Raw genomic sequence first — 55,683 nt, forward strand, 5'->3', positions numbered from 1 at the left:
CAAGGATTGAGAGCGGAGCATATCAGTTTATCTTTTATTTAACGGCGCTCAGGATAGAGCAGACCGAAGTTATTTGTTAGTGTTGTTACGCACATATAATAATTTACTAATAAAACGGAGTTTTCGTGTTGTCGCTCTTAGAAGGACTTTTTGAATCAAAATTGTTAAGCAAAATTTGGTTCAAGAGCGTTGGTGTCGTTCTCTTCGCTACGGCAGCTTTATATATAGTCAAAGGAATAAGTGAATTTAGATCATATCAACATCTTGTTGAGAGTTGCGCCAAGCAGAAGCTAGTCCGAGAAGGTGAGCAACTAGCGCGAAATCTCAAGCAAAATGATTTGGAATATATTTCGGCACGTCTTAATACGATCGAGTATTCCTGTGCGATGCCTTTCGACCGAAGCTCTAGTGACTATTCTACATATCATGTTCGTCCTCAGGCTGACTTCTTTTGGTCCGTTTCTAAAAACGAATCCGAAGTTATGCGGATTGGTAAAAGCCTGCTTGCTGGTCCCACTTCTACGGTTAGTTATCCTCTAAGTATTTGGTCTGAAGGTAATTCGGGAGATTACTGGGTTGGAACAATATCCCTTAAGCTTTATTTCGGGGACCATGTTGAACACTTAACATCGTCGTATTGGTCAGATTATGGTGTGGACGCAACAAAGTCTGTCATCGTTTTAACCTTGGTGTTTGCTTGGATTTTTTTCGCCTTTATTCGTCCTAATCAGGAATTTACTCGACGCTTGAGCGACCCCGCTATGAGCTCGTCGCAGATAAGAAACCTTATAGGTGGACGTAGGGATGAATTGAGCGGTCTATGGCGTGCCGTTTTGACAGTCAAAGAAGCGTCTGAAGTAGAGCGCTTTGAGTTTGAATCTCAGATCAGAGAGCTTGATGCACATATCAGTAAGGTGGAACGTGGTCAGATTGGGCAAAATCTATCAACTGAACAAGCGAGTTCAGACATTAAGAGCGCAATTGCTCGCACACTAGCGCTACACGCACGTGCTTCACATGACGGCGATAAGCAGGCTGCGTTTTTATCAAACTATTTATCTGCTGTGTTAAGTGTAAGTGCCAACCTGCATGAGCGAGCATTAATGGAATCGGGTGAGGTCGCTCTCTCGGAAATACCATTTAGCCTAAGAGTGTTTGGCTTATTTTTAGTAAATGAATTTAAACGGCGTTTTGAGCGCCGAAATGTGGCTTTTATTTTTGATTTTGACGAAGACTTACCTGATTTCGTTGAAGGCGACCCTCAGAAGATTAGGCGGATCACGAGAAATGCATTTAAGCGTTTATTGTTGGAGCCGAGTTTGGAGCAAGTGACATTTAGCATAAGTAAGAAAGATATACCCATGAAAGACACTCGGTACGTGTTTGAGCTAGTAGGGCAAGCAAGGAAACATGGGCAGCTTCTGGATGCGACGGAATCTGGCTCAAATGCCGAACGCGGGCCCACGTCAATGCTAGAGATGCTCTGTTACATCATGGGTGCTCGCTGGGTGTTCTCAAAGGGTTTAGATGGTGAGTTGACCCAAAGTCTAAGCCTGAGGTTGCCTTCGCCTGTTATTGGTAGCGCAAGCAGCGTTAACCTAAATGACCTAAGTGGGCTTACAGAGGCGAGTGTATTGGTATACGATTTGGCTACGAAAGCAAATAGTTTTGTTTACGAAGCACTGTCTAGTGCGTGCGACAACATCGATTACACAAACTCATATGATCAGTTATTAAGTGCATTGAAGGGTCATCCAAGCTACCAAATATTAGTTGTAAGTGATCTTGTGCCTAACATGTCATCTCGCGAATTTTTGTCTGAATTAAGACGCTGCATTTCAGCAACAATTCAGATTCTTGTGGTGAGCGAAAGCCCTCAAGCGGGGGATGTTCAGGAGTATAGTGAGATAGGTGTGCAAGGACTGCTGTCGCGCAGTAATTTTGCGCATCTTGGGGTGCAAACCGTCAACTATATGCTTCAAACTGACCGAACGCTTGGTCACAAGCGAAAAAGCATAGTGACGCGCTATAGTGTTATTGATTTCCTTAGTCCTCTGAATATACAGGCGCTGCCGGCAGACTTAGCCCCAAATTACGATGTGGGTACTGTTTTACTCATCGCGGAAGAGTTGGTCTGTATCGAATTTACGCGACAACATTGTGAGAAGTTTGGTGCTCAATTTGTACACTACAAATCAGCATTTGAAGCAGTGGATGCATTCAGGCAAGAGGCTTTCGAGCTTGTTCTTGTTGATGATGCGTTTACTGATATAGATACACTCACAGTGATTGAAATGCTCCGGAATATAGAGGGGAAAAGGCGAGATAACGTTCCTACACCTGTTATAGCTCTCGGTAACATGGATCAGGATAGTAAAGATATCTATCTTAAAGGAGGCGCAACGGACGCTATCAATAAGTACACAATAGATGGCACATTGTCTGCTGCGTTTAAAAAATATTTAAACTGTAAAATAAGTGCATAGTTATTGACCTGCTAAGGTCGACTGCTACATTGGATGTTAATAAGAAGGATAAACAAAGGATTGATTATGGTCGCACGTGCATATATTCGACACCCGTCTGATATGCCTATCGAACTATCAACGGTTCCAGAGGACAGAGCCGTTTGTACGTTTACAAAAGATATCAGTGTTGGTGGGTTAAGTTTTAGTTCTTCAAGGTCCTTTGGTAAAGGCGCGCTCGTTTCAATTAAAATCCCGGTAATTGATCCTCCTTTCGAAGCTCAAGCTCGCGTTATATGGTGTTTAACTCAGGAAGATGGCTATGAAATCGGCTTAGAGTTTTGTACCTCTGGTGATGCCTATCGTGCTCGGATGGTCGAGCAGATCTGTCATATTGAGCATTACCGATTGTGGGTGAGAGAAGTAGAAGGGCGCGAATTAGACTCTGAAGGTGCTGCTGCGGAATGGATAGGAAAATTCGCAAAGGAATTCCCCGCTTTTAGCTAGTAATGTCTATAACGATTAGAGAGTTCTGTTCTACACGGAATTTAATTTCAAAGGCATATAACTTCATGCCATAGATCTTAGGGTCCTCGTTTTGTTGCTTATACGCAGGACGAGGGTCTTGTTCCATAACTTCCTTTACAAAACACTCTAGGTTCGTGTAACCATTTTTAGTCAAGGCGTGAAGCATTGCTCTCGCTTTGTCACTGAACACAACATCTAGTTTTGAAGATGGTGCGTTTTTCGCGATGCCACACTGAGGATTGATAGCGCTATCGGAATATTCAATATAGGGTTTGATATCGTATATAGGTGTGCCATCGAGTAAGTCAGGACATGAGACGATTAAGCTAGTCTTTTTGTCGAGAATGACTTGCTTTAGCTCGACAAGTGACAGTCCCAGAGAATTTGGTCTAAATGATGAGCGGGTTGCAAAAACACCAGTTTTTTTATTGCCTCCAAGTCTAGGCGGTCTAACTAAAGGCTTGAATTCGGCATGTTCGTGCTGATGAAAGCCAAACTGCAGCCAGAGATGTGAATACTCTTCTAAGCCAACGAATGCATCCGGTTGATCGTAAGGCGAAACGAATTCTATGACGGAATTTGCGTGTTTGATAAGCGAGGGCTGCCTTGGAATACCGAATTTTTCTTTAAAAGGCGTGCTCGCAAATGCGATAGGAGTAATATTCATGTGAATGCTGATTTAGCTTAAGTGGAAATGCTTATTCTTTCTCAGAGAATACCATTTCTATTTTAATCGTAAACGATGGATCCATCTTCCAGTTATCTTCTTTTGGGTAATACATTTCTGGAATCATTTCGTAAAACAGCCATTCCTTCATCAATTTCCGACGATAAATGGCGTTAACAAAATACCCAGTCGCTTGCACTTCTGGCTTCGTCTCAGCAAGCATCCCTACTTGATAATTGATAGCCCTTTTTGAGTCAATTTCACGCAAGAAAGAGTAGGTGTGAGCGAGCTCCCAAAGACGTTCTTTATGATCGTATTTTCCATCTATTCCTTGCCGGAAGATAAACCAAGGTCCTTGTCGCTGCAGCGTAAATTCAGCATGCGCCCCCCAACCCTCATCGTGATAGTAGTAAAGAGCATCGTGCGAGGAAACGCTCCATACGTCTGTAAATTCATATCTCCCGTGAAGACGGTAACGCCAGAAAGGCTCGATCGGATCTCCTAATTTAACCCCAACACCAGTACTTGTATCAAAGTCCTTCAGATTTCGAAGTGTAAAATCGAGCGCGCCTGAGGCTGTGTCTTTTACGCGTTTGTCGTCTTCTTTGCGCCCAATTGCGCGTTTCTTATCACGTACACTCTGTTCTTCGGGTGTTTCACTCTCAACAATGAGCCGAAGTTTTTTTTGTAGCGTAGGAAGGTGAAGGCGAAACTTTACTATTGGATCAAGATAGCTATGGCCGCTCTTGTACTGCTGAAATTCAAAGCCAACCTTTAAAAAGCTATTATTACTCGATTCGATCACTTCTTCATCGGCAAAAAAACTGTCGAGCCTTTTTGCCGTATCGCCGACGACATGCCCCCAATAATTGCGGTTTTCTGTAAGCCATGTAAGCGTTGGTGAATCTTGTTTTTCGGAAGGAATAGAGCTTCTATCTTTTGCTGAGGGGGAGGTAAATTCGACATCATTAGCACTTGATGTAAATGCGCACATCAATAGCGCGACAGCAGTAATACTCGCACTAAAAATACTTGGCGATTTGACGCGCTTGCTCATCCAGTGTGGCACGCTTTTCTTGTCTTCCCATGAGTCCAGTGACATGCAGTGCTAGTTTAGGCAATGATCGTAAAAAGTCATGCTTTTTGCGAGGAATTATATGAAGGTGGATGTGCGGAACTGTTTGATTAGCAGCTTTGCCATCATTTAATAGAATATTACAGCCATCCTCTCCAAAGCCTGCTCTAATCATTGCGCTCATCACCTTACGTCCTAAATCGAAGAGTTTGGACTGATGTTCGTCTGATAGCGCTGAAATCCGATCGTGATGAGCGCGAGGTATGATTAAAACATGCCCAGAACTTAGGGGGTAAGCATCCATAATAATCATGAAGTGTTCATCTTCATAAATCACGCTGGCCGGCAATGCACCGTTATTAATCGCGCAAAATGGACAGGGTCGACGACTCATATTATTGAAGGCTTTCAGAAGTGTTAGATGCGCTTTGCGCTTCGGCGATTTCCCATTCGTCTTGGCTTTGAGAAGCGATGCTGTACTCCTCTGAAGCCCAAGCGCCGAGATCAATTAATTTACAGCGTTCGCTACAAAATGGACGCTCTTTATTCTTCTCTTCCCATGTAACAGGGTCTGCGCAGGTTGGACAATTAACGATTAGAGGAGAGTTGTTTGACATTTATTTTGACTCGGCAAGTTTGAGATATTCTTCGTGTTGTGAGTCTACCATGGCGTTCAGGTGGTCTAAATCACCATCGTTTAAAATAATGTCGTGAGCACGCTCTTGTTTCATTTTTCTAGGCATTTGAGCAGCAATGATTTTCCCTATGTCTTCTTCTGAAGCGTTATCTCGCGTGGCTGCACGGATTTTTTGATCTGCCTCGGTGGCGTCAATTAATAATGTGCGCGTGCAGAGCCGGCTTTGTTTTGTTTCGAATAACAAAGGCGAGACTAGAATTGCGTAAGCTGATTCTGCTTGGCTAAGCTGTCGAATAATCTCAGATCGAATAAGTGGATGTAAAAGAGTTTCGAGCCAGCGCTTCGCATTGCTGTCAGAAAAGATAATTTCACGTAAGCGTGCTCGATTTAACGCGCCTTTTTGCTCGCCGTCTGAATGCAGAACGTCCGTTCCAAATTGCTTAGCGATCATGCCTAGCGCACTAGAACCAGGCTCGACAACTTCACGTGCGACAACATCCGCATCAACTACGGTTACACCAAGTGTTTCAAATCGATCACTGGCAGCGCTTTTCCCCGAGCCGATACCGCCCGTTAATCCAACGATTAGCATAAGGTGTTTGGTCTCTTTCTTATTAAGATCTGGCTAGCCAAGCCAAATGGTTTTAATTTGTTCGCCCGACATAAGCGCAATCCAGCCAGCAGCTGCCAGGTATGGGCCAAATGGCATGGGTTTATTTTTCTCGCGACCGACAATCGCCATTGCAAGTATTCCGTAAGCGGCTCCTACAAAAGAGGATAATATAATGATAATCGGAAGCATTTCCCAGCCGAGCCACGCGCCCAAAGCTGCCAGTAGCTTAAAGTCGCCGTATCCCATTCCTTCTTTACCTGTCGCTAGCTTGAACAGCCAATACACGGACCAAAGAGATAAATAACCCGCAACCGCACCCCAGAAGGCGCTGTCGAAGTTAGTCACTAATCCAAAACTGTTGACAATCAAGCCTAACCACATAAGAGGTAGGGTAATGTTGTCTGGCAAAAGTTGGGTGTCAGCATCAATCATCGTGAGAGCTATGAGTGCCCAGGTAAAGAGAAGCAAAGCAAAGCTCTCGTAGCTTGCGCCAAAACTGTATGCAATGGCAAAGCACATAAAACCACTGGTCAACTCAACAAGCGGATAGCGAATACTAATTTTTGTTGAGCAATTACTGCATTTACCGCGTAGAAATACCCAACTCAGTACCGGGATGTTTTCCCAAGGCTTAATCGCATGGCCGCAGTTAGGGCACGTGGAATTAGGTTTTGATAGGGTGATTTTTTTTTCTTCGGGAGCTTCCTGCTCCAGAAATTCGGACGCTTGCTGACGCCATTCCTGATGCAACATTTTGGGCAGGCGGTGAATGACGACATTTAAAAAACTGCCAACTAAAAGGCCAAGAACAACATAGCTTGTATATAACATAACGCTGTTATTGTTCAGTGCAGATATGAGTGAGTCGATTTCTTGCATGGATTTTCTTTCTTATGAGCATAAAAAAGGCAAAGCCGAAACTTTGCCTATTTATAATTGTAATATACCAATTAAACCACTTTACCCATCTGGAATATTGGTAGGTACATACCGATGATCAAGCCGCCAACTAACACACCAAGCACAGACATAATGATCGGTTCCATGAGTGTGGTCATATTGTCTACGAGATTGTCTACTTCTTCTTCAAAGTGTTCCGCGACCTTATCAAGCATCGTATCAAGGGCGCCTGATTCCTCACCAATTGCGACCATTTGAACAGCCATGGTTGGGAATACACCTGTTTGCTTCATGGAGAATTGCAATTGCGTACCTGAAGCGACTTCGTCGCGTATTGTATTAACGGCATTACGATATACGACGTTGCCAGTAGCGCCTGCAACCGAATCTAGCGCATCAACGAGCGGTACACCGGCTGCAAAGGTGGTAGATAGTACGCGTGAAAAACGTGCGACCGAAGATTTGTCGATAATGTTGCCGACAATAGGCATTTTCAATAGCGCGCGATCGAATCCGTCCCTAAATGCTTCGCTGCGAGCTTTAGCCTGGCTAAATGCGTACCCGATACCTACGATTGCGGCGAGAACTATCAGCCACCATTCCTGTAGCCAGCGTGAAATACCGATAATCATCTGGGTAAACGCGGGGAGTTCAGCGCCGAAACCTGAGAACATATTTTCAAATTGGGGTACTACTTTCAGAAGCAATATGGCTGTCACGATCATTGCAACGACCAATACCGAGATAGGGTAGGTCATCGCTTTCTTTACTTTCTTTTTCAGCGTCTCAGTTTTTTCCATGTAAGTCGCAACACGGTCTAGCATGGTTTCAAGTGCACCAGATTTTTCACCTGAGTCGACAAGGTTCACAAACAGGTCATCAAAATGTTGAGGGTGTTTTTTGAGTGCTCCAGCAAAATTGTTACCCGCGGCAACATCATTTTTAATGTCTATTACAAGCTCTCTAAGAGTCGGGTTTTCTAAACCATCTGCGACGATATCAAAGGATTGAATTAGAGGTACACCGGCTTTCATCATTGTGGCAAGCTGGCGAACGAAAATGGCGATGTCAAAAGGAGTGATTTTTTTCTTTTTGGCGCCGCCGCCAATGGAGAATGCTGGCTTTTTGACCTTTGAGGCGTTAATACCTTGTTTACGTAGCTGCGCTTTAACAAGAGCTGCAGTTTCTGCGGTCATAGCGCCCTTGATTTTATTGCCTTTGCGGTCTGTACCTTCCCACTCAAAATTAATGGGTTTTTTTGCCGTGGTTGCCATGCTTATTCCTTCGTTACTCGCTGTACTTCTTCGAGACTAGTTACACCCTCAATTGCTTTTAATAGCGCTGATTTACGAAGATCGTTAAAACCCTCTTCTTCGGCGGCTTTGGCAATGGTTAGGGAGTCTGCTTCAGACATAATTAACTGCGAAATCTTAGGGGTGATTTTCACAACTTCGTAAATGCCTACTCTTCCTTTATAGCCGTTATTACACTTATCGCAGCCTTTAGGTTGGTAGATTGTGATGCCTTCATCAATTTGCGCTTCAGTAAAGCCTTCTTCAAGCAGGGTTTCGCGAGGCACGTCCAATGGTTCTTTGCAATTACTACATAAGCGACGAGCTAATCGTTGGGCGATGATCAAGGACACAGACGTAGCGATGTTAAACGCTGGTACACCCATATTTAACATACGTGTCAGAGTCTCTGGCGCGCTATTGGTGTGTAGCGTCGACATAACCATGTGGCCGGTCTGTGCCGCTTTAATCGCGATAGAGGCTGTTTCAAGGTCACGGATCTCACCAACCATTACGATGTCCGGGTCTTGACGTAAGAATGAGCGCAGGGCTTCAGAGAAGTTAAGGCCAACTTTGGCGTTTACGTTAACTTGGTTGATACCCTCGAGGTTAATTTCTACAGGGTCTTCCGCTGTTGAGATGTTCCTTTCAGGAGTATTCAGAATATTAAGACCCGTGTATAGCGAAACCGTTTTACCTGATCCCGTAGGGCCGGTGACAAGAATCATACCCTGTGGTTGGTGCAAGGCTTCCATATACATGTCTTTTTGCACGTCTTCGTAACCAAGGGCGTCGATACCCATTTTCGCAGAGCTAGGATCAAGAATACGGAGTACGATTTTTTCGCCCCAAAGAGTCGGAAGAGTATTGACACGGAAGTCGATTGCTTTGGTTTTGCTCAACTTCATTTTAATACGACCATCTTGCGGGATACGTCTTTCAGAAATATCCATTTGCGACATTACTTTTAAACGCGCCGCAATTTTTGGTGCAAGCTTGATGGACGGACGCGATACTTCATGCAAGATACCATCTGTGCGATAGCGCACCCGGTATGATTTTTCGTATGGCTCAAAGTGTAAGTCAGAGGAGCCTTTTTTGATCGCGTCTAGAAGCATTTTATTTACATACTTAACGATAGGGGCGTCGTCTGTATCTGCGGATGTGTTATCTTCTTCCTGCTCTTGACCTTCGTCTAAATCAATATCGAGATCTTCATCATCAAGATCTCCCATGGAGTCGTCTTGCGATTCAAGATAGCTATCGATAGCAGAGGATAGCTTGTCGTCTTCGACTAGCACTGAATCAACACTCATGCCGGTATGGAATTTAATCTCATCGACAGCGTTTACGTTAGTCGGATCTGAAACTGCTATAAAGAGTCTGTTGCCGCGCACATATAAAGGAAGTGCGCGATGTTTGCGAATAAGTTTCTCGTCAACAAGCTTCTCTGGAAAGGATTCTTTTAAAAATGCGCCAAGGTCTAAAACTGGAACGCCAAATTCCTCTGCAGCGGAAAACGCAATGGCTTTAGAGTTTGCTAAGTTCTCTGATACGAGATGCGTGATCAACGGGATGTTATTTTCGATTGCATGCGTTTGTGCCTTTAATGCGGTGTCTTCATCAATAATCTGATCAAGAACGAACTTGCGGGCGAGTCCAGTTAAGTTTGTTGGGGCATTGCTTGCCATAGTGTTCTCTTACTGATAGGTGTTTCTAACTCAATAAGCAGAATTAGATGCGCGTATTTATTATTAGCTTACGTGCGTTTATTCAACTGCTATTTAAAAATTGTAGAGCAAGTTTCGGTTTTTTAAAGAGATTCTACCTAGTACGGAGCATTATGTGGCGTTAAAGCTAGTTTAGGTGTTTGTTGATTTGTCATCGCAACTTGTTGTGAATGGGCTAAATCGGAATTTGCTAGTGTCATGTCTGTGTAAGAAGTGACAAATTACGTCACTTAGTGCTAACGGAAGTAGTCTGTTTTGGTTTATTGCTGCTTTTAGTTATTTCTCTTTAAAAGCCCTAAGTCATTGCTTTTAAATAAAAATAAATTTTTTTATTGCGCTTGGCACGGGTACTGCTAACGTTAGTATTAGACGCGCTTGATGACTGCTTTGAGAACTTTTTTGCAGTTTGAAAGGAAAGGTCTCAAAGCGGTCAATAACGCCCAAGCGGCTAAGAAAAGAATTATTGTTCGCTCATAGAGCATTTGGAGATTGATAATGAACAAAGCAATGCAAACAGCACAGAAAGGTTTTACGCTTATTGAATTGATGATCGTTGTTGCGATTATCGGTATTTTGGCAGCAGTTGCGATTCCTGCATATTCTGATTACCAAGCTTCGTCAAAAATGACTGCGGCACTTGCTGAAGCTTCTGCACTTAAAACTGGTGTAGAAGTTGATATGAATAATGGTGGTGCTGCAGCTTCTTCCACTACAACTGGTAACTGCGGACCACTAGCTGTTGCAGTAACCTCGACTCCTGGTGAAGCAACTATTTCATGTACGATTGATAATGCACCTGCACAGGTGGATGGTATTGTGATGCGCTGGACTCGCTCAGCGGGTGGCGATTGGTCTTGTGGTGTTGTTAGCTCAAACCAAGCAGTTCTTGATTTGGCTCCACGTACTTGTAACACTACTTCTTCTTAATAAGAATTGGTGAGATAGAAACGCTCCTTCGGGAGCGTTTTTTGTTTGGGGGTTAAGATTATGAAAATGCAAAGACAAAGGCACAAAGGTTTTACCCTAATTGAGCTTATGATTGTCGTGGCAATCATTGGTATTTTAGCCGCAGTAGCCATTCCAGCATATTCAGATTATCAAGCTAGCTCAAAACTCACTGCGGGCTTGGCCGATATCACTCCGGGAAAGCTTAGTTTTGAGATGGTGTTGATGAATGGTGGTACTGTCTCATCGATTGCTGACCTCAATGAGCTGTCTGCTTCAACATCTAATTGTCTTATTACGGCCGATGCGACGTCCATTTCGTGCGCGCTGCAAAATACGCCTTCTCAACTTGTTGGTAGCACTGTCATCTGGCAACGTAACGCTGACGAGACATGGTCATGTGTTGTATCTGGGTTGACGGGCTCAGCGCGAGATTTAGTTCCTCGTTCATGTATCGCATCTTAGTTAACGAATCAAGAATTCTTCAGCGATATTTTATTGTCGTATTATCGCTTTTCTTTATTTTCGCACTTGTTCCTTACCTTCCGACTCTGGGCTGGAGCCGCTTTAACTTTCAAAAAATCCTGCAAATCTTGTTGTTGAGCTTTTGTTTTGGTGCGGTTTTGATTTGTCAGTTTCGTGCTTATCTCTATCACGCTAATAATTGTTCATTAACAACGTTTACCCCTATTCAGTTATCCATATATGCACTGCTCATATTTTTCGGGTTTGGTTTGATGTCCGTGATTTATAGTCACGACCCTAGCTATGTCTTTATGCATTGGTTTCATTGGATCTTGCTAGCCTGTCTATATATCGTTTCTACTGCACTGACTTCACAACGATATCTGCTTGCTCTGGGATGTGTGTTCGTATGCACGTTTACGATTCTATGCTTATTTTCCCTTTTGAATATTGTGTTTAGTGTACTTTCAAGCGATCCCTTAGATCCGGGACGAATTTACCGTGGTTTTCCAAACATTCGATTCTTCAATCAGGTTCAGGCTTTCATCATTCCTTTGTTATTAGGCGGGCTTTTGTTTGAGCAGACTAAAAGAATTGCTTGGTTATTGCTTACCTTGAATTTGTTGTTAATGGTCATTGGTTATGGCCGCGGAATATTTGTTTCGTATATCGCGCTATTGGTCCTACTGCCTGTTTTCTTTAAGCGGTACTTCAAATTGTCGTTATGGGGATCTGCGGCTCTGGCTCTGGCGCTTGTTATATATGCTTTGCTCAAAGCGCTAGCACCAGCAGGTATTATGACGCCCGATGCTTTGCTTCGAGAGAGTCAGTTTGGACGTATTGATGGCTGGCTTCAGGTTATACATAAGTTTGAAGTACATACTTTATTCTATGGAGTCGGTCCGGGAATGTATCGCGAGGCATGGGGTGGTGGACATAGTTTGATTAGTCATCCGCACAATAGCCTGATTCAACTTATTTATGAATGGGGAGCTGTAGCCGCAGGTATTGTGCTTTCGGCCGTGATTTGTACTTTGTACTTTGCTGTTAGAGCAATCAATGCCACAGATCAAACTGACAAATTACTCATTACGCTACTGATGATGTTTGTAATGGCATTGAGCTATTCAATGTTCTCTGGTGTTGTAGTAATGCCAATTCCTCAGACATTAATGTTTATAGTGTGGGGAATGCTCATTGGGCGCATCAGTTTGGTGAACGAGTCTTCGGATTTCCATGAAATGGCTCAGATCTTTGATATTCGACCTTTTGTTAGATCATTAGTCGCAGTCATTACAGTGGTTTTACTAGGGCTTTTTTATTTTTATTTGAGCTTCGCGGCAGAGTTGTTTCTAGCGCAAGATCCTTCGGGCATTCAAGGTATCGGACCTCGATTCTGGCAAATTGGGCTCAGATTCTCTGATCTTGATTAGGGCGTTTGTATAAAATATTGTGGGTCAGAGTACTTTTACTCTGACCCCGGTTTCTTGTAGCTTAGATTACTTAGCTACAATCAAGTGCTTGTTCTTTTCTAAAATGCTTTTTCCAATTCCTTTTACTTCCTTAAGTTCCTCGACGTCGTGAAATGGGCCGTAGCTCTTTCGATATTGAATAATCGCTTCAGCTTTTTTCAGCCCGATTCCTTTTAAATTGCTGGCAATCGTTTGGGCGTCGGCTTCGTTGATATTTACAGGTGCTTGAACGGAGGTTTCTGAGGCTTGGTTTGCTTCTTGTGCATAAGCAACCGAGCTGTGTAAAAGCACAACGGCTAAAAGGCTGGCTAAGACAAGTGAAATAAAGGTTTTGATTTTAAACATAACTGCTCCTTGTTAAATGACACATGGAGCGCTTTTACCGATCGGTAAAGAGTTGAGTAGAATCCGTCTACGTATGTGGTCGCTTCCATGCGCGATAGAGTGTATTAAATGCACTAATGATTTGTAAATCGAAATCTTTGGTGTCTGGCTAATTTGAGATGTCCACAAGATCGTGAGTTATGAAATATTAGTGTATCAATAATGCGGAGGTGGTGGTTCTGGGGCGTTATCTTCATTGCCCGATTTCATTTCGTTTAGGCTTTGTTTTAGCACCTTATTTGCGGTCCATAAATCTTGAATATCGCGGCTTTGCTTTGTGACAATCTGATTTAGTGTGTCTATCGTATCGTCCTGAAATGCAAGCTTCATCTCGAGCTCTTCGAGTTTATGCGTTAGCTGTTTTAAAGAAAGTGACATATCCGCTTCTGTGCTGGTAAATGAATGCGCGAAGTATATGGCTTATCACTTTACTTTTGAATCGGTATCGCTCGCGACTATAGGTGGTTTTGGGGCGTGCTGCTGAGCAATGTAGGTGTACGATAACAATATTGAGAAAGCGATGACGCCATATATGAAGCGTCTTAATCTTGTAGTTTGTCTTCAATTATTTTGATGCGAATGGGGTGGAATCTTTTTCATTGTCCGCTGTCTGCTTATTGTTGTTGTGTGCATTCGCCGCAGATTTGTACTCGGAGTTGAGGCAAATCACGACCAAACGGCTGCATCGTTTTTAACTTGTGGCCAAATCTTAAGCGAAGATTAAGTTGTACGTCTATCGTATTTTTCTTAGTTTGATTTTTCATTTGGCCCGAGCTCGTAAGCTTGAGCGTGTTTGTTGGAGAATAAATGAAACAGGTTACCGTCATTCTCGGCATTATCGCCCTCACATTTTTGTTGATTTTTTGGTTTGGCTTATCCAAACCTGAAGCGACAAGCGGCGCTGTTGTGCAGTCTCGTGCATTGACCGTATCGGTCGAAAAACTTGAGCTAAAAGACCACCAAGTGCAGCTTCGTTCTTTTGGCCTTATCGAGCCTGAGTTTGATTATAAGATTCATGCCCTTGTTGCGGGGCACGTCGTGACCAAGAGTCATCGCTTCAAAAATGGCGAGCGGGTTCGTTCAGACGATGTGTTACTGGTTATTGATGACGTGAGTTTCTTGAGCGCAGTGGCTCAGGCTCAGGCTGAACTTTCGGCGTCGAAGCTTAACCTAGAAGATGAAAAAGCCCGAGCGCAACAAGCGCTGACAGATTGGAATAAGCGTAATCCAAATCAAAAAGCGCAAGATTACGTGTTGCGTATCCCCCATGTTAAAGCAGCCGAATCACGTTTGAGTGCGGCAAAGGTTGCGCTTGATACGGCTAAGTTAAATCTTGAGCGTACGAAGGTGCGCGCAGGCTTTGATGGTTTGATACGAAATGCAAACGTTAGGCAAGGTGAGGTGGTCTCTACTAATACTTTGCTCGGTGAAGGTTTTAGTACGAATGCAGGTATCGTAAATCTACCAGTGAACGCAAATGAGTTGAATGTACTAGCCGCTGAAGGAAGCCTTGGTGAGGTCTTGTCCATTGTTATTGAAAACACTTTGTTATCAAGTTCAGATCAGAGCAAAGTTCTTTGGCCTGCGACATTCCTGAGATTAGAGGCCGGCGTTGATACGCAAACTCAGCAGGTTACGCTCGTCGCTAGGGTAGATTCTCCCTTTGATCAAACTGAAGAACGCCTTGCATTGCTCCCTGATCAATATGTGTCAGCAACAATTACCGGGCAGGTACTGCGCGACGTTATCGTCGTTCCCAATTCATTGATCTATCAAAATGAATATGTGTATGTAGCAACAGGCGATTCATTAGATCGGCTTGAGCGACGCATGGTGAAGGTTATTCATCAAGACGATACGTATTCAGTGATCGGTGAGGGACTTAAAGCGGGTGAAATGTTAATCACTACGGCATTGGGTCAACTTTCATCTGGTACGTTGATAAAGGTTGCTGAATGATTGCTTGGTTCGCGCGCAATAGTGTCGCAGCAAACTTATTGATGCTCACAATCGTTCTGATTGGATTGGGCTCTTTAAAACTCAATATTCCTCTTGAAGTTTTTCCTAGCATAGAACCCCGAATTATTCAGGCGAGCGTAGCCGTGCCTGGGGCATTGCCAAAAGATATTGAAAGCTCTGTATCAACCAAACTAGAGCAAGCGGTTGATGATCTCGAAGGTATCGCCGCATTGTCGAGTCGCTCGACTGAAGGAGTTGCTCAGGTAAATATCGAAGTCGATGAACGATATGATCCTCAAACGCTATTAGCTGAGGTTAAAAATCGAATTGATAGTGTCAACAATCTACCTGCCGATGCGGAACGTCCGATTGTCTCCTTGGTGAAACGTCAACGTGAAGTCATTGGCTTGGCTGTATACGGTGATCTTGCAGAGCGTGAATTGCGACAAGAAGCGATTAGTATTCGGGACGACTTACTGGCAATTAGTGGTGTAAGCCAGGTTGAGCTCGATGGTGTGCGCGATTATGAAGTGTCCATCTATGTGCGAGAGCAAGTAATAGAACGTTACGGCATTACTCTTGAAGAAATCGCGTCGCGCATACGTGAGGCCTCACTCGATTTGTCTGCTGGAGCAATCAAAACAGTCGGTGGCGACATATTGCTTCGCTCAAGTGGTCAGGCATATGGGGCGGATGAGTTTAGCCGTATTGTTATCCGTACTAGTAATACTGGCGGAGTCATTCGCTTGGGTAACGTTGCAGATATTGTCGACGGTTTTGTTGAGGATGTAATCATTACGCGTTTCAACGGTAAGCCAGCGGCCTTAATTGAGATATATCGCGTTGGAGACGAAAGCGCGATTGAAGTTGCTGATAAGGTAAAAAACTACATAGCAACGCACAGCGAAGAGCAAAACCAGTTGTTGCAATTAACCGCATGGCGAGACCGGTCTAATATCGTGAAAAAGCGTCTCAAGACTTTAAGCGATAGTGCGATACAAGGCGGTATTCTTGTGATGTTGCTGCTGACCTTGTTTTTACGCCCCGCGATCGCTTTTTGGGTTTGTATCGGTATTCCTGTCACCTTTATGGGTGCCTTTTTTGTCATGCCGTTTTTTGGCGTGAGTATTAATATCATCTCGTTATTTGGCTTCATCTTAATACTGGGGATCGTTGTTGATGATGCGATTGTCACGGGCGAGAATATTTACTCGCATCTCAGAAAATCCGAGAGCGGTATCGAGGCCGTGATCAATGGAACGCAGGAAGTTGCTGTTCCGGTGACATTCGGGATCCTCACCACTATCGCTGCGTTCATGCCCATTGCTTTTATTGAAGGTGTTCGTGGTCAACTGTTTGCTGCAATCCCTGTGGTGGTCATACCGATTCTTTTATTTTCACTAATTGAATCGAAGTTAATACTCCCAGCGCACCTCAAGAACATCAGAATTCATCGTTCTCAAAGCGATACCTTAATGGGTAAGTTGCTAGCGTTGCAGGAACGTTTTGCAATCGGGTTTGAGCGCTTTGTATTACGCTTCTATCAGCCAATGCTTAGCGTCGCCTTGCGGTATCGCTATGCGTGTTTGACCTTTGCTATTTGCTTACTCTTCATACTCAGCAGTGCGCTGAGCTCAGGCTTAATGCGTTTCATATTTTTCCCTAAAGTGCAGAGTGAAGTGGCAAGAGCCTCGTTAACGATGCCAACGGGCACCCCAGCGCCTGTTACCGATCAGCACGTCGTCTTCATGCTAGAGCAGGCACAAGTATTACAAGACAAGTATATCGACCCCGTTAGTGATGAATCGATTATCGAGAACATTATGGCGACAACAGGCTCAGCGGGTAGCTCATCAGGCAGTAATATTGGTCGGGTAATGTTTGAAATTACAGCACCTGAAGATCGCTCTCTGGCGATATCTAGTCGAGAACTGGTCAATGAATGGCGCCGCCTCGTAGGTACTATTCCTGGTGCTGACGGACTGACCTATCGCGCCGAAATTGGTCGTGTCAGTGATCCTATTGATATCGAATTGCGTGGTGATGACTTCGATGAGTTGTCGGCAATCGCGGATAAATTGAAAGAAAAGCTCGCGTCTTATCCTAGTGTCTTTGATGTCAGTGATACCTTCTCTGATGGCAAGCAGGCCTTAGACATCAATTTACGCAAAGAAGCGCATGTATTGGGATTGACTAGGCAGCAAGTTGTATCACAAGTGAGGAATATCTTCTTTGGGCTCGAGGTGCAGCGCATTCAACGAGGTCAAGATGACATAAAGGTTGTATTGCGTTATCCCATTGACGAGCGTCAGAGTGTCGCTAAATTGCGCGATGTATTAATCACGACGCCTACCGGTGAACGCGTTCGCTTGGGTGCGATTGCTGATCTGTCTCCATCGATCAGTCCCTTGTCGATTCTTCGTAAAGACGGTAAGCGTACGATCAATGTGCAGGCTGATGTCGACAAGCAAAACACCAACATGTTGATTTTGAATCAAGAGTTAAGAGATTTCTTAGACCTTGAATTGGCTGCATATCCTGGAATTACGTACTTGTTAGAAGGTGAGGCCAAAGAGCAAAGTCAGTCGTTTGGAAGCTTGAAGTATGGGTTATTGTTCGTTGGATTTGTCGTGTACTGCTTATTGGCAATTCCGTTCAAGTCCTACTTTCAACCGTTTATCGTGATGTCAGTGATTCCCTTTGGGGCAATAGGCGCGATTGGTGGCCATTTCATTATGGGAATGGATCTTACCTTAATTAGTTTGCTAGGTATGCTCGCGCTTATCGGTGTTGTGGTGAACGATAGCTTGGTGCTCGTTGATTTCGTGAATAAAAAGCGCGCAGAGGGGATGGCGATTCATGATACCGTGCGCATTGCTGCAGCGTCACGCTTTAGGCCTGTGATATTGACGTCACTGACAACCTTTATCGGCTTAATGCCTTTGTTGTTTGAAAAATCGACACAAGCGCAGTTCTTGATTCCTATGGCGGTGTCTTTGGGCTTTGGGATCTTGTTCGCGACCTGTATTACCCTGATATTAGTGCCGATTAACTATCTTGTGGTTGAAGATATCAAGCGATTGTTTTTAAAAACACATTCACACTAGAGCGCGTTTGTTTACAATGAATGGTAAGAGCTTAGGCATCAGGTCTAGGTTCTTATTTGATTTATAGAATAAAAACTAGGTGTATTTTGAAGCGTCAGCATTCTGTTCCCATTCAACTCATTCGATCATTACTTATCGCACCTCGTAAACGTGCGGTTGATCTTGAAGTCGTGTGTGCGCAAGCCGGACTTGTGCACTGGCTTGATTTGATTGAGATTGATGATGACAGTACGCGCTTTCCCCTTGAGGAGCTTGGCGTATTCTTAATTACCTTGTGGCGCTACATGGAAGATGAGGCTGGCGGCTTTCTGAGTCACCGACTCAAACTCGGAACGTTTTCGATGATGTGTCACGCCCTTATCTCTGCCCCTAACCTCAGAAGAGGATTGCTTCGAAGTGCTCGGTATATCGCCTTGCTTACGGATGATCTGCGTTTGACCTTAGAAGAAGAGGGCGACGAGGCTCGCTTTGTGTTCGATTGGGATAACCCCCTTGGTGAAGATGAAGTGTTTTTTATTACCTCTATGTTCGTGATATGGATTCGTTTGTCTTGTTGGATGATTGATCGCCCAATGTTGCTTGATAGGGTCGATTTTCAGTTTGTCGAGCCTAGTTATTCAGATGAATTTTCGCTGATGTTTCCGTGCGCACTGAACTTTGGTGTCGAGCGAAATGTCTTTGCATTTAACAAGCGAATGCTTGGATTACCCATTAAGCAAGATCCGCATACTCTTGTAAATTTCCTCAGCCACGCGCCTCAATCTTTGCTGACGCAATTTAGGGCAGATGATAGCGTCACAGCACAAGTGAAAAGGCTTTTAATTGATGCTTATGCTAAGTCATCAACTCTAAGTTTTGATGATACTTCAGAACATCTAAATACAACCACACATACGCTCAGACGTCGCTTAAAAGAAGAAGGGCACAGCTTTCAAGAGATCAAAGATAGTGTGCGTCGGGAGCGGGCGTTCTTACTGTTAAAGACATCTGATATATCCGTGAATCAACTATCAGAGTTGCTAGGCTTCTCTGAACCTGCCGCGTTTATTCGTGCATTTAAGAAGTGGTCAGGTCAAAGTCCAACCGCATTTCGTAGTCCAAAATCAGAATCTCATTAAATCCAATTTTTCTCTCCAGTGCTTTCGAAGTAAGAGTATTTCACTTCTGTTTTGCGTCATTTTTGATTTGTGAAACTTAGTCTTACCGAACTTTTAGCTTTCGTTAAACCTGTAAGAAAAGATCAACAAGCTTGTAAGGTTTTATCATTGAGCCAAGCGCTTGCTTGTTTATAGTCATTATCGGTTTGAATCCAATACAACAGGAATGAAAGATAATGACAAACGAAGCCCTGATTTTTGATGCTATTCGTACCCCTCGTGGTCGAGGGAAAGCGACTGGCGCACTTCATGAAGTAAAACCAGTTACTTTGCTGTCCGACTTATTAAACACCTTACAAGAGCGCAATGGTTTCGATACAAATTATGTAGATGACATTGTAATGGGCTGTGTGACGGCGGTTGGTGATCAGGGCGCGGACATCGCTAAAACTGCTGCACTTGCAGCGGGATGGGATGAGGACGTTGCTGGTGTTGTGCTCAATCGTTTCTGTGCATCTGGTTTAGAAGCCGTAAATACCGCTGCAATGAAGATTCGTTCGGGTTGGGAAAATCTTGTTGTCGCGGGTGGCGTTGAGTCTATGTCACGTGTGCCAATGGGTAGTGATGGTGGTGCTTGGGCAATGGACCCAGAGACTAACTTTGATACAGGGTTTATGCCTCAAGGTATCGGTGCTGACTTAATCGCAACGCTTGGCGGATATTCGCGCGAAGATGTTGATACCTTTGCCATGAACTCTCATAAAAAAGCAGCGGCTGCGTGGGAACGCGGGTCTTTCGGTAAATCAGTCATTCCAGTGACCGATCGCAATGGCATTACGATACTTGCTCATGATGAGCTTGTTCGCGCAGATAGTAATCTAGAAACCTTAGGCGGGCTAAAAGCCTCGTTCCAGATGATGGGTGATATGGGCTTTGATGGTGTAGCACGTCAGCGCTACCCACAAGTAGAAAATATTGCTCACGTTCATAGCCCGGGTAATTCATCGGGTATCGTTGATGGCGCGGCGGCAGTGTTGATTGGTAGCGCTGAAGCGGGTGAGAAATTTGGTATGAAACCTCGTGCTCGCATTGTTTCTACGGCAGTAGTTGGTACGGACCCAACCATTATGCTTACAGGTCCAGCACCATCTGCTCGAAAAGCACTGAAAGTCGCAGGCATGTCAGTAGATGATATTGATTTATTTGAAGTCAATGAAGCTTTCGCTTCAGTAGTGATGCGCTTTATTGATGAGATGGGTGTTAACCCTGACAAAGTTAACGTGAATGGCGGTTCAATTGCTATGGGGCATCCATTAGGTGCTACCGGCGCCATGATTCTTGGAACACTTCTCGATGAGTTAGAGGCACGTGATTTGAAAACCGGACTGGCCACCTTATGTGTAGGCGGTGGTATGGGTATCGCGACAATTATTGAACGTGTTTGAGAACAAGAATTAGAGAAGGTTTAAGGAAAATTTCATGAGTTCAGTTATCTACGAAAAAGATCAAAATAATATTGTTCACCTGATTCTTGATAAGCCAAATTCTGGTGCCAACTTGATGGACCAAGAGTTCACAGAGTCTATGGTTGCTGCAGTTGAACAGCTTATAGGTGATGACTTTGATGGCGTGTTGTTCCGTTCGAATAAGACAACATTTTTTGCCGGCGGTAATCTTGATGATTTGTTCGTGACACAGCGAGAAAATGCGCAGCAGTTATACGACATGGTACAGAGCATTAAAGTGTCGATGCGTTATCTCGAAACCTGTGGCAAACCGGTTGTTGCCTGTATTAATGGTGCAGCGCTTGGTGGCGGTTGGGAATTAGCACTTGCCTGTCATCACAGAATATCTGTCAGCGAAGGCGTGAAGCTCGGCTTACCTGAAGTGACGCTTGGCTTGCTGCCAGGTGGCGGTGGTGTTGTGCGCATGTCACGATTGCTTGGTCTGCAAGCTGCTTTGCCATACCTAACAGAAGGCAAGCAGTTTAAGCCAGAGAAAGGTAAAGAGCTGGGGTTGATTGATGAGATCGTCGCGTCTGAAGACGAGCTCGTCGATACAGCGATTGCATTTATCAAAGCAAATCCGAAAGTTCAGCAGCCGTATGATGTGAAAGGCTATAAAGTACCTGGCGGTAAACCAACTAATCCTGCGCTTGCGAAGATGCTACCGATAGCACCGGCAATGATGCGTGACAAAACGAAAGGTGTTTTGCCTGCACCTGAAGCGATCTTGTCTGTGATGGTAGAAAGTCTTCAGGTGGATATCGACTCAGCAATGCGCATAGAGACGCGTTATTTCGTTGAGTTGGTATGTGGTCAGGTTTCTAAAAACATGATTAATACATTCTGGTATCAGCTTAATGAAATCAACGCTGGTGCGGCACGTCCTGAGGGTGTTGAGAAAACGAAATTCAAAAAGCTGGGTGTGCTTGGCGCAGGGATGATGGGTGCTGGTATTGCATATTCTGCATCAACGCGTGGTATCGAGGTTGTTCTGAAAGATGTCAGCCAAGAATCGGCAGAGAAAGGTAAAGAGTACAGTCAGAATATTCTTGATAAGAAAGTTAAGAAAGGCCGTTTGAGTGCAGATAAGCGCGATGCGACCTTGGCGCGCATTCATCCAACTGCGGATGCCGCTGATTTAGAAGGCTGCGATATTATTATCGAAGCAGTGTTTGAAGATCGTGGTTTAAAGGCCAAGGTAACGCAAGAAGCTGAAGCGCAGATGCTCGAAACAGGCGTCTTTGCATCAAATACATCAACTTTACCGATAACAGGTCTTGCTGAGTCGTCAGCGCGTCCTGAAAAGTTCATCGGTCTGCATTTCTTCTCGCCAGTCGACAAGATGCCGTTGGTCGAAATTATCTGCGGTCAGCAAACTTCCGATGAAACCTTAGCCCGAGCTTATGACTTTGTTCAGCAGATCGCGAAAGTACCTATTGTTGTGAACGATAGCCGTGGTTTTTATACCTCTCGTGTATTTGGCACTTATGCAAATGAAGGTATGGCTATGTTGGGCGAGGGTGTACCTGCAGCTGCCATCGAAAATGCGGCGTTCTTATCTGGCTTCCCTGTTGGTCCAATTGCCGTCACAGATGAAGTGAGCATGACCTTGGTCGAGAAAATTCGTAACCAAACTATTCGTGATATGGAGGCTGAGGGCAAACAATATAAAGTTCACCCAGCAGATGCTGTGGTAGACAAAATGCTAGAAGCGAGTCGTCCCGGCAAATTAGCTGGTGGCGGTTTTTACGAATACCCCGCAGCAGGCAAGAAACACCTGTGGTCTGGTCTAATGGAGTTGTTTGGTCAAAGCGCTGAGTTTGCGCTCGAAGATCTGCAAGATCGTCTTTTGTATATTCAAGCGATTGAAACGGTTAGGTGTGTTGAGGAGAAAGTGCTTACCTCTGTGCGTGACGCAAATATCGGTTCGATTATGGGGATTGGATATCCTGTATGGACTGGCGGTATTTTACAGTTCATCAACCAAACTGGACTGCCAGAATTCGTGGAACGTGCCGAAGAACTTCACGAACGATTTGGCGATCGCTTTGCAGTTCCTGAGTTACTGAAAGAAATGGCTCAGAAAGGTGAGACATTTAAAGATTAGTGCTAGAAGCCTGACGTCTCACGTTGGGCATCTAGTAATAAGAATAATTAAGGTAATAAACATAAAACGGGGCGAGATAATCCATTCCGCCCCAAGCTATAAAGAGGTTTCAACATGATCCCACGTACTGTTTATGAATCTGAACACGAGATGTTTCGAGATAGTCTTCGAAAGTTCTTGGAAGAAGAGGCTGTGCCTTACCATGCCCAATGGGAAAAAGACGGCCATGTATCTCGTGAACTGTGGACGAAGGCTGGCCAGCAAGGCTATTTGTCTCCAACAGTTGGCGAAGAATACGGCGGTGTAGGCGCAGATTTTCGTTATAACGCGATCGTAGATGAAGTGGTTGCAGAACTTGGCCTAAGTGGCATTGGTTTTGGGTTGCATTCGGATATCGCGGTTCCTTATATCGAGCGTTACGGCACGGAAGAACAGAAGCAAAAATATCTTCCGAAATGTGTAAGTGGTGAGATTGTCACCGCGATTGCGATGACTGAGCCGGGAACGGGATCGGACTTACAGGGGGTGAAGACCAATGCTGTGCTCGATGGGGATCACTATGTATTGAATGGATCGAAGACCTTTATTACTAACGGCCAGTTGGCAGACCTTTACATCGTTGTTGCGAAGACTGACCCAGACGGCGGCGCAAAAGGCACCAGCTTATTACTAGTTGATGCGGATTCAGCAGGATTTTCTAAAGGCACGAACTTAGAAAAGATTGGTATGAAAGCTCAGGATACTTCTGAGTTATTCTTCCAAGATGTAAAAGTGCCGAAAGAAAACTTACTTGGTGCTGAAGGTATGGGCTTTATTTACTTGATGCAAGAGTTGCCACAAGAGCGTTTGTCAGTCGGTTTGAATGCTATTGCTAATGCTGAGTCAATCTTCAAACAAACGCTTGCTTACGTTAAAGAGCGTAAAGCTTTCGGCAAACCAATTTCGGCGTTCCAGAACACTCAATTCAAACTCGCTGAAATGTCCTCAACGCTCACTATGGTGCGTGTTTTTGTAGATAAATGCTTGGAACTTCACCTTGAAGGTAAGTTGGATGTAGTGACAGCGGCGAAGATTAAATATCTAACCACTGAAATTCAATGTGATGTGATAGATGAATGTTTGCAACTGCATGGCGGTTACGGCTACATGTGGGAATATCCGGTTGCACGTGCTTATGCTGATGCGCGCGTTCAAAAGATATACGCAGGCACGAATGAAATCATGAAGCTAATCATTGCAAGGTCAATGGTCTGATCTTCGTTTGTATGTGAGACACGATGTCATGTTGGGGTCAGAGTAATATTACTCTGACCTCGGTATTCCTAGAATAAGACAGCAACCTTAAACAATCACAAGAGCTTACCATTGAATATGTCCCTACCATTAGAAGGCGTCCGCGTCCTAGATTTTTCAACTTTGTTACCTGGTCCTTACGCAACTCAGTTACTTGCTGATATGGGAGCCGAGGTGCTGAGAATCGAGGCGCCAAATCGGCCTGACTTATTGAAAGTGATGCCGCCTATGGTCGGTCAAGGTAAAGCGAAGGTGTCGGCGGCGCACGCATCGATTAATCGTAACAAAAAGTCGATTGCGATCGATTTAAAGAATCCTGCTGCCAAATCAATCATCGAGAAATTGATTTCTGATTATGATGTTGTGATCGAGCAGTTTCGCCCTGGTGTGATGCAAAGGCTTGGCCTAGATTATGAGGTTTTGTCGTCAATTAACCCAAAGCTCGTTTACTGTTCAATTACTGGCTACGGTCAAACTGGCCCATACAAGGACAGGGCGGGGCATGATATCAATTACTTAGCTTTATCGGGACTGGCGAGCTATTCAGGACGGAAGGAAACGGGGCCGGTACTTTCTGCAACACAAATTGCTGACATAGCCGGAGGCTCTCATCATGCGGTGATGTCTATTCTTGCTGCATTACTCGCACGCCCAAATACAGGCAAGGGTGCATACTTAGATATATCAATGGCAGATGCTGCATTGAGTCTTAACACCATGTTCGGTGCTGGGGCATTAGTCAGCGGACAGGATCCTGAGTTAGGGTCAGGAATGCTCAATGGAGGCTTATTCTATGATTATTATGAAACAGCCGATGGCAAGTTTATCTCGATCGGTAGCTTAGAGCCTAATTTTGCAATGAGCTTATTGCAGACATTGGAGCTTAGTGACTGGTTATCAAAAATTGCCGATCAAAGACCTGAGACGCAGACATCCTTGCGCGCAGCGATTGCAGAAAAGATTTCGGCGCAAACGCAAGCCAAGTGGATCGATATATTTGGCAAGCTAGACGCTTGCGTTGAGCCTGTTATTACAGTGAACGAAGCTGCTGAACATCCTCAATTTAAGGCGCGGAAAATGTTTATTGATGTTCAATTAGAAAGCGGTGAAAGCGTGAAACAAATTGCAAGTGCTTTGCCATTTGATAGGGTTCAAGAACCAAGTTTAGGTGCACCGTTAGGAGCCCATACCGATGAGGTGCTAGGTCAGTTTGGCTTTGATGCTGGTCAACTTGAAGAGCTCAAGAAAAGTGGCTGTATTAAGCAGGGGTAAAAGAGAGAATGTCTGCACTATTTCTCAGCGCAGACAATCGATTTTCGTATTAACTAACCATAAAAGCTTAGAGACTGTATCCGATCCCTAAGTAATAATTTGGATCTTTGTCCGGTGCGGTAGATGTTTCGTCAAACGGAAATGCAGTGCCGAGCCTCAATGCGACCGGCAGCGCGCTGTAACCCAAATCTAGACCGACATTTAGCTCCACTCCGGCGGCATCAAACGTTGATTTGTCTCGGTTTGGCGTGCCGGATTCATAAAATAGCGCTCCAGAGATGGTGTGAAGACCAATAGGCCAAGCGTCGATTCCCTGGTCGACATAGGCGATAGGGAATCGGTAATCGGCCGAATAAATACTTGGCTTAAAGCCGCGAAGCTCTTGTGCAGAATCTGGATAGCCTCGCAATGGTTTTTCGCGTTGGTGAATCAAGCCTTGTTTAAATGCGGTGATGGACGGGCTATCGCCTAAATCAAAGAAGTCCGCTCCAGTTTGCGCTTCACCTATAAATGCGCGCAAGGCTAGTGTATGTGGGCCATAGAGTGCGATGTACTCGCGCCAATCAAGGATCCAAACGTTTCCATATGACTGATCACCAGAATTTATCTCGACACGATCTCGTTCGATGTTGAGTTGAATGGTGCGACCGTGCGCTGGGCTAACCCCATATAAAGCTTGAATGGCGTTGTTGTATATCGCGCTAAGCCCTAATGTTTCGACGTGGATTGATTGCTGGGTGTTGGTGAACTGATCCTCGAGGGTGCGCTGATAATTGTTTACACCTCCAGTAAGGGTCAATTGGGAAAAATCAAAACGCCATGTTTTATGCGCCAGTAACGCGCTGTCTTCTTGGTCTTCTATGAGGCGCGCTTTGTCTACGAAGGCTGGGGGCCCCGAGGCGCTGCCTTCGGTGTAATCGTATGCACGTGAGTACAATGCAGTGAGATGGTTGTATAAGGTATAAGCGCCAGAAAAGACATTTAAGTCGTTGTCGAAATCTCTACCCGCGATAAGCCCCCAGTTATGAAAATTTAAGACATCGCGCCCGTTAAGAATGATTGAGGCTGTGGTGTTGGTGTTGTCGCTAGTGAAACCAAAAAACCAAGACTGGGGTGCAATACTTTCAAGCGGATTGTAGTCGTGTTGTAAGAGGGGTTTATGTTCACGATCTTGATGCGAGCTTGTATCTAATTCTAAGCCCTTGTATGAATGAGGTGATTGAACTGTACCTGGCATGGCGTTGTTTTCTGGGTTACTTTCCGCGGTTTTCTCCGCATTTCTCTCCGCGCTCTTTTCCGCATTAATGACAGGAGATAATTCTTTATAGTCGGTTGATACGATGTCCCATCCCTTGTCGCTGTAATAGCGATAGGCGAGCTGTCCAGTTTGAGCGCTATATGATCCCGAACTCGCGCCCCCAATACTGATCGTCAAAGGGTTCAGTGACTGTTGTTCTAGATGATATGACCATAACTCTATAAATCCATTTTTATCGCTGCTCAGTATGACGTTTTGTGAGGTAGGGCCGGCGTAGATTTCAAATATATTGGTGTTCGCTTCGCTCAATACGATGTTTAAAGACTGGCCATTCAAACTATATTCAACTAGCTGCCATGGCTGTGATGGTGGCTTTCGCGTCAATAAGATTGTATTAGCGTCTTTCCATAAGGGCGTGGCTAAGTTTTCATATGAGTTTGGCGTATATAGAGTTCGTTCGTTTTCCAAATTGCCATTAATAAACTCAGCGGTCACTAAAGATTTAATTAAGCCATCTGATTTCACAGCTGCTAGCGTTAGCTTGTCATTGGTCTGAAAAAATGCGGCGCTGTTGTAGCCCGTACAATCTTTTATTTGTGAGGCTTTGCCTAGTTCAATGTTGTAAACATAGAGTGCATTGCTCGTTGCGTGGTGGCCGCAAGGGCTTGGTTGTATATAAAATACGTGGTCTGCGTCAACATACACGATCTGTGCGGTTGATTGTGTTTGTTCTAGTGAGTGAATCTCTCCGTCTTTTGAAACAGACAGCGTGCTCGGGCCATAAGGATCAAACGCGATGAAATACAGTGAACCGTCTTCACCAAAATAAGGACTCCTATTGATGTAACCAGTATTTGTAACAGGAGAAAAAGTCGTTTGATTAGCGGTTCTTACCTCAACTGTTTGTGAATACTCGAGCTCAAGCCAGGTTAAATATTCGGCCCACAGCTCTTTTAACCCGTCTGAAAATGTTGCGAATTTCGCTGGGCCATCGACGAGAAAAGGAATCAGCCTTCCACTTGTTGCTTCAACATACCGTGGAATGCTATCTGGACCGTATTTCGACTCTAAAAATTGATAGAACTTTACGCCGTAGCTATAGCTTTTGTTGAACGGCCAATCCCTAGTGCTTTGTTGAATTTTGCCTAAGGGTAAGAGACCTGATTCGACTTCGGTTCGCATCACCATATCGTAGTAGGCGCTTTGTCCTCTTCCCACGTTTTTATCTAAAGATGTTTCTGCGTAAGTAGCTAGGCCTTCTTTAAAAAAGGTAGATAAAAATATGTTTGGGAAAGAAAAGATATTTCGTCCGAATATGTAACGCGGGTAACTCGCCGCATCACGTGTTTTATCGAGATGGATAATATGGGTCATCTCGTGCAGGATCAGTAAGTCTAACCAGTTATCGTAGTCTTGAAGCTCGCTAACACCAGAGGGCAATGCGAGAAATAATACGCTTCGGTTATAAGGGAAAGGCGTTGCGTAACCATTCGCTGAGCTACTTTGATCGCTTAATACGATTTCGACTTTGTCGAAGGGTGTCCAAGATAAATAGTCACTAAGTTGAGGCAGTACATTATCCGCAGACGCAAGAGCATGCAGGGCTTCTTTCTCTCTAGTTTTTGGGTAAGTAACCTTAGAGTATTGCCCTTCAATCGTTTGCCAGTCACGCGTGATTGAGAAGTGCTCAAATGCGGAGATAGAGGCGCTAAAAATAAGCGCTAAACAAGCGGCGAAAATACGCATGATTGGCGGCGAGTCCTTTTATTATGGTCGTAGCGATTAATGAATTGAAAGGTTGGACAAATCGCAGTTTTATATAAAAACATATTGTGATTCAATGTAGCAGTTGTCTTGGCAACAAATCTTTGAGCTACGTTACATCTGTAGCTTATTAATAATGCTAACAATTTTAAAAGAGATATTTTCATGTTTAAGAAGATAACGATTAGTGCCTTGGTCGCGCTTCCGTTTCCTTTCCTTATATTCTTAGCCGGCTCACGTTTGGATGTGTTCGCAAGCGAACAATCAGCAATTGATTTTTTAAATACGTCTAATGGAATGGCTTTCTACGCGGCAGCATTCGTTTTATTTTTAGTTGCGTCAGTGATTTCGAGTTTGTTTTTTGACTCAGATGTTCGCTCTCAGCCTTGTGATGATGCCGATGACGAAGTTGGCGGTGATGAAGGCTCAAATTACGGAAGCGTAAAATGGTTCAACGTAAATAAAGGCTTTGGGTTTATTACAACAGAGTCAGGTGATGACATCTTCGTGCACTTTAGATCTATTCGTGGTCGCGGTCGTCGTAGTTTGCGTCAGGGTCAGAATGTTCGCTTTGACATTTCTGTTGGTGAGAAAGGTAAGCAGGCGGACAACGTATCTGTCGTTAAATAACAAATACTGTGTCTGGCTAATTGCTGTAATTGCCTAGATTTAGTGTGAGTGGGGAGCTCACGCTAAATCTAGGCAGTTAAGCCCAAACCACTAATTCTTTTGAATCTCTTGTAAGTTTCCACCATTTCTCACTAAATTCTTCTTCTGATTCCGTATACGATTCTGCAGAACATCTGACTTCCGTATCCATATTAGTTAACGCCGAATGAGCACATACTAGGTCACTTTCCCACGGAGTATTCTGGCTCTTAAACCATATACTTGTGTAAGCCTTTCCTGCTGCGCGTGGAGTTATCATTAACTCAATGCGTTGTTCGTCCAGAGATATATGCGTAGTGACGGGCTTAGGGCTATCTAATTTGATATTAGTGATCAGTTTTATATCTGTGTCGCTAAAAACTTCGGCGAGCCATGAAGCGAGGTCGTTGAGCACAACATTCTTTATATAAATCTCTACATCGGGTTGCTGTGTCATCGTCGTGTATCCGTAGTGAAAAAGCGTTTTAGTCGTTGCCACAATATCATGACATATGCAGCGACAACGCCAAATATCGATAGGGCTGCTGCTATTAATGAAACTAGACCAATTAGTTCTTGTTGCACTGAATCTTCCATATAAAACTCAGCGTAGGTTAAGCCAGAGAGTGATATCAATAAGAGTGCGCTGAACACAAAGAATAGCTTAAATCTAGTTTCCATTTATATGATTCTTTGGTTTATAGCTTGCAACATATACATCGCAGCTTAATGAAAGCGATCTCAATTCTGCGGTGCGCTCGATCTCAGAGCGTTGCGCACGCCAAACATGTGGAGTCATTGTGATGAGGTCAAGAATGGCGTCTTTTGAGTTGAGCGTGAAGGTATAAGAAACGCGTTGGTCTTCGAGTAATTCAAAATCCTCGTTTGATATCGGTGTTTTCTCTACCCGCTTTTTAATTTTTACGTCTGGGTATAAGTGCTTCCGCAATTCAATGAGATGGTTTTCGCCTGCTGACACGTCAAGAAGCAGCCCATCATTCATAATGATGCGTCGTGCTTCCGACATACAGGGACGTGAAAACATATGTGTTACAAGGCTCTGACTATGATCTGAGACGGGCAATCGAAACGCATTGCCAACTAACCATGCTGCCTCTTTCACTCGCTTGGCAGCTGTGCGAATTGCTGGTATAGAAATATCTATACCAGTTAAGGCGCATTCAAGAGACATATCGCGTGCTAGAAAATTATGGAACTGTTGAGTGTAGTAGCCTTCACCGCAGGCTATGTCTGTGTACGTGATGGTAGGCACTTGGTGCGACTTCGCATGATGACTTATTTGACTAATACAAGCATCAACAATGGCTCGGTAATGGCCAAGCGCTAGAAACCGTTGACGAGCTTGTACCATCTCGATCGTATCGCCAGGGTTCTTGCTAGATTTATCTTGGTTGAGAAGTAGGTTGAAGTAACCTTGTTTAGCGCGATCAAAACAATGGTTTTGCTCACATCTCAAGGTGCGCTCCATGAGTTTGAGCGGCTTGCCGCACACAGGGCATTTGAGATGTGGCAATTGATCATTCATTGTCTTGGGCTAGTAAACTATGGCGCTAGCAACCGCGTCAGTATACCTTCATAGATATCTGACAAATCATTCAAATCCTGAACGCTTACGTGCTCGTTCACTTGGTGAATGGTCGCATTTAATGGGCCAAGCTCTAAGACCTGTGCACCTGTTGGCGCGATAAACCGGCCGTCTGATGTGCCTCCACTAGTGGATAGCTCGGTATCAATTCCTTTGACTTCTTTAATTGACGCAACGGCGGCCTCAACGAGTGGGCCTGCCTCAGTAAGAAATGGTCGTCCGCTCAGGTTCCATACAATGTCGTAGTCTAAGTCATACTTTTCGAGTACTGCTTCGGTTTTCTCTGTGAGCTCTTCTGCTGTCACCTCTGTGCAATATCTAAAGTTAAACAACACTTCACCAACGCCTGGAATGACATTAGTAGCGCCAGTTCCGCAGTTAAAGTTGGTGATTTGGAAAGAGGTTGCTGGAAAGAACTCATTTCCTTGGTCCCATTCAATATCTGCTAATTCAGCAAGCGCTCTGGAAGCTTTATGGATAGGATTATCTGCAAGGTGCGGGTAGGCAACATGCCCTTGCTTACCTTTGATAGTAAGCTTTGCGTTCAAAGAGCCACGACGGCCATTCTTAATGACATCACCTAGCGTTGTGGTGCTTGAGGGTTCGCCAACAAGACACCAGTCAATTTTCTCGTTACGAGCTTCTAAGGTTTCGATGACCTTTACCGTTCCATTTTTCGCTGGACCTTCTTCATCACTCGTAATCAAGTAGGCGATAGAGCCTTTATGCTCTGGATACTTTTCGATGAAGCGCTCAGTTGCCGTGATAAACGCCGCTAAACTACCTTTCATGTCTGCGGTACCGCGTCCATGAATATGCCCGTCTTCAATGCGTGCTTCAAAAGGAGGGTATTGCCACTGGTACTCAGGTCCAGTTGGCACAACATCGGTGTGGCCAGCAAAACAAACGAGCGGCCACTGGCGGCCTTTACGCGCCCAAAGGTTAGTCACTTCTTCGAAGTCCATTGCCTCACAAATAAAACCAAGCTTATCAAGACGATCTTCCATTATTTTTTGGCAGCCATGGTCATCAGGCGTCACGGAAGGTTGCTGAATAAGTTGTTGCGTTAGTTTGATAGTGGGCGTGTTGATATCTGGCATCAGAAGCTCTTTGTATGAATATAAATATCACTTGAAGAAGGGGCATTAAGCTGCCCCTATCTATTAAAGCTTAATTGTTCGCGTGAAGCGCTTCGTTAAGCTCAATTGCGGTCTTGTTAGTTAAACACTCAACACGACCGTTAGCAGAGTTACGTCGGAATAGTAAGTCTGCTTTATTGGCAAGGTCTCTCGCTTTAACTGTTTCAACTTCATTTCCATCAGCGTCTAGCATCACAACTTTTGTACCTGCTGTGATATATAGCCCAGACTCAACAGTACAGCGATCGCCTAGTGGAATACCGATACCTGCATTTGCACCGATTAAGCTGCTTTCACCAACCGAAATGGTGATATTACCACCGCCTGATAGCGTGCCCATTGTCGAACAGCCGCCGCCAAGGTCAGAGCCTTTACCGACCATAACGCCCGCCGAAATACGGCCTTCAACCATTGAAGTGCCTTCGGTGCCAGCGTTAAAGTTAACAAAACCTTCGTGCATAATGGTGGTGCCTTCACCGATATAAGCGCCGAGACGAACGCGCGCCGCATCAGCAATACGAACACCAGAAGGAACCACATAGTCGGTCATTTGTGGGAATTTGTCGACAGACTTCACTTCAATGACTTTACCTTGCATACGCGCTTCAAGTTGGCGTTGTGGTAATTCTGCTAAGTCGATTGCGCCTTCGTTTGTCCATGCGACGTTAGGAAGTAGACCAAAGATTCCGTCGAGCTTGATGCCGTGAGGCTTCACTAGACGATGAGAGATAAGGTGTAGCTTTAAGTACACCTCTGGTGTGCTCGATGCTGTCGTATCTTCTTCAATAATAACGAGAGCGACAGGGTTTTCTGAGCTTCTTAGTTTTTCTGCAACAACAGATAGCTCGCCGAGTGCGTGGGTGTCAGCGATAAGCTGCGTTTGCTCCGCAGTGAGTGTCAGCGTCTGGTTTCCGCCATCTAAACCTAATGTAGAGAGAAGTGCGTCAACAAGGCCTTGCTCAGGTTGATATAGCGGAGCTGGGAATAACGTTTCAAGCCATTCGCCATTTGCGTTTTTTGAGCCTACACCTAGGCCAATTGCTACTGTCATAATCTTTCCGTATTCGTGTCGTTTAAGAATAAATTGTTTCGTAGGTCTCAGGTTTGAAGCCTAAGTAAACCTGGTTGTTGTATTCGATCAACGGGCGTTTTATAAGCGACTGATTTTCAAGCATCAGTACGATTGCTTTTTGATTATTTACATCGGTCTTTTGCTCGTCACTTAGCTTTCGCCAAGTTGTACCACGTTTATTAATGAGTTGATCCCATTCCACATGACTTAACCAAAACTCGAGTTTTTCTTGTGTGATGCCAGACTTTTTGTAGTCATGGAACTCGAATTCGATATCGTGATTGGTTAACCAAGTAGTGGCTTTTTTCATCGTATCGCAAGCTTTAATGCCGTAGATTTTGGTAGAAGTACTCATTTCAAACCTTCAATAAATGTTTTGATTCTGTTTGCTGCTTCGACGCATTCATCTACGGGGGCAACAAGTGCCATTCTGACGCGGTTTGCTCCAGGGTTTATTCCGCCAACGGCGCGTGAGAGATAAGAACCGGGTACAACCGTGACATTTTGTTCTTTAAACAATTGTTGCGCGAACTGTTCGTCACTTATTGGTGTTTCTGCCCATAAATAGAAGCTTGCGTCGGTCTGCTCAACATCCATGACCGGTTCCAAAATTTCTAGCACAGCTTTGAACTTGGCGCGATATTGATCTCGGTTTTCCACAACATGAGTTTCATCATTCCACGCCGCGATACTTGCGAGTTGGTGATGCACGGGTAGTGCACAGCCATGATAAGTACGATACTTCAAATACTGCGCGAGTAAGTCAGCATCGCCCGCTACAAACCCAGAGCGGAGGCCGGGTAAATTAGAACGCTTGGACAAAGAGTGAAAAACGATACAGTTTTTGTAATCAACTCGGCCCAGTTTTACACACGCTTCGAGTAGGCCAATTGGCGCATTGGTCTCGTCCGTGTAGATTTCTGAATAACACTCATCTGACGCAAGTACAAAATCATACTTGTCTGATAGATGGATGAGCTGCTCTAGCGTTTCAAGATCAACAACCGCACCAGTGGGGTTGCCGGGAGAACATAAAAATAGAATCTGACAGCGTTGCCAAGTTTCTTCATCAACGGCATCAAAATCAGGTTGAAAACCATGTTCTTCAAGACATGGTAAAAGTTTAAGATCTACGCCTGAGAGATATGTTGCCCCTTCATATATCTGATAAAAAGGATTAGGGCTAACAACAAGGCCGTTTGCCGTATCGTCCACACAAGCCTGCGTAAATGAAAATATCGCTTCACGGGTTCCGTTAACAGGAAGAACTTGAGTATCTGGATTTAACGGTGACTGTGCCAAATCGAAGCGTTGCGTTGCCCAGTTGGCAATAGACTCGCGTAACTCAGGAATACCCTTGGTTGTCGGATACGTTTCAACCTTATTGATATTATCGATAAGTATCTTGGTCACAAATTCAGGAGCCGGATGTTTTGGTTCGCCAATAGATAACTTAATTGGCGCTAGTTTAGGATTCGCTAGGACCTCGCCGAGTAATTTGGTCAGCTTTTCAAAAGGGTAAGGCTGGAGCTTGTCTAATAAAGGATTCATGTACTTGTCTATTCAATTAATTAGGATTCGGTACTAGCAAGCTCATCTAGCTGCGTACAAATATCGTGCTGTAGCGTTTCGCATTGCTCAACATCACTCAAAGGAAAACCGTTTTCTTGCGTGATAAAGAAAACATCTTCTACACGTTCACCCAAGGTGGCGATTCTTGCGCTTACCAAGCTTAGATCGTGCTGATAAAGAATATGGCCAATACGTGCTAGTAGTCCTGGACGGTCAGGTGTTACGACCTCGACGACTGTTCGATGATTTACTGCATCGTTGCTTAGCGTAACCTCAGTAGGGAATGAAAAATGTTTAAGGGCGCGAGGCGTTCGTCTACCAATGATTTCAGGGTAGTCGTTTGGATCATCAAGTGCCTCGGAGAGCTTTTCAATAATAAGAGACTTTCGTTCTGGGTCGTCTGCTAGCGAATCGCCATTAGAATTAGTGATCGCGAAGTTGCTTACGGTAAAGCCGCCACTCGCTGAGCTAATGCGCGCACTCAATACGTTAATGTTGAGCTGTTCAAGCATCGCGGTCTTTGCAGCGAAAAGATCGTCGTCTGAACGTAGGTAAACCATCAGCTGCGAGAACCCCTGATTGGTACCATCGTCTTTATCTCTAAGGGCAATAACGGGCTGTGCCTTGTCTTCTTGTGCAAGGATCGCTTCGCACTGCCATACGATGTCGTCAACTGCTCCTTGAAGGAAGAACTCGTCGTCAAGCGTATCTACTAGGTCATTTACGTGAGAGGCAAGATACTCTTTTTGAAACAGGGTCGAACGCACTTCTTGGCGAGTTGCGTTAATCCAGGCACCTCTTGATACCGGAGATTCAACGCCTTTACGTAGGGCGCGGCGTGCTTCCACAAACAATTGCTGTAGTAAGCTTGCTCGCCAAGTATTCCATAGCTTCGGGTTCGTCGCCGCAATGTCGCATACCGTCAATACATAGAGATATTCTAAATGGACAATGCTCGGTATTTTTGCTGCGAACTCGTAAATGATCTCAGGGTCAGCTACGTCTTTTTTCTGAGCAGTTGTCGACATCAATAAGTGCTGTTCAACCAGCCAAGAAACCAAGTGTGTGTCGCGCTCACTAAAGTGGTGGCGCTGACAGAATGCACGAACGTCGATCGCGCCAAGTTCGGAATGATCTCCGCCTCGACCTTTGGCAATATCGTGGTAAATGCCTGCTACATACAACAGCTCTAACTTAGGAAGTCCTTTGACGAGCGAAGCGGCGAGCGGAAATGATTCTTTGTGCTGTTCGTCATGTAATCGAACAATGTTTCTAACTAGTCGAATGGTGTGCGCGTCAACAGTATAGGTATGAAACAGGTCGTGCTGCATCTGTCCGACGGTCGAGGCAAATTCAGGTAAATAACGGGAAAGTACATTGTACTTAAGCATGTTGCGCAAGGTTCGGTGAAGTCTATGCGGTGTTCGCAGAATCTCTCGGAACATTGTCGTGTTAGCTAGGTCTGCGCGGAAACTATCATCGATCAGATATTGATGTTCTCGAATCAGTCTAATCGTTGTCGCGTGAATACCCTTGATTGCAGGGTTTTGCGCCATTAACAAAAATATTTCGATCAGTGCGTACGGGGAGCGATCAAAGACACCATCATCTACCGTCTCTACATAGCCATTGCTAACTTGAAAGCGGTTGTTCAGTGGAGTCGTTACAGTCTCTCGATTTGGATTAAGATAAAAACCATCAAAGTACTGAAGAATCACATCAGCGAGTTCAGCAAGAGCGAGTACAGTACGATAGTAGCGCTGCATCATAAGCTCAACGCCCAGTGAATTGTCACTGTCTTCGTAGCCAAGAATTTTGGCAACCTTGCGTTGGTGATCAAACAGCAGTCGGTTTTCGCTTCGATTTGCAACCATCTGAAGACCATAGCGCAAAGACCATAAAAAGGTCTCCCCTGAAAGAAGGAGGTTGAATTCTTCGTCCGTCAGAAAGTGATATCGTTCTCTTGCGGTTTTGGCCTCAGGGCCAAAGTGACGCTTTGTAATCCAGCCAACTGTCTGAATATCGCGAAGTGTACCAGGCGAAGCTTTAATGTTCGGCTCAAGATTGTATTCGTTGCCACCATAACGTTCGTGGCGTTCGACTTGCTCTTTGAACTTGGCCATAAAGTAGTCTTTGGACGTATAGACTTCGTCAGAATACATACGGCTTGTGAGTGTTGATTTTAATGACTCGGCGCCGGAAATTGTTCGAGTCTCTAAAAGATTTGTTGCAATCGTTACATCTAGGCTTGCTTGCTCAATACATTCGTCGATTGTACGAACACTATGTCCTATTTCGAGCGACAGGTCCCACAGCAGAGTAATGAAGCTGCTTAGATCGCTTTCAGATTCAGTGGGGATCTGATCTTTTGCAAGAATAAGAAGATCAATGTCTGAATGAGGCTGTAACTCTCCGCGACCATATCCACCAACAGCGATCAGAGAAAAATTATCTTGATCAAACGCGTAACGTGACCAGAGAGCGTTAAGAACTTGATCCATAAACCATGCTTTGGCGCCAATGATCGCTCGGATATCTTCGCCGTCACAATAGAGTTCGTCGAAGCAATCGGCAGCACGTTTTAGATATTCTTTTGTAGCCTTTGCTGGATAGCCTTGGCCGGTCAGATCTTCAAACAGTGTTGTTAGTGAAATGCCAGATTGTTCTAAAAAGCGGGATTTAATTGTTGGTTCCGCTAATTGATAGTTCATGCTAAACCGAAATGCTCTTTCTCTTCTTGGCGCATCGTTAGGACTTCAAAACCATCTTTTGTGACAAGAATCGTATGTTCCCATTGCGCTGATAACTTGTGATCCTTCGTGACAACGGTCCACTCATCCGGGAGTAATTTACAGTGTCGCTTTCCTTGGTTAATCATCGGCTCGATCGTGAAGGTCATACCTTCTTTGATCTCCATGCCTGTGCCTTTCTTTCCATAGTGCATGACTTGAGGGTCTTCGTGGAATACCGCGCCGATACCATGGCCGCAATACTCTCGCACAACCGAGTAGTAGTTGCTCTCAGCGTGCTTTTGAATGACTGCGCCAATATCACCTAAGCGAGCTCCTGGTTTGACCAAAGCAATGCCTTTATACATGCACTCTTGCGTAATTCTAACTAAACGCTCCGCAGCGATACTCGGTTCACCAACAAAAAACATCTTGCTGGTGTCGCCATGATAGCCATCTTTTATAACTGTGATGTCAATGTTAATGATGTCACCATTTTTTAGCTTCTTTTTCTCGCTTGGAATGCCGTGACAAATAACATGGTTAACCGAGGTGCAAATGGATTTAGGGAATCCTTTGTAGTTTAGAGGGGCGGGAATCGCTTGCTGCTCGTTGACAATGTAATCATGACAAATCTTGTCTAACTCTTCCGTCGTGACGCCCGCTTTTACGTAAGGGCCTATCATTTCTAATGCTTGTGCGGCTAAACCGCCGGCAATGCGCATTTTTTCGATTTCTTCAGGAGTTTTAATAGTGACGGTCATAAGTATAAAAGATAGTCGTAGTTAATAAGTCTGGGGCGAATAAGTCTAAAACACCTAATCGCGCCATTCTACAGTGACTGTAGCGGATTACAAAGGCCATTATTACTTTAGGTCAGGCTTAAAACTCAAAGTGGGCGGCTAAGCTTTTCATTGGTGTGTCTTTATGGTATAAAGCGCACCGCGAATTTTCGCATGGCAGTAATGCTATTAATTTAATAAATCCGCACACGATTCGTCACGTTTAACTGGGTGCTTGAAAGCTTTTGTCTTGATGGTTGTTAAATGGGGGTCGTGGAGGTTCAACCCAATACATTAAGGAATGTAAACATGGCAGCAGTTTCAATGCGCGACCTGCTTAAAGCAGGTGTACACTTCGGACACCAGACTCGTTACTGGAATCCAAAAATGGGCAAATACATCTTCGGTGCCCGAAACAAAATCCATATCATTAACCTCGAACAAACAGTTCCTGCTTTCAACGAGTCTTTAGCGATGGTTAAAAGACTTGCTGAGAACAAGAACAAAATCTTGTTCGTTGGTACTAAGCGTGCGGCTAGCAAAATCATCAAAGAGGAAGCTGAGCGCGGGGGTATGCCTTACGTGAATCATCGTTGGTTGGGCGGTATGTTGACCAACTACAAAACGATTCGTCAAAGCATCCGTCGTTTACGCGATCTTGAGAAGCAGAAAGAAGATGGTACTTTCGAAAAACTAACCAAGAAAGAAGTCTTGATGCGTACGCGTGAGATGGACAAGCTTGAGCGTGGTATCGGCGGTATCAAAGATATGGGCGGCTTGCCAGATGCGTTATTTGTTATCGATGTTGATAACGAGCGTATCGCAATTAAAGAAGCGAACAAATTAGGTATTCCTGTTATCGGTATCGTTGATACTAACAGTGATCCTGATGGTGTTGACTACGTTATCCCAGGTAACGATGACGCGATTCGTGCGATTCAAATCTACGCGAAAGCATTTGCTGATGCGGTAGTTGAAGGCACTGCGTCAAACGGTGGCGAATACGTAGAAGTTGCTGAAGAAGCAAAAGAAGCGCCAGCGGCAGAGTAATCTGTTAGCTTTCAAGCTTTGAAAAATCAAAAGACCTGCAAGTTCGCTTGCAGGTCTTTTGTACTAAATAGCTAAAAATTTTGCGGCGGGGATTTAACGATGTCCACGACGCTAACAAACCTAAATGCCTATTACAGGCGATATAGATGAGGAAATATCATGGCTGCAATTAGTGCCTCAATGGTAAAAGAGCTTCGTGAGCGTACTGGTCTTGGTATGCTTGAGTGTAAAAAAGCACTCGCTGAGACGGACGGTGATGTAGATAAGGCAATTGAAGAATTGCGTAAGAAGAGCGGTATGAAAGCAGCTAAGAAAGCTGGTCGTACTGCTGCAGAAGGTGTTGTTGTTGTTAAAGTTGCTGACGACGCGTCAAAAGCAATGTTGGTAGAAGTTAACTCAGAAACAGATTTTGCTGCGAAGAACGAAGACTTTTTGGCGTTTGCTAATAAGGTTGCAGAAGAGGCGTTTGCTAGCGGTTCAACTGATGTTGCTGGTTTGTTAGATGCTGAGCGTGAAGCGCTTGTTCAAAAAGTTGGTGAGAATATCTCTCCTCGTCGCGCTGTAGCTCTTGAGGGTGCAGTTGTTGGTTCATACGTTCACTCAAACAACCGTATTGGTGCAATTGTTGTGCTATCTGGTGGTTCTGCTGAGTTAGCTAAAGATATCGCTATGCACGCAACTGCGGTAAACCCTCGTGTTCTTCGCCCAGAAGATATGGCTGAAGAAGAGTTAGAGAAAGAGAAAGAAATCATTAAGGCGCAACCTGACATGGAAGGTAAGCCTGCAGAGATCGTTGAGAAAATGATGGGTGGTCGTATCAAGAAGTTCCTTAAAGAGAACTCTATGACAGAGCAGCCTTTCGTTAAAAATCCAGAGCTTACTGTTGGCCAGTTAGCGAAAGAAGGTGGTGCTGAGATCGTATCTTTCGTTCGCCTTGAAGTGGGTGAAGGTATTGAGGTTGAAGAGACTGACTTTGCAGCTGAAGTTGCTGCTCAGTTGGCTGGCGATGCTTAATCTCCATATCTAATATGCGATCTAAAGAAGTGTTTTTGTCGTAGCGGCAAACTCTGCTTCTTGCTACAATTCGCGCCGGTGCCGTACCTTAAGCTTTAAGGTGCGGCATTGTTTTATATGGCGTCAGAAAAACTAAGGTGACGCTACGCTCAAATACGCTTTTCAGGACACGACATATGCCAACAAACTTGCAGCCAAAATATAAGCGAGTGCTACTTAAATTAAGTGGCGAAGCCCTCATGGGTGATGAGAACTTCGGTATCGACCCAAAGGTACTGGATCGTATGGCGCTGGAAGTTGGTCAACTAATCGGTATTGGCGTGCAGGTAGGTATGGTAATCGGCGGCGGTAACTTGTTCCGAGGTGCTGCGTTAAGCGCTGCGGGCATGGATCGTGTAACGGGTGATCATATGGGAATGCTTGCAACTGTAATGAACGCACTTGCAATGCGCGATGCTTTAGAGCGGTCTAATATTTCCACGCGTGTTATGTCTGCAATACCAATGAGTGGTGTTGTCGAGCACTATGATCGTAGGACCGCGATGCGTTGGTTGAAAGACGGCGATGTTGTTATTTTTAGTGCAGGTACAGGTAATCCATTTTTTACGACAGATTCTGCGGCTTGCTTGCGCGGAATAGAGGTAGAGTCTGATGTTGTTTTAAAGGCCACAAAAGTTGACGGCGTGTATGATGCCGATCCTATGAAAGTCAAAAAAGCGAAGAAGTTTGATCGCCTTACTTACGATGAGGTTCTCGACCGTAAGCTTGGTGTGATGGATTTGACTGCCATTTGCTTGTGTCGCGACCATGAAATGCCTGTACGTGTTTTTAATATGAATAAACCAGGAGCGTTAACTTCTATTATGGTTGGCGAACCTGAGGGTACTTTGATTGAGCCGGCCCAAGCTCCAGTATCTGAACAAGAATAGTTAACTAGTAGATTTTAAGAGGAATTCGCAGTGATTGAAGATATTAAGCAAGATGCTGAAGACAGAATGAAAAAAAGCTTGGAAGCACTTTCTGTTGCGTTTGCAAAAATTCGAACTGGTCGTGCGCACCCAAGTATTTTAGATGGCGTCATGGTCTCTTACTATGGCGCAGATACGCCACTTAAGCAGGTTGCGAATATTAGTGTTGAAGATGGTCGTACACTTGCTATTTCGGCTTGGGAAAAGCCCTTGGTTCCCGCGATTGAAAAAGCGATTATGGCTGCGAATCTAGGTTTGAATCCTTCAACATCTGGCGATTTAGTGCGTGTACCGATGCCTGCGCTAACTGAAGAAACACGCCGCGATATGGTTAAGCTTGCTAAATCAGACGCCGAGAGTGCTCGAGTCTCTATTCGTAACGCGCGTCGCGATGGTAATTCGATGCTTAAAGATTTGGTCAAGGAAAAAGAGATTACTGAAGACGACCAAAAGCGTGGCGAAGATCAAATGCAAAAGCTAACGGATAAGTACGTAGCTGATGTTGAGAAAATGCTACAAGATAAAGAATCTGATTTGATGGAAGTTTAAGCTTCCCAATAGATAACTAAGGGCTGCTTTATGCGGCCCTATTAGTGTTTAAAGATAATAATGAGTTCAAAGATACCTTATTGCGCAGATTCTAAACCAAAGCATATTGCGATCATTATGGATGGCAATAATCGTTGGGCAAAAGCGCGAAAGCAAATTGGCGTTTCCGGTCATAAGGCTGGGGTAGAGGCCGTGCGCTCAGTAGTAGGTGCTTGTGCTAAAGAAGGGATAGAAGTTCTTACCTTGTTTGCATTTAGTAGTGAGAACTGGCGTCGCCCAGCAATTGAAGTTGGTGCGCTAATGAAGCTGTTTTTGTTTGCGCTACAGCGCGAGGTTAAGAAGCTTCACAAGAATAATATTCGTTTAAGAATTATTGGTGATCGCTCCAAGTTTAGCGAATCGCTTCAAAAGCATATGGAAAGTGCTGAGTCGTTAACTGCTGACAATACTGGGATGACCTTGGTGGTTGCCGCAAACTATGGTGGTCAATGGGATATTGCGAATACGGTTCGTCATCTCGCCCAAGACGTTGCTAACGGAGCGCTAAATCCATCCGATATTACTGAGGATTTAATCCAGAAAAATTTAAGTATTGGTGATTTGCCAATGCCAGATTTGATGATTCGTACCGCTGGTGAATATCGTATTAGTAACTTTATGCTTTGGCAGCTTGCTTATGCGGAATATTATTTCTCAGATCTTTATTGGCCTGACTTTAGAGAAGCTGAAATACTAGAGGCAATAAAAGCTTATTCACTGCGAAAACGACGTTTCGGACAGACTGACGAACAAGTGTCCGGAGAGCTTGCTGATGCGCCGTCAGCTGAAGATCTAAATAATGTTAATTGGCCAGAAGATGAAGAACTTAGCCGTTAAGAGCTAAGCGTAAATACAAGGGGTTTTGGTTTGCTTAAGCATCGAATAATTACTGCATTGATCTTGGCGCCGCTTGCATTGGCGGGTGTGTTTGGTACGGACGTACAGGGTTTTTACTGGTTTGTGGGTGGTATTGTTGCTGTGGCCGCGTGGGAATGGGCACGTATTGCTGGTTATGAAGCTCAATCACTGCGTGTTGCGTATGCTGTTTATATTGCTATTTGGCTGATATTTGCGCGTTATTTGCCTGCAACCCCAATTTTATACGCCGGATTATTGTGGTGGCTTGTCGCGATCGTTTTGGTGCTTCGCTACCCAGATACAGGTCGATTTTGGAAGCAACGCTCAGTTAAGTTGTTTATTGGTCTATTTGTCCTTATTCCGTTCTGGAAAACGATGCTCGCCCTCCGCGAAGCAGAGATGAGTATTGGTCTAGATATTGAAGTACATATCATTCTGCTCTACGCATTATTGCTCACATGGGCTGCGGATACCGGCGCGTACTTTGCCGGGAGAGCGTTTGGCAAGGCAAAGCTAGCGCCTGCAGTTTCTCCTGGTAAAAGCTGGGCGGGAGCATGGGGCGGATTGGCTTGTACGGTTTTATTGGCGTTAGCGTCTTCAGCGTATCTTGGTTTAAGTGCGTCAATGACAATTCAGCTTGTCATTATTACTTTGTTGGTCGCAATTATTTCGATTTTCGGTGATTTGACCGAGAGCATGTTCAAGCGTGAGGCGTGTATTAAAGACAGTAGTAATCTTTTACCTGGGCATGGTGGTGTGCTTGATCGTATCGATAGCCTTTCAGCTAGTATTCCAGTACTAACTGCACTTCTTTATAGCTTTGCTTGGATCTCTTGGGGTGGTCAGTGAGTTCTGAAGCTGTCTGTGTATTAGGTGCGACAGGTTCTATTGGTTTAAGTACGTTAGATGTTTGCGCGCAGCACCCTGAGAAGTTTTCAATATTTGCTCTAAGCGCACATTCTGATTGGCGGGCGCTACTAAAGCTGTGTTTGGTTCACAAGCCCAAGTATGCCGTTATTTCATCTGAGCAGGTGCGTGCTGATGCGGTTGAGGCGTTTAAAAATGCGAGTACCGACACGGAACTTTTGTTTGGGGCGGACGCGTTAACATTTATCGCTAGCCATAATGAAGTAGATATTGTTATGGCTGCAATCGTTGGTGCGGCTGGTTTATCTTCGAGTTTTGCTGCGGCCCAGTCAGGAAAAAAACTTCTTTTAGCGAATAAAGAGTCTCTCGTGTTGGCGGGATCGCTGCTCATGAATGCAGTGCGTGAGTCCAATGGTGTCCTGTTGCCTATCGATAGCGAGCATAACGCGATTTTTCAGTGCTTACCGCACAACTACGCGTGTGGGAATAAGCCTGGTTCGGAAGTAACCCAAATATTATTGACCGCTTCCGGTGGTCCGTTCCGTTCTTTCAATCGGCATCAGCTTGAGTTGGTAACGCCAGAGCAAGCGTGCACTCATCCCAATTGGTCAATGGGTAGAAAAATATCAGTCGATTCAGCAAGCCTTATGAACAAAGGTTTAGAGTTGATTGAAGCTTGTTGGTTGTTTGATGTTTCAAATGCCGATATTGAGGTTGTTGTGCATCCTCAAAGCATTGTTCACTCTATGGTTCGTTATGGAGATGGTTCTGTATTGGCGCAAATGGGAGAGCCGGATATGCGTACGCCTATCTCGTATGGTTTGAGTTGGCCTCATAGAATTGAGTGCGGTGTTAAGCCTTTAGACTTAACTGAAATTGCAACGCTGCATTTTGAAAAGCCAAATAGCGATTTGTTCCCATGTTTGAATCTGGCTCGCGAAGCGTTTGACGCCGGTGGATATGCCTCTGCTTATTTAAATGCTGCGAACGAAGTCGCAGTTGATGCATTTCTTAAAGGTAAGGTCAGGTTTGTCGATATTCCTGATATTATCGCCAATGCAATGAGTCGTGCACCAAAGACTGAGGTCGGTACGATTACTGATATTTTCTCAGCAGATAAAGATGCTCGTTCTCTTGCTGAATCTTTCATCGAAACACAAGCGTTAGTTTAACAGTTGCCATGGAATTCTTAGAGTCAGTCATTTCGTTAATTATTACCCTCGGTATTTTGGTGACCGTCCATGAGTACGGTCATTTTTGGGTGGCAAGACGATGTGGTGTTAAGGTCCTACGATTTTCCGTAGGTTTTGGTAAGCCGATTTTTAGTTGGCATGACAAGTTAGGAACAGAGTATGTAGTTGCCGCGATCCCGTTAGGCGGATACGTTCGCATGCTTGATGAACGAGAAGGTCATGTACCAAGTGAGCTCAAAGCTCAGGCTTTTTCTTCAAAACCTGTTTCGCAACGTATAGCAATTGCGTTCGCTGGCCCGTTAGCAAACTTTATATTTGCGGTATTAGCTTACTGGTTAATGTTTGTATTGGGCTTTAGCGCAATACAGCCAAAGGTTGGTGCTGTCATCGATGGAAGTCCAGCTTACGAAGCTCAAGTTCCTGTTGGTTCTATTATTACTCAAATTGACGATGAGCCCGTTCATGGTTGGCGTGATCTCGTTATGGGTTTGGTGAATTATATTGGTGATACGGACACAGTATCGTTAACTGCTCAGGTTGATGGCGTCAGTAAGCAGTTTGATGTTGAGCTAGACAAGTGGGTAGCTGGCGAGAAAGAACCTGACTTATTACGTAGTTTCGGTTTAGAACCCTTTAAGCCAAGAATTGAGCCTGTACTGGACACTATTATAGAAGGCGGCGCGGCCGATCAGTCTGGAATGTTATCGGGTGATATTGTCCGGGTTGCTGACGGAGTCGAAATTGATGATTGGTATCAATTTGTAGAGATTGTTCAGAACAGTGCTGGTCAGCAGTTGATTGTTGAAGTTGAGCGATCTCAATCTCCGGGTTTAGTGGCGCTTAAAGTTGTGCCTGAAGGTGTCGAATCACAAGGACGCCTTGTAGGAAAGATAGGTGTCGGTGTCGAGCCTTATAAATACCCAGAAGAGTTGATTGTTCAAGTAAGTTATAGCCCGCTTGATTCAGTTGGCGCAGCTGCATCACAGACTTGGTCAGATATTGCGATGACTTTTGGTGCTGTGAAAAAAATGGTCGTTGGCTTAGTTTCGCTGGATAACTTAAGTGGCCCTATTACGATTGCGCGCGTCGCAAATCAGTCTATTAGTACTGGTCTAGAAGAGTTCTTGAGGTTCCTGGCGCTTTTGAGCGTTAGCCTTGGTGTTCTGAATTTGTTGCCGATTCCAATGTTGGATGGCGGCCATATTCTGTTTTATTTAGTTGAGGCTGTGCGTCGTAAGCCGCTTTCCGAAAAGAGTCAGTTGATGGCGCTAAAACTCGGCATGTCTTTTGTGTTTATGTTAATGGCAGTCGCTTTTTATAACGATATTATGCGTCTTTAATGCTGCCTCTTCGGTAGTTTTGTGTGTGAGTAATGAATGAATAGTATTTCTTGGTACCCCGCCTTTTTTGCGTTAGCGATAGGGATGGTGCTTGCTTTCTCTGTAAATGCGAAAAGCTTTCAAGTCGAAGATATTCAAGTTGAAGGGTTGCAGCGTGTTTCGGCTGGTACGGTATTCTCGAGTTTTCCAATAGCCGTTGGGGAAGAAGTTGATACGATGAAGTTGTCTGAGGCGAGTAGATCGCTATTTCAGACGGGCTTGTTTACAGATATAAAATTGCTTGTAGATGATCGAGATCTGATTGTTTCTCTCGTTGAGCGTCCTTCTATAGCTAAGATTGAAATTGAGGGTAACAAAGATATTGCAGCCGAGGACTTGTTGGAAGGCTTGAAGCAAGCTGGGATGTCCGAGGGTCAGGTTTTTAAGCGCGTCACCTTGGAACGTTTGGAACTCGAAATCCTGCGTTCTTACGTCACTCAAGGGCGCTATAGTGCTTCAGTTGACGCAGAAGTCGAGGTTCTTGAGCAGAATCGCGTTAATATCAATATCAATATTGAAGAAGGTGAAGTGTCTTCGATTCTTCATATCAACATCGTTGGTAATGATGCTTTCTCTGATGAGTCTCTTATCGATTTGATGGAACTCAAAACACCTACCTTTTGGTCGTTCGTAACGAGTGATGACAAATATAGTCGTGAAAAATTGAGTGGTGATATCGAACGGATTCGTTCGTATTATCTTGATAGTGGCTATATCAAATTCACGATCGACTCTACGCAAGTGTCTATTTCGCAGGACAGCAAGGACGTCTTTATTACTATTAACGTCACTGAAGGTCCGTTATTTACGGTGCGAGACTTTCAGCTCAAGGGCGAGCTAATTTTAGAAAAAGAAGAACTAGAAAAGCTCGTACTCGTCAAAGAGGGGGATACATTCTCACGTCAGAAATTAACGCTCTCTGCAGACAATATTTCTCGCGCACTCGGTGGCGAGGGATATACCTATGCGAGTGTTAATCCAATTCCTGAGCCTCATGACGATAATAGCGCGAGCATTGTTTTTTATGTTGACCCAGGAAAGCGAAACTACGTTCGTCGAATTAATTTCCGCGGAAATACAACCACTAAAGATGAGGTTCTCCGTCAAGAAATGGTTCAAATTGAGGGTGCTTCGGCATCGACTGATCTAATTGAAGCATCTAAGACAAAACTTTCTCGTCTAGGATATTTCGCTAACGTCACGGTCGATACGCCTGCGGTTCCAGGTGTAAATGATCAGATTGACGTAAATTACTCTGTCGAAGAACAAAGCTCCGGCAATCTTTCTGCTAGCTTAGGCTTTAGCCAGGGTAGTGGTATCACTTTGGGTTTAAGTGTCTCTGAAAATAACTTCTTTGGTACCGGTAAGCGCGTTTCCTTCGGTGTAAATACTAGTGAGTCTGTCAAATCCGCTAATTTTAGTTATTTGAATCCTTATTACACGGTGGATGGGGTTAGTCGAGGGTTTAGTATCTTCGCAAGAGAGACTGATTTTGATGAATCGAATCGTTCTGATTATGTTCTTGATAGCACTGGGGCGTCAGTAACTTTCGGTTATCCAATAGACCCGGTATCTCGTTTAAGCTTTGGAGTGGGGTACAACCATACGAGCTTATCTGTTGGAGATTTACCCGCCTTAGAAATTGATCGCTTCATTCAAAAGTATGGCGATTCATTCAACAATTATGAGCTTGATGGTGGTTGGTCGCGTAGTACATTGAATCGAGGCATGTTCCCAACCGCTGGTTGGCGCCAAGGTTTAAGCGCTTCGATTACTGTGCCGGGAAGCGATCTTTCATTTTACAAGGTTCGCTATAACTCTAATTTTTACGTTCCGCTAAGCAGTCAACACGACTTTGTTTTCCGTATGCGGAACGAGCTTGCTTATGGCGGGGCGTATGGTGACACAGATCAAATGCCATTTTATGAGCATTATTATGCCGGTGGTATCAACTCGGTAAGAGGGTATGAAAACAACTCTCTTGGTCCCAAGACAACTGAGCAGTTCCAGTTTGCGACAGCTGATCCATTTGGCGGTGATTTGCTAGTTGAAAATAGTTTTGAACTAATATTTCCATTGCCTTTTATCAAAGATCAAAGCTCCATGAGAATGGCATACTTTGTTGATACGGGTAATGTATTTGATACCGCGCGAGATTATGACTTTGCGTTTGAAGAAATTAGATGGTCAACTGGCTTAGCTTTGCAGTGGAATACATTTATCGGTCCACTTGGATTTAGCTTTGGCAAGGCCATGAATGCGACGCCTGAAGACGAAAAGCAGTTTTTCCAGTTTTCTCTTGGACAACCATTTTAATAAAAACGAGGATTTTATCTCATGAAATTAGTTAGATCAGTTAGTGCTGTGGTAATGCTTGCGATGCTTAGTTTCTCAGTTGCAGCTGAGACTCGCCTTGGTTTGATCGATATGCGAGCAGCTTTATTTTCGTCAAAGGCGGCACAAAGCTTCTCGGATAAAATGGTCGCTGAGTTTAAGGAACAAGACCTTGAGGTCCGCGCTGTAAGTGAGGCTGCGCGCAAACTTGAACTGCGTTTGCAAAACGATGCGGCAATTATGAGTGATAGCGAACGAGCAAAACTTTCCGCGGATTTAGAGGAAAAAGCGCAAGAGTTTCGTTACTTGAAAACGAAGCTTGATAAGGCTTTGGCTGAGAAGCGTCAGGAATTTTTAGAACTGTCACGCCCGAATTTGGATAAGGTGATTGCAGACTTGGTTGCTCAGGAAAAGCTGGATGTCATTATGCCAAGAGAAGCGGCTTTGTATGCCGATCCAAAACTTGATTACACACAAAAAATCATCGATATGCTTGATGCATTAAAATAGAGTTCTGACGATTATATATGCTTCAAAAGACTTTTACTCTTATCCAGCTTGCTGAAAAAGTTGGTGGCTCTGTTCAAGGTGACGAGTCATTAGCCATTAATGGCTTAGCGACTATTCAGGATGCGGATCAGGCTAAGCTGAGCTTCATTGCAAATCCTGCCTATGTAAAGCATTTGGCGACGACCTCAGCAGGCGCTGTCATTTTATCGCCTAAACTCGCAGAAGGTTTCGAGGGAAATGCTCTCGTTCATGAGAATCCATACCTCGCATACGCCAAACTAAGTGTCGAGTGGGATTCCGTCGCTAATTTTACGCCCGACATTTCTGATCGCTCCGTTATTGCGGAATCAGCGAGTATTGGGAGTAATGTATATATTGGACATGGCGTTGTCATCGCAGATGATGTCGTGATCGGTGATGGCGTATATGTCGGTGATAACGTGTCAATCGGTGCGAATTCTGAGCTTGGTTCCAATTCTCGTCTCTATAGTAACGTTGTTGTTTATCATGGGGTGACGATTGGAGAGCGTTGCACTGTTCAAGCAGGGGCGGTGATAGGATCTGAAGGCTTTGGATTTGCGCCGACAGGTATTGGTTGGCAACGTATTAGTCAGTTGGGTGGCGTAGTTATCGGCGATGATGTTGAAATTGGTGCGAATACTACGATCGATCGTGGCGCGCTCGATAATACTGTTATTAGCAATGGCGTTATTTTAGATAACCAAATACAGATTGCTCACAATGTTGTGATTGGCGAAAACACCGCGATTGCAGCATGTTCCGCTGTCGCAGGGTCAACAACGATAGGTAAAAATTGTGTCGTCGGCGGCGCAAGTGGTATTGCTGGGCATTTGACGATTACTGATGGTGTGCATATTACTGCAATGACCATGGTCATAAAGAGCTTGACCGAACCTGGCGCATATTCCTCCGGCACAGGTGTTCAGAGTAACAAAGATTGGAAGCGCAGCATTGCACGACTGCGACGCTTAGATAGTACAGAGTCTCGTTTGAAGGCTGTTGAAAAACGACTAGACTCGATCAATCCAGAATAAGGGAATTAATATGACGGCGGAAAATACTGTGCGCACGATGGATATCGGTGAAATTCATGAATATCTACCCCATCGACCGCCCTTTTTATTTGTTGATCGAGTTACCTCTGTTGTTGGTGGTGAGCGAATTACAGGATATAAAAATGTATCTATTAACGAAGGGTTCTTTCAGGGGCATTTTCCTAGGATGCCAATTCTGCCGGGAGTATACATTTTAGAGGCGCTTGCTCAGATATCTGGCATTTTGGGTTTTGTGACAACAGATAAAAAGCCTAATGAGAATTTAGTGCATTACTTTGCGGGCGTTAATAAAGTTCGTTTTAAACGTCCTGTAGTGCCTGGAGATCAGTTAGTGCTTGAGTCAGACATATTGTCGGCTAAGCACAATATTTGGAAGTTTGACTGCCGCGCTCTTGTAGATGGCGAGGTGGTTTGTGTTGCGGAAATTATGACCGCTGAGAGAGAACGTTAATGACAATTCATTCTACTGCGATCATCGATCCTAGCGCCAAAATCGGCGCGAATGTTTCGATCGGTGCCTACTCGGTAATCGGCCCGGATGTAGAAATTGGAGACAACTGCGATATTCGTTCGCATGCTGTAATTAATGGCCCGACGGTAATCGGGTCAGGAAATAAAATTTACCAATTCGCGAGCGTTGGGGAAGAGTGCCAAGACAAGAAGTTTGCGGGTGAAAAAACCCGTCTGGTAATGGGTAGCGACAACATTGTTCGTGAAGGCTGCACCATTCATCGTGGAACGATTCAGGATGAAGGGGTGACTACCATTGGTAACGGCAATTTGTTTATGGCTTACGTGCATGTAGCACACGATTGTCGTATCGGCAGTCACTGCATATTTGCAAATACTGCAACCATGGCGGGTCACGTTCATGTTGATGATCACGTAATACTTGGTGGTGGCACCATGGTTCATCAATTTTGTAAGGTGGGGGCGCATGCTATGAGTGCTGGCGGCAGTATTGTGTTGCGCGATATTCCCGCCTTTGTGATGGCAAGTGGCCAATCTGCTTCGGCTCATGGGCTTAATTCTGAAGGTTTAAAACGTAGAGGCTTTTCTCCAGAATCACTTAAGTTACTTAAATCCGCATATCGCACACTGTACCGCAATGGTCTTCGTTTGACTGATGCTTTAGACGAGTTGAAGCGGCTTGAGGACATTGACGGCGTAATCGCGACATTCATCGAAAGTATCGAACGATCTGATCGCGGATTGATGCGTTAACTTTATGTCGAATGACCCAGCAAATAAGCCCCTTCACGTCGGTATTGTGGTCGGTGAAGCTTCAGGGGATATATTGGGCTCTGGTTTAGTTAAAGAGCTTAAGGCGCACGATCCAAATATTCGTTTTACGGGAATTGGTGGTCCTTTGATGCAAAAAGAGGGCTTTGAATCCCTTTACCCGATGGAGAGCCTATCTGTAATGGGCTTGTTTGAGGTTCTCGGGCGTATTTTTGAGTTATTCGGGATAAGGCGCGGGCTCAAAAAGCATTTTCTAGCGAATCGGCCAGATGTCTTTATTGGAATCGATGCGCCTGACTTCAACATCGGTTTAGAGTTGCAGTTACGGCAAGCTGGAATCAAGACCGCGCATTATGTCAGTCCGTCGGTATGGGCATGGCGTCAGAAGCGTGTTGTTAAGATTGCCCGCGCGGTTGATTTGATGTTGACCCTATTTCCGTTTGAAGCAAAGTTTTATAAATCGCACAATGTTTCTGTTCGGTTTGTCGGACACCCTCTCGCCGATTTGATACCCCTTAAGCCTAATAGAGAAGCAGCACGAAAGGCTTTAAGTCTCCAAAATATGGACTCCATGGTAGCCATATTGCCGGGAAGTCGTTCGGGCGAGGTAAGCCGTATCGCTCGCTCCTTCTTTGAAGCTGCAGAATTAATCAGAAAAGAGAATCCATCGACAACGTTTGTTGTTCCTTGTGTTAATCAAGATCGTTTCGACCAAGTTGAAGAGATATTAAAAGAATTCCCGGATCTCAACGTTTCGTTAGTACTTGGGCGTTCACGCGAGGTGATGGCAGCTTCCAATTTGGTGTTGCTAGCATCTGGAACTGCTACGCTTGAGTGTATGTTGATGAAACGGCCAATGGTTGTATCGTATCGTTTGAACGAGCTTACGTACTGGGTGATGCAGAGGTTAATTAAGACGCCATTTGTCGCTTTGCCAAACTTATTAGCGAATAAGCTACTAGTGCCAGAGTTGTTACAAGACGACGCAACGGCGGTTAATATATCTAAGGCTGCTTTAGAGCGCCTTTCTGATGAGGGTCAGAACGAAGTCGCTGCTACTTTCACTTCTCTACATGAAAGCCTGCAACGTAACGCTAGTTCCGAAGCTGCTCAAGCTGTTTTGGATTTGGTTCGCCGTTAATGGAATGCTTCTTCCGTGATGATTTTCAGTACGCTAAGGGCTATTCTGGGCAGTTATTAGCTGGAGTTGATGAGGTTGGCCGAGGGCCGCTTGTTGGTTCTGTGGTTGCTGCAGCCGTAATTCTTGATCCTGACCAAGAAATTGAAGGTTTAGCAGACTCTAAAAAACTGTCTGAAAAAAAACGCACGAAACTTGCTGACGAAATTAAGAGTAAAGCGCTTGCGTGGTCTATCGCTGAAGCAAGCCCAGCGGAGATCGATGAGCTAAACATTTTCCATGCCTCCATGTTAGCGATGGAGCGTGCGGTTAACTCTCTTAGCGTTCGTCCCGAGCATGTGCTTGTCGATGGAAATCGTGTTCCAAAGGGTCTCAATTGCTCAGCAAGTCCTTTAATAAAGGGGGATGCATTGGCGAAGTGTATTAGCGCCGCTTCTATTCTCGCCAAGGTATGGCGCGACGCTGATATGGTTCGTCTGGATGCTTACTATCCTGAGTATGGATTCGCGAAGCATAAAGGCTATCCCACAAAGGCGCATTTTCTTGCGCTTGATCAACATGGTGTTTGTCCAGAGCATCGAAAGTCTTTTGCTCCCGTTGCAAAGTTGTTGCACAAAACTACTAGTTAGCAGGTTCTGCGTGACTTAGCACTTATATTGGATTTGCAGTAATTCACAAAACGAAAATTGGTCAAAAATATGACGCAAAGCTAGTATTATATGCGATGTAATTCCGTCTAAATTCCTGAGGTACGACTACGCTTTTCTCACTGATACGAATTTTGGTGAGAATTAAGATGGTTTACCAAGCGACTCAAAACTTATTGAAAACCTCTATCCTAGCAAGCGTTTTAGGGCTCGCGGCATGCGGGGGTGGCGGTTCCGGCTCTGATGACGCTAGTGCGGCGCCTGTTGCAACCGCTGCATTGTCAGGTGAGGTGTCTGTAAGTGGTCGCGCAGTCAAAGGTGTCATCAAGCAGGGTTTGGTGACGGCATATCGTATTCAAACGAATGGCCAAAAGAATGTCGCCTCTTCAGTAGTTGGGAGTCCGGTGCGCACAGATTCTGAAGGCTATTACTCAATTAATCTTCCTCGCAGTGTTGTAGGTGAGCAGATTGTTTTTGAGGTGACGGCTGATGAGCAAACGCGAATGACTTGTGAGGCGACGAGCGGTTGTAGCGAAAACGGTGTGTACGATTTCGGCGAAGATTTTACGCCAGGTGCTGACTTAGTATTGTCAAGCGTTAGCCCTGTTCTCGAGTCTGTTTCCGATAACAGTGTTCATGTTACGCCTTTTACCCACATGGTGCGCGTAAAAGCAGAGTATTCTGATAGTGGTCTAACCATCGCCGCCACTCAAGCCGCACAGAATGAAATAGAGGGCCTGTTCGATCTTGAGCAAGGTGTTTTATTACGGGAGCCTATAGATATTACAGAAGTAGACGAAAGGTCGTCTGCAAGCGCGGAGCGGGTTAAATTATCTTCTATTAGTGCGGGTATGCATGAGCTAGCTAATGGCGGGGCATATGATGGTGTGACTGACGTACTTGAAGAGATCGAAATGAATCTGAAGGCAAGCGGCAGTTTAGTGTTGTTTGATCAAGAAGACTCAAGCACTGTAGCTGTTGATGAGTTGGTTTACGCTGCGCAAGGCGTTATTTCAGATGTAACTAGCTTGCACTTAGGTCAAGATGAGTCGAATTATGATCAGTTAGTAACTGAGCTTGTTCAGGTGCAGAATAGTGCGATGGATCAAGGGGCTTTGGTTCAGCGAGTCCAGATTATGGCTCAGCCTGTTGGTGTGGTAACTGAAGCCGGTGAACGGGTATCGTTGACGGCAAATATTATTGGTGGTTCGCCAATTTCTTATCAGTGGTTTAAAGATGGTGAGTTGATTGAAGGTGCAACAACTTCTGCATTAGTGTTGAGTTCAGTGAGTATCAATGATTCAGGAGGTTACTCTCTACGCGTATCTAATCCATCAAGTGTCGTTACAAGCGCAACTGCGGAAGTTGTTGTCCAAGTACTAAGCGCTGACGATGAAAATGTTAGTCAGCCTGACGATTTAAGTGATTCAACGGATGATCAATATGTTGCTGACAACCAGAATAGTGGTGATTCTTCGGACGACGCTAATTCCAATGATGGTCAGCAGTCTAATGGCGGTTCAAATGATACTTCTTCACGCAGCATTTCTCTGTCTTGGGATATTCCGGTTGAACGCGAAGATGGTAGTGATCTTGAACTGTATGAAATTAATGGCTATGTCATTAAGTATGGAAGCAGTGCCGGAGATATGACCAGTACGATTAACATTAGTGGTGGTAACGTAACGCAATACACGCTAGATAATTTGAATAGTGGTACCTATTATTTCGCGATTGCGACGGTTGACGCTGATGATGTTCAAGGAGAATTTTCGTCTACCATATCTGCTGGGGTTAATTAGACCGTGTGCATCAGATTAGTTTTTAAATTCTCTTCTAAGTAAGTTTTCTATCGGTTTTTGAGCCCATTTATATTTTGTGTGTAAGTGGGCATGAAAGCGAAACTCAGCCACAAACTGATTACACAGAAATAGACTTTCGCGCTGGCTAGCTTTCAGTGAGTTTAATGTTGGTGTCGGCAGTATCCCAAAGTCTGACCTTCCAAGTTTTACGAACTTAACGACAGCTTCAGTGTTTGGTACTAAATTTATTGATGCAAACAGTGGTTCAAAGTAAGTTTTGTATAGTTTTACTCCATGAATTCCGGCGGCTGTTTTCTCTTTAAGTTTGTTCTCGCTCACTTCGCATAATTGATGTCTTTTGTTTGTAGTAAATACAGTGAACTCAAGGGTGCTGATTGGTGGTTCAAGTTTAATGATGTCGTGCGTGTATTTTATAGCGCTTGGTGTTCTGACTAATTCTAAGCCTATTGAGCTTGAAAGAAGTTCTTGAAAAGAGCGTCTATTGGGAAGGTTTTGTAGCTCGAATGCCAGTTCGGTTCTTGTAAGTGCTCGTCTTAACCTAAAGCTTGTAACGGGAAGATTTTGCTCGATGGTTGGCAAAATATTTACCTTGATCACCTCGGGCTGTGCGTAGACCGTCGAGCTACTAATGAATATCGATAGAGTAATAGCAAAGTGTTTTATTTTTAGTATTAGCATCAAATTGTCTGATGTTCAGAAAGCTTTTATCAATACTTATAGTATTTTTATAAAACTCTGCAGGGTTTGCTGGGATGATTTTTGTGTTTTGATAGGCTTTTCGGTTCGACTGGANCTAGGTAAAGCCGGCAGGGTTTACCACGGATTCGTTGTATGCATAAATTGCAGGCATAAAAAAAGACGTACAGTTTTCACTGACGTCTTCTAGAAATATGTCTTATGAAATTGGCTCCCC

The 55,683-nt window shown here is 44.5% G+C and carries 50 protein-coding genes; 29 read left to right on the forward strand and 21 right to left on the reverse strand.

Going from position 1 to position 55,683, the window contains the following annotated elements; translation table 11 throughout:
• The first annotated feature begins 125 nt into the window (after positions 1 to 125).
• Positions 126 to 2,486: a response regulator gene (locus A3762_RS04450; RefSeq protein WP_068478473.1), complete on the forward strand. Its 2,361-nt coding sequence runs from the start codon at positions 126 to 128 to the stop codon at positions 2,484 to 2,486.
• Positions 2,487 to 2,552: 66 nt separating this feature from the next.
• Positions 2,553 to 2,972 (forward strand): PilZ domain-containing protein, encoded by a 420-nt coding sequence (locus A3762_RS04455; RefSeq protein WP_068475036.1) that lies wholly within the window; start codon positions 2,553 to 2,555, stop codon positions 2,970 to 2,972.
• On the opposite strand, the gene tsaA is transcribed toward A3762_RS04455, so the two are convergent.
• The 8 genes from tsaA to pilB form a co-directional block, all read right to left on the reverse strand.
• Positions 2,965 to 3,660, reverse strand: coding sequence for a tRNA (N6-threonylcarbamoyladenosine(37)-N6)-methyltransferase TrmO (gene tsaA / locus A3762_RS04460; RefSeq protein ID WP_068754252.1), 696 nt, complete (start codon positions 3,658 to 3,660; stop codon positions 2,965 to 2,967). The two genes, A3762_RS04455 and tsaA, sit on opposite strands and share 8 nt — an antisense overlap.
• A 31-nt stretch (positions 3,661 to 3,691) precedes the next feature.
• Positions 3,692 to 4,717 carry a hypothetical protein gene (locus A3762_RS04465; protein ID WP_068754254.1) on the reverse strand — a complete coding sequence of 342 codons (1,026 nt, stop codon included), beginning with the start codon at positions 4,715 to 4,717 and terminating at the stop codon, positions 3,692 to 3,694.
• Positions 4,683 to 5,129, reverse strand: coding sequence for an HIT family protein (locus tag A3762_RS04470; protein ID WP_068475447.1), 447 nt, complete (start codon positions 5,127 to 5,129; stop codon positions 4,683 to 4,685). Before A3762_RS04470 ends, A3762_RS04465 begins: the two co-directional genes overlap by 35 nt.
• A gap of 1 nt (position 5,130) precedes the next feature.
• On the reverse strand, positions 5,131 to 5,352 hold the full coding sequence (gene yacG, locus A3762_RS04475; RefSeq protein WP_068753667.1) for a DNA gyrase inhibitor YacG: 222 nt from the start codon (positions 5,350 to 5,352) through the stop codon (positions 5,131 to 5,133).
• Positions 5,353 to 5,964: a dephospho-CoA kinase gene (gene coaE, locus A3762_RS04480; RefSeq protein ID WP_068754256.1), complete on the reverse strand. Its 612-nt coding sequence runs from the start codon at positions 5,962 to 5,964 to the stop codon at positions 5,353 to 5,355.
• A gap of 33 nt (positions 5,965 to 5,997) precedes the next feature.
• Positions 5,998 to 6,864 carry an A24 family peptidase gene (locus A3762_RS04485; protein ID WP_068754258.1) on the reverse strand — a complete coding sequence of 289 codons (867 nt, stop codon included), beginning with the start codon at positions 6,862 to 6,864 and terminating at the stop codon, positions 5,998 to 6,000.
• A 71-nt stretch (positions 6,865 to 6,935) separates the two neighbouring features.
• The gene (locus A3762_RS04490; RefSeq protein ID WP_068754260.1) at positions 6,936 to 8,159 is read right to left on the reverse strand and encodes a type II secretion system F family protein; all 1,224 of its coding nucleotides are present in this window, start codon (positions 8,157 to 8,159) and stop codon (positions 6,936 to 6,938) included.
• Positions 8,160 to 8,161: 2 nt separating this feature from the next.
• Positions 8,162 to 9,868 carry a type IV-A pilus assembly ATPase PilB gene (pilB, locus tag A3762_RS04495; RefSeq protein ID WP_068754262.1) on the reverse strand — a complete coding sequence of 569 codons (1,707 nt, stop codon included), beginning with the start codon at positions 9,866 to 9,868 and terminating at the stop codon, positions 8,162 to 8,164.
• A 534-nt stretch (positions 9,869 to 10,402) separates the two neighbouring features.
• On the opposite strand from pilB, the gene A3762_RS04500 reads away from it, so the two are divergent.
• From A3762_RS04500 to A3762_RS04510, 3 genes are read left to right on the forward strand one after another with little or no spacing between them, the layout of a single operon-like run.
• Positions 10,403 to 10,834 (forward strand): pilin, encoded by a 432-nt coding sequence (locus A3762_RS04500; protein ID WP_369820660.1) that lies wholly within the window; start codon positions 10,403 to 10,405, stop codon positions 10,832 to 10,834.
• 60 nt (positions 10,835 to 10,894) lie between these two features.
• Positions 10,895 to 11,317 carry a pilin gene (locus A3762_RS28675; RefSeq protein WP_068754264.1) on the forward strand — a complete coding sequence of 141 codons (423 nt, stop codon included), beginning with the start codon at positions 10,895 to 10,897 and terminating at the stop codon, positions 11,315 to 11,317.
• Positions 11,302 to 12,750, forward strand: a complete 1,449-nt coding sequence (locus tag A3762_RS04510) for an O-antigen ligase (protein WP_068754267.1) — start codon at positions 11,302 to 11,304, stop codon at positions 12,748 to 12,750. The genes A3762_RS28675 and A3762_RS04510 overlap by 16 nt, the downstream gene beginning before the upstream one ends.
• Before the next feature lie 66 nt (positions 12,751 to 12,816).
• Here A3762_RS04510 and A3762_RS04515 read toward each other — a convergent pair whose 3' ends face one another.
• Both A3762_RS04515 and A3762_RS04520 read right to left on the reverse strand, forming a co-directional pair.
• Positions 12,817 to 13,134, reverse strand: a complete 318-nt coding sequence (locus A3762_RS04515) for a ComEA family DNA-binding protein (RefSeq protein WP_068754269.1) — start codon at positions 13,132 to 13,134, stop codon at positions 12,817 to 12,819.
• Between the two features lie 195 nt (positions 13,135 to 13,329).
• Positions 13,330 to 13,551, reverse strand: a complete 222-nt coding sequence (locus A3762_RS04520) for a SlyX family protein (protein ID WP_068754271.1) — start codon at positions 13,549 to 13,551, stop codon at positions 13,330 to 13,332.
• 429 nt (positions 13,552 to 13,980) lie between these two features.
• Between A3762_RS04520 and A3762_RS04525 the strand changes: the two genes are divergently transcribed.
• The 7 genes from A3762_RS04525 (at position 13,981) to A3762_RS04555 (ending at position 25,513) form a co-directional block, all read left to right on the forward strand.
• A complete protein-coding gene (locus A3762_RS04525) occupies positions 13,981 to 15,132 on the forward strand; it encodes an efflux RND transporter periplasmic adaptor subunit (RefSeq protein ID WP_068754273.1) in 1,152 nt (383 codons plus the stop codon).
• Positions 15,129 to 18,239: an efflux RND transporter permease subunit gene (locus A3762_RS04530; protein WP_068754275.1), complete on the forward strand. Its 3,111-nt coding sequence runs from the start codon at positions 15,129 to 15,131 to the stop codon at positions 18,237 to 18,239. The genes A3762_RS04525 and A3762_RS04530 overlap by 4 nt, the downstream gene beginning before the upstream one ends.
• An 86-nt stretch (positions 18,240 to 18,325) precedes the next feature.
• A complete protein-coding gene (locus A3762_RS04535) occupies positions 18,326 to 19,357 on the forward strand; it encodes an AraC family transcriptional regulator (protein ID WP_068754276.1) in 1,032 nt (343 codons plus the stop codon).
• Between the two features lie 215 nt (positions 19,358 to 19,572).
• The gene (locus tag A3762_RS04540; RefSeq protein WP_068754278.1) at positions 19,573 to 20,781 is read left to right on the forward strand and encodes an acetyl-CoA C-acetyltransferase; all 1,209 of its coding nucleotides are present in this window, start codon (positions 19,573 to 19,575) and stop codon (positions 20,779 to 20,781) included.
• Positions 20,782 to 20,815: 34 nt separating this feature from the next.
• Positions 20,816 to 22,948, forward strand: coding sequence for a 3-hydroxyacyl-CoA dehydrogenase NAD-binding domain-containing protein (locus tag A3762_RS04545; RefSeq protein ID WP_068754280.1), 2,133 nt, complete (start codon positions 20,816 to 20,818; stop codon positions 22,946 to 22,948).
• 114 nt (positions 22,949 to 23,062) lie between these two features.
• Complete coding sequence (locus tag A3762_RS04550) at positions 23,063 to 24,202, forward strand: acyl-CoA dehydrogenase family protein (protein ID WP_068754282.1); 1,140 nt, start codon at positions 23,063 to 23,065, stop codon at positions 24,200 to 24,202.
• A gap of 117 nt (positions 24,203 to 24,319) precedes the next feature.
• Positions 24,320 to 25,513: a CaiB/BaiF CoA-transferase family protein gene (locus A3762_RS04555; RefSeq protein ID WP_068754284.1), complete on the forward strand. Its 1,194-nt coding sequence runs from the start codon at positions 24,320 to 24,322 to the stop codon at positions 25,511 to 25,513.
• A 67-nt stretch (positions 25,514 to 25,580) separates the two neighbouring features.
• Here the strand turns inward: A3762_RS04555 and A3762_RS04560 are convergent, their stop codons facing one another.
• Positions 25,581 to 28,517, reverse strand: coding sequence for a hypothetical protein (locus A3762_RS04560; RefSeq protein WP_068478436.1), 2,937 nt, complete (start codon positions 28,515 to 28,517; stop codon positions 25,581 to 25,583).
• Between the two features lie 183 nt (positions 28,518 to 28,700).
• Here A3762_RS04560 and A3762_RS28680 point away from each other — a divergent pair, with 183 nt between their 5' ends.
• Positions 28,701 to 29,165: a cold-shock protein gene (locus A3762_RS28680; RefSeq protein ID WP_068478434.1), complete on the forward strand. Its 465-nt coding sequence runs from the start codon at positions 28,701 to 28,703 to the stop codon at positions 29,163 to 29,165.
• A 76-nt stretch (positions 29,166 to 29,241) separates the two neighbouring features.
• Here A3762_RS28680 and A3762_RS04570 read toward each other — a convergent pair whose 3' ends face one another.
• The 9 genes from A3762_RS04570 to map all read right to left on the reverse strand — a co-directional run bounded on the left by A3762_RS04570 (position 29,242) and on the right by map (position 38,065).
• Positions 29,242 to 29,640: a hypothetical protein gene (locus tag A3762_RS04570; protein ID WP_068754286.1), complete on the reverse strand. Its 399-nt coding sequence runs from the start codon at positions 29,638 to 29,640 to the stop codon at positions 29,242 to 29,244.
• Entirely contained in the window at positions 29,637 to 29,864 is a 228-nt protein-coding gene (locus A3762_RS04575) for a hypothetical protein (RefSeq protein ID WP_068476870.1), read from the reverse strand. The genes A3762_RS04570 and A3762_RS04575 overlap by 4 nt, the downstream gene beginning before the upstream one ends.
• The gene (locus A3762_RS04580) at positions 29,854 to 30,729 is read right to left on the reverse strand and encodes a putative RNA methyltransferase (protein ID WP_068754288.1); all 876 of its coding nucleotides are present in this window, start codon (positions 30,727 to 30,729) and stop codon (positions 29,854 to 29,856) included. The genes A3762_RS04575 and A3762_RS04580 overlap by 11 nt, the downstream gene beginning before the upstream one ends.
• A gap of 17 nt (positions 30,730 to 30,746) precedes the next feature.
• Positions 30,747 to 31,889, reverse strand: coding sequence for a succinyl-diaminopimelate desuccinylase (gene dapE, locus A3762_RS04585; protein ID WP_068754290.1), 1,143 nt, complete (start codon positions 31,887 to 31,889; stop codon positions 30,747 to 30,749).
• Positions 31,890 to 31,959: 70 nt separating this feature from the next.
• On the reverse strand, positions 31,960 to 32,979 hold the full coding sequence (gene dapD / locus A3762_RS04590) for a 2,3,4,5-tetrahydropyridine-2,6-dicarboxylate N-succinyltransferase (protein ID WP_068478428.1): 1,020 nt from the start codon (positions 32,977 to 32,979) through the stop codon (positions 31,960 to 31,962).
• A 22-nt stretch (positions 32,980 to 33,001) separates the two neighbouring features.
• The gene (locus tag A3762_RS04595; RefSeq protein WP_068476057.1) at positions 33,002 to 33,355 is read right to left on the reverse strand and encodes an ArsC family reductase; all 354 of its coding nucleotides are present in this window, start codon (positions 33,353 to 33,355) and stop codon (positions 33,002 to 33,004) included.
• A complete protein-coding gene (gene dapC, locus A3762_RS04600) occupies positions 33,352 to 34,551 on the reverse strand; it encodes a succinyldiaminopimelate transaminase (protein ID WP_068478426.1) in 1,200 nt (399 codons plus the stop codon). Before dapC ends, A3762_RS04595 begins: the two co-directional genes overlap by 4 nt.
• A 20-nt stretch (positions 34,552 to 34,571) precedes the next feature.
• Positions 34,572 to 37,283, reverse strand: coding sequence for a [protein-PII] uridylyltransferase (glnD, locus tag A3762_RS04605; RefSeq protein ID WP_082868940.1), 2,712 nt, complete (start codon positions 37,281 to 37,283; stop codon positions 34,572 to 34,574).
• The gene (gene map, locus A3762_RS04610; protein WP_068754291.1) at positions 37,280 to 38,065 is read right to left on the reverse strand and encodes a type I methionyl aminopeptidase; all 786 of its coding nucleotides are present in this window, start codon (positions 38,063 to 38,065) and stop codon (positions 37,280 to 37,282) included. The genes glnD and map overlap by 4 nt, the downstream gene beginning before the upstream one ends.
• A 327-nt stretch (positions 38,066 to 38,392) precedes the next feature.
• Between map and rpsB the strand changes: the two genes are divergently transcribed.
• The 16 genes from rpsB to A3762_RS04690 all read left to right on the forward strand — a co-directional run bounded on the left by rpsB (position 38,393) and on the right by A3762_RS04690 (position 54,749).
• Positions 38,393 to 39,133, forward strand: coding sequence for a 30S ribosomal protein S2 (rpsB, locus tag A3762_RS04615; RefSeq protein WP_068754293.1), 741 nt, complete (start codon positions 38,393 to 38,395; stop codon positions 39,131 to 39,133).
• Between the two features lie 159 nt (positions 39,134 to 39,292).
• Positions 39,293 to 40,147, forward strand: a complete 855-nt coding sequence (gene tsf, locus A3762_RS04620; protein ID WP_068478422.1) for a translation elongation factor Ts — start codon at positions 39,293 to 39,295, stop codon at positions 40,145 to 40,147.
• 176 nt (positions 40,148 to 40,323) lie between these two features.
• Positions 40,324 to 41,076, forward strand: a complete 753-nt coding sequence (gene pyrH / locus A3762_RS04625) for a UMP kinase (RefSeq protein ID WP_068478421.1) — start codon at positions 40,324 to 40,326, stop codon at positions 41,074 to 41,076.
• A 30-nt stretch (positions 41,077 to 41,106) separates the two neighbouring features.
• Positions 41,107 to 41,664, forward strand: a complete 558-nt coding sequence (gene frr, locus A3762_RS04630; protein ID WP_068478419.1) for a ribosome recycling factor — start codon at positions 41,107 to 41,109, stop codon at positions 41,662 to 41,664.
• Positions 41,665 to 41,724: 60 nt separating this feature from the next.
• Positions 41,725 to 42,540, forward strand: coding sequence for an isoprenyl transferase (locus A3762_RS04635; RefSeq protein ID WP_082868941.1), 816 nt, complete (start codon positions 41,725 to 41,727; stop codon positions 42,538 to 42,540).
• Between the two features lie 30 nt (positions 42,541 to 42,570).
• Positions 42,571 to 43,410, forward strand: a complete 840-nt coding sequence (locus tag A3762_RS04640; RefSeq protein WP_068754295.1) for a phosphatidate cytidylyltransferase — start codon at positions 42,571 to 42,573, stop codon at positions 43,408 to 43,410.
• Complete coding sequence (gene ispC / locus A3762_RS04645) at positions 43,407 to 44,600, forward strand: 1-deoxy-D-xylulose-5-phosphate reductoisomerase (protein ID WP_068754297.1); 1,194 nt, start codon at positions 43,407 to 43,409, stop codon at positions 44,598 to 44,600. The genes A3762_RS04640 and ispC overlap by 4 nt, the downstream gene beginning before the upstream one ends.
• Before the next feature lie 8 nt (positions 44,601 to 44,608).
• Positions 44,609 to 45,961, forward strand: a complete 1,353-nt coding sequence (gene rseP / locus A3762_RS04650; RefSeq protein ID WP_068754299.1) for an RIP metalloprotease RseP — start codon at positions 44,609 to 44,611, stop codon at positions 45,959 to 45,961.
• A gap of 36 nt (positions 45,962 to 45,997) precedes the next feature.
• Entirely contained in the window at positions 45,998 to 48,316 is a 2,319-nt protein-coding gene (gene bamA, locus A3762_RS04655; protein ID WP_068754301.1) for an outer membrane protein assembly factor BamA, read from the forward strand.
• Positions 48,317 to 48,337: 21 nt separating this feature from the next.
• Positions 48,338 to 48,844 (forward strand): OmpH family outer membrane protein, encoded by a 507-nt coding sequence (locus A3762_RS04660; protein ID WP_068754303.1) that lies wholly within the window; start codon positions 48,338 to 48,340, stop codon positions 48,842 to 48,844.
• Between the two features lie 17 nt (positions 48,845 to 48,861).
• Positions 48,862 to 49,899 (forward strand): UDP-3-O-(3-hydroxymyristoyl)glucosamine N-acyltransferase, encoded by a 1,038-nt coding sequence (gene lpxD / locus A3762_RS04665; RefSeq protein WP_068754305.1) that lies wholly within the window; start codon positions 48,862 to 48,864, stop codon positions 49,897 to 49,899.
• Between the two features lie 37 nt (positions 49,900 to 49,936).
• Positions 49,937 to 50,371, forward strand: coding sequence for a 3-hydroxyacyl-ACP dehydratase FabZ (gene fabZ / locus A3762_RS04670; protein WP_068754319.1), 435 nt, complete (start codon positions 49,937 to 49,939; stop codon positions 50,369 to 50,371).
• On the forward strand, positions 50,371 to 51,144 hold the full coding sequence (gene lpxA, locus A3762_RS04675) for an acyl-ACP--UDP-N-acetylglucosamine O-acyltransferase (protein ID WP_068754307.1): 774 nt from the start codon (positions 50,371 to 50,373) through the stop codon (positions 51,142 to 51,144). The genes fabZ and lpxA overlap by 1 nt, the downstream gene beginning before the upstream one ends.
• 4 nt (positions 51,145 to 51,148) lie before the next feature.
• Entirely contained in the window at positions 51,149 to 52,303 is a 1,155-nt protein-coding gene (lpxB, locus tag A3762_RS04680; protein ID WP_068754309.1) for a lipid-A-disaccharide synthase, read from the forward strand.
• A complete protein-coding gene (gene rnhB, locus A3762_RS04685) occupies positions 52,303 to 52,929 on the forward strand; it encodes a ribonuclease HII (protein ID WP_068754311.1) in 627 nt (208 codons plus the stop codon). Before lpxB ends, rnhB begins: the two co-directional genes overlap by 1 nt.
• A 167-nt stretch (positions 52,930 to 53,096) precedes the next feature.
• Entirely contained in the window at positions 53,097 to 54,749 is a 1,653-nt protein-coding gene (locus A3762_RS04690) for an immunoglobulin domain-containing protein (RefSeq protein ID WP_068754313.1), read from the forward strand.
• A gap of 15 nt (positions 54,750 to 54,764) precedes the next feature.
• Here the strand turns inward: A3762_RS04690 and A3762_RS04695 are convergent, their stop codons facing one another.
• Positions 54,765 to 55,349 carry a hypothetical protein gene (locus tag A3762_RS04695; RefSeq protein ID WP_156493233.1) on the reverse strand — a complete coding sequence of 195 codons (585 nt, stop codon included), beginning with the start codon at positions 55,347 to 55,349 and terminating at the stop codon, positions 54,765 to 54,767.
• Positions 55,350 to 55,683: the final 334 nt, after the last annotated feature.

Source organism: Oleiphilus sp. HI0125 (assembly GCF_001635355.1).

What these genes read in the sequence shown, in the direction of transcription:
- coaE (WP_068754256.1), bottom strand. Translation starts at nt 5,964, where the DNA reads ATGCTAATCGTTGGATTAACGGGCGGTATCGGCTCGGGGAAAAGCGCT.
- A3762_RS04580 (WP_068754288.1), bottom strand. Translation starts at nt 30,729, where the DNA reads ATGAATGATCAATTGCCACATCTCAAATGCCCTGTGTGCGGCAAGCCG.
- A3762_RS04525 (WP_068754273.1), top strand. Translation starts at nt 13,981, where the DNA reads ATGAAACAGGTTACCGTCATTCTCGGCATTATCGCCCTCACATTTTTG.
- A3762_RS04560 (WP_068478436.1), bottom strand. Translation starts at nt 28,517, where the DNA reads ATGCGTATTTTCGCCGCTTGTTTAGCGCTTATTTTTAGCGCCTCTATC.
- map (WP_068754291.1), bottom strand. Translation starts at nt 38,065, where the DNA reads ATGACCGTCACTATTAAAACTCCTGAAGAAATCGAAAAAATGCGCATT.
- lpxB (WP_068754309.1), top strand. Translation starts at nt 51,149, where the DNA reads ATGTCGAATGACCCAGCAAATAAGCCCCTTCACGTCGGTATTGTGGTC.
- dapC (WP_068478426.1), bottom strand. Translation starts at nt 34,551, where the DNA reads ATGAATCCTTTATTAGACAAGCTCCAGCCTTACCCTTTTGAAAAGCTG.
- A3762_RS04470 (WP_068475447.1), bottom strand. Translation starts at nt 5,129, where the DNA reads ATGAGTCGTCGACCCTGTCCATTTTGCGCGATTAATAACGGTGCATTG.
- A3762_RS04660 (WP_068754303.1), top strand. Translation starts at nt 48,338, where the DNA reads ATGAAATTAGTTAGATCAGTTAGTGCTGTGGTAATGCTTGCGATGCTT.
- A3762_RS04570 (WP_068754286.1), bottom strand. Translation starts at nt 29,640, where the DNA reads ATGACACAGCAACCCGATGTAGAGATTTATATAAAGAATGTTGTGCTC.
- A3762_RS04455 (WP_068475036.1), top strand. Translation starts at nt 2,553, where the DNA reads ATGGTCGCACGTGCATATATTCGACACCCGTCTGATATGCCTATCGAA.
- dapE (WP_068754290.1), bottom strand. Translation starts at nt 31,889, where the DNA reads ATGCCAGATATCAACACGCCCACTATCAAACTAACGCAACAACTTATT.
- A3762_RS04465 (WP_068754254.1), bottom strand. Translation starts at nt 4,717, where the DNA reads ATGAGCAAGCGCGTCAAATCGCCAAGTATTTTTAGTGCGAGTATTACT.
- rseP (WP_068754299.1), top strand. Translation starts at nt 44,609, where the DNA reads ATGGAATTCTTAGAGTCAGTCATTTCGTTAATTATTACCCTCGGTATT.
- A3762_RS04520 (WP_068754271.1), bottom strand. Translation starts at nt 13,551, where the DNA reads ATGTCACTTTCTTTAAAACAGCTAACGCATAAACTCGAAGAGCTCGAG.
- A3762_RS04690 (WP_068754313.1), top strand. Translation starts at nt 53,097, where the DNA reads ATGGTTTACCAAGCGACTCAAAACTTATTGAAAACCTCTATCCTAGCA.
- A3762_RS04595 (WP_068476057.1), bottom strand. Translation starts at nt 33,355, where the DNA reads ATGAGTACTTCTACCAAAATCTACGGCATTAAAGCTTGCGATACGATG.
- pilB (WP_068754262.1), bottom strand. Translation starts at nt 9,868, where the DNA reads ATGGCAAGCAATGCCCCAACAAACTTAACTGGACTCGCCCGCAAGTTC.
- rnhB (WP_068754311.1), top strand. Translation starts at nt 52,303, where the DNA reads ATGGAATGCTTCTTCCGTGATGATTTTCAGTACGCTAAGGGCTATTCT.
- glnD (WP_082868940.1), bottom strand. Translation starts at nt 37,283, where the DNA reads ATGAACTATCAATTAGCGGAACCAACAATTAAATCCCGCTTTTTAGAA.
- A3762_RS04550 (WP_068754282.1), top strand. Translation starts at nt 23,063, where the DNA reads ATGATCCCACGTACTGTTTATGAATCTGAACACGAGATGTTTCGAGAT.
- A3762_RS04485 (WP_068754258.1), bottom strand. Translation starts at nt 6,864, where the DNA reads ATGCAAGAAATCGACTCACTCATATCTGCACTGAACAATAACAGCGTT.
- A3762_RS04575 (WP_068476870.1), bottom strand. Translation starts at nt 29,864, where the DNA reads ATGGAAACTAGATTTAAGCTATTCTTTGTGTTCAGCGCACTCTTATTG.
- A3762_RS04635 (WP_082868941.1), top strand. Translation starts at nt 41,725, where the DNA reads ATGAGTTCAAAGATACCTTATTGCGCAGATTCTAAACCAAAGCATATT.
- A3762_RS04490 (WP_068754260.1), bottom strand. Translation starts at nt 8,159, where the DNA reads ATGGCAACCACGGCAAAAAAACCCATTAATTTTGAGTGGGAAGGTACA.
- A3762_RS04530 (WP_068754275.1), top strand. Translation starts at nt 15,129, where the DNA reads ATGATTGCTTGGTTCGCGCGCAATAGTGTCGCAGCAAACTTATTGATG.
- A3762_RS04545 (WP_068754280.1), top strand. Translation starts at nt 20,816, where the DNA reads ATGAGTTCAGTTATCTACGAAAAAGATCAAAATAATATTGTTCACCTG.
- A3762_RS04515 (WP_068754269.1), bottom strand. Translation starts at nt 13,134, where the DNA reads ATGTTTAAAATCAAAACCTTTATTTCACTTGTCTTAGCCAGCCTTTTA.
- yacG (WP_068753667.1), bottom strand. Translation starts at nt 5,352, where the DNA reads ATGTCAAACAACTCTCCTCTAATCGTTAATTGTCCAACCTGCGCAGAC.
- A3762_RS04555 (WP_068754284.1), top strand. Translation starts at nt 24,320, where the DNA reads ATGTCCCTACCATTAGAAGGCGTCCGCGTCCTAGATTTTTCAACTTTG.
- pyrH (WP_068478421.1), top strand. Translation starts at nt 40,324, where the DNA reads ATGCCAACAAACTTGCAGCCAAAATATAAGCGAGTGCTACTTAAATTA.
- lpxD (WP_068754305.1), top strand. Translation starts at nt 48,862, where the DNA reads ATGCTTCAAAAGACTTTTACTCTTATCCAGCTTGCTGAAAAAGTTGGT.
- tsf (WP_068478422.1), top strand. Translation starts at nt 39,293, where the DNA reads ATGGCTGCAATTAGTGCCTCAATGGTAAAAGAGCTTCGTGAGCGTACT.
- dapD (WP_068478428.1), bottom strand. Translation starts at nt 32,979, where the DNA reads ATGACAGTAGCAATTGGCCTAGGTGTAGGCTCAAAAAACGCAAATGGC.
- A3762_RS28675 (WP_068754264.1), top strand. Translation starts at nt 10,895, where the DNA reads ATGAAAATGCAAAGACAAAGGCACAAAGGTTTTACCCTAATTGAGCTT.
- fabZ (WP_068754319.1), top strand. Translation starts at nt 49,937, where the DNA reads ATGGATATCGGTGAAATTCATGAATATCTACCCCATCGACCGCCCTTT.
- bamA (WP_068754301.1), top strand. Translation starts at nt 45,998, where the DNA reads ATGAATAGTATTTCTTGGTACCCCGCCTTTTTTGCGTTAGCGATAGGG.
- tsaA (WP_068754252.1), bottom strand. Translation starts at nt 3,660, where the DNA reads ATGAATATTACTCCTATCGCATTTGCGAGCACGCCTTTTAAAGAAAAA.
- A3762_RS04510 (WP_068754267.1), top strand. Translation starts at nt 11,302, where the DNA reads ATGTATCGCATCTTAGTTAACGAATCAAGAATTCTTCAGCGATATTTT.
- A3762_RS28680 (WP_068478434.1), top strand. Translation starts at nt 28,701, where the DNA reads ATGTTTAAGAAGATAACGATTAGTGCCTTGGTCGCGCTTCCGTTTCCT.
- A3762_RS04500 (WP_369820660.1), top strand. Translation starts at nt 10,403, where the DNA reads ATGAACAAAGCAATGCAAACAGCACAGAAAGGTTTTACGCTTATTGAA.
- lpxA (WP_068754307.1), top strand. Translation starts at nt 50,371, where the DNA reads ATGACAATTCATTCTACTGCGATCATCGATCCTAGCGCCAAAATCGGC.
- rpsB (WP_068754293.1), top strand. Translation starts at nt 38,393, where the DNA reads ATGGCAGCAGTTTCAATGCGCGACCTGCTTAAAGCAGGTGTACACTTC.
- A3762_RS04540 (WP_068754278.1), top strand. Translation starts at nt 19,573, where the DNA reads ATGACAAACGAAGCCCTGATTTTTGATGCTATTCGTACCCCTCGTGGT.